The sequence below is a fragment of the Methanothermobacter wolfeii genome (genome assembly GCF_025397995.1).
Classification (GTDB): Archaea; Methanobacteriota; Methanobacteria; order Methanobacteriales; family Methanothermobacteraceae; genus Methanothermobacter; species Methanothermobacter wolfei.
This window is the reverse complement of sequence record NZ_CP104550.1, coordinates 344,358-392,500: the sequence shown is the minus strand read 5'-3', so window position 1 is coordinate 392,500 and position 48,143 is coordinate 344,358. Positions and strand designations below refer to the sequence as shown.

Annotated in this window: 54 protein-coding genes, 1 tRNA gene and 1 other RNA gene (1 of these 56 only partly in view); 19 read left to right on the top strand and 37 right to left on the bottom strand. The window is 48.2% G+C overall.

All coding sequences use genetic code 11. The features are described 5' to 3' along the window. Nucleotides 1–143: 143 nt before the first annotated feature. Both N5910_RS02160 and ffs read right to left on the bottom strand, forming a co-directional pair. Nucleotides 144–228 (bottom strand) — tRNA-Ser (locus N5910_RS02160). Nucleotides 229–293: 65 nt separating this feature from the next. After that, nucleotides 294–609, bottom strand: an RNA gene (gene ffs / locus N5910_RS02155) — signal recognition particle sRNA. A gap of 213 nt (nucleotides 610–822) precedes the next feature. On the opposite strand from ffs, the gene N5910_RS02150 reads away from it, so the two are divergent. Continuing rightward, nucleotides 823–1,785: an inorganic phosphate transporter gene (locus tag N5910_RS02150; RefSeq protein ID WP_315901941.1), complete on the top strand. Its 963-nt coding sequence runs from the start codon at nucleotides 823–825 to the stop codon at nucleotides 1,783–1,785. Nucleotides 1,786–1,897: 112 nt separating this feature from the next. Here N5910_RS02150 and N5910_RS02145 read toward each other — a convergent pair whose 3' ends face one another. From N5910_RS02145 to hdrC, 7 genes are all read right to left on the bottom strand, one after another. After that, complete coding sequence (locus tag N5910_RS02145; RefSeq protein WP_074359707.1) at nucleotides 1,898–2,263, bottom strand: CBS domain-containing protein; 366 nt, start codon at nucleotides 2,261–2,263, stop codon at nucleotides 1,898–1,900. Between the two features lie 19 nt (nucleotides 2,264–2,282). Further along, nucleotides 2,283–3,203 (bottom strand): 2-phosphoglycerate kinase, encoded by a 921-nt coding sequence (locus N5910_RS02140; RefSeq protein ID WP_261599717.1) that lies wholly within the window; start codon nucleotides 3,201–3,203, stop codon nucleotides 2,283–2,285. A gap of 117 nt (nucleotides 3,204–3,320) precedes the next feature. Next, nucleotides 3,321–3,989, bottom strand: coding sequence for a metallophosphoesterase (locus N5910_RS02135; RefSeq protein WP_074358535.1), 669 nt, complete (start codon nucleotides 3,987–3,989; stop codon nucleotides 3,321–3,323). A gap of 15 nt (nucleotides 3,990–4,004) precedes the next feature. Beyond that, nucleotides 4,005–4,529 (bottom strand): DUF2096 domain-containing protein, encoded by a 525-nt coding sequence (locus N5910_RS02130; RefSeq protein WP_191216377.1) that lies wholly within the window; start codon nucleotides 4,527–4,529, stop codon nucleotides 4,005–4,007. Continuing rightward, nucleotides 4,526–4,792 (bottom strand): DUF749 domain-containing protein, encoded by a 267-nt coding sequence (locus N5910_RS02125; RefSeq protein WP_074358533.1) that lies wholly within the window; start codon nucleotides 4,790–4,792, stop codon nucleotides 4,526–4,528. Before N5910_RS02125 ends, N5910_RS02130 begins: the two co-directional genes overlap by 4 nt. A 63-nt stretch (nucleotides 4,793–4,855) precedes the next feature. Continuing rightward, nucleotides 4,856–5,764, bottom strand: coding sequence for a CoB--CoM heterodisulfide reductase subunit B (gene hdrB / locus N5910_RS02120; protein WP_261599716.1), 909 nt, complete (start codon nucleotides 5,762–5,764; stop codon nucleotides 4,856–4,858). 12 nt (nucleotides 5,765–5,776) lie between these two features. Further along, nucleotides 5,777–6,760: a CoB--CoM heterodisulfide reductase subunit C gene (gene hdrC / locus N5910_RS02115; RefSeq protein WP_261599715.1), complete on the bottom strand. Its 984-nt coding sequence runs from the start codon at nucleotides 6,758–6,760 to the stop codon at nucleotides 5,777–5,779. 170 nt (nucleotides 6,761–6,930) lie between these two features. Between hdrC and N5910_RS02110 the strand changes: the two genes are divergently transcribed. After that, complete coding sequence (locus N5910_RS02110) at nucleotides 6,931–7,668, top strand: archaeosine tRNA-ribosyltransferase (protein WP_261599714.1); 738 nt, start codon at nucleotides 6,931–6,933, stop codon at nucleotides 7,666–7,668. 72 nt (nucleotides 7,669–7,740) lie between these two features. Here N5910_RS02110 and N5910_RS02105 read toward each other — a convergent pair whose 3' ends face one another. Beyond that, on the bottom strand, nucleotides 7,741–8,301 hold the full coding sequence (locus tag N5910_RS02105) for a class I SAM-dependent methyltransferase (RefSeq protein WP_074358529.1): 561 nt from the start codon (nucleotides 8,299–8,301) through the stop codon (nucleotides 7,741–7,743). Nucleotides 8,302–8,404: 103 nt separating this feature from the next. Between N5910_RS02105 and N5910_RS02100 the strand changes: the two genes are divergently transcribed. Further along, complete coding sequence (locus tag N5910_RS02100; RefSeq protein WP_191216376.1) at nucleotides 8,405–8,602, top strand: hypothetical protein; 198 nt, start codon at nucleotides 8,405–8,407, stop codon at nucleotides 8,600–8,602. A 24-nt stretch (nucleotides 8,603–8,626) separates the two neighbouring features. Here N5910_RS02100 and dph5 read toward each other — a convergent pair whose 3' ends face one another. Then, complete coding sequence (gene dph5, locus N5910_RS02095) at nucleotides 8,627–9,421, bottom strand: diphthine synthase (protein ID WP_074358528.1); 795 nt, start codon at nucleotides 9,419–9,421, stop codon at nucleotides 8,627–8,629. Nucleotides 9,422–9,819: 398 nt separating this feature from the next. On the opposite strand from dph5, the gene N5910_RS02090 reads away from it, so the two are divergent. Continuing rightward, nucleotides 9,820–10,842, top strand: a complete 1,023-nt coding sequence (locus N5910_RS02090; protein ID WP_074359706.1) for a class I SAM-dependent methyltransferase — start codon at nucleotides 9,820–9,822, stop codon at nucleotides 10,840–10,842. An 84-nt stretch (nucleotides 10,843–10,926) separates the two neighbouring features. On the opposite strand, the gene mtnA is transcribed toward N5910_RS02090, so the two are convergent. Genes mtnA through N5910_RS02035 form a run of 11 tightly spaced genes read right to left on the bottom strand, consistent with a single transcriptional unit; the run spans nucleotide 10,927 to nucleotide 20,035 of the window. Then, the gene (gene mtnA / locus N5910_RS02085) at nucleotides 10,927–11,856 is read right to left on the bottom strand and encodes an S-methyl-5-thioribose-1-phosphate isomerase (protein ID WP_074358527.1); all 930 of its coding nucleotides are present in this window, start codon (nucleotides 11,854–11,856) and stop codon (nucleotides 10,927–10,929) included. Nucleotides 11,857–11,883: 27 nt separating this feature from the next. Next, nucleotides 11,884–12,753 (bottom strand): FeMo cofactor biosynthesis protein NifB, encoded by an 870-nt coding sequence (gene nifB, locus N5910_RS02080; RefSeq protein WP_074358526.1) that lies wholly within the window; start codon nucleotides 12,751–12,753, stop codon nucleotides 11,884–11,886. A 57-nt stretch (nucleotides 12,754–12,810) separates the two neighbouring features. Further along, entirely contained in the window at nucleotides 12,811–13,371 is a 561-nt protein-coding gene (locus N5910_RS02075) for a methanogenesis marker 17 protein (RefSeq protein WP_084531139.1), read from the bottom strand. Nucleotides 13,372–13,374: 3 nt separating this feature from the next. Then, nucleotides 13,375–14,613 (bottom strand): methanogenesis marker 15 protein, encoded by a 1,239-nt coding sequence (locus N5910_RS02070; RefSeq protein ID WP_074358525.1) that lies wholly within the window; start codon nucleotides 14,611–14,613, stop codon nucleotides 13,375–13,377. Further along, nucleotides 14,606–15,052 carry a methanogenesis marker 5 protein gene (locus N5910_RS02065; protein ID WP_074358524.1) on the bottom strand — a complete coding sequence of 149 codons (447 nt, stop codon included), beginning with the start codon at nucleotides 15,050–15,052 and terminating at the stop codon, nucleotides 14,606–14,608. The genes N5910_RS02070 and N5910_RS02065 overlap by 8 nt, the downstream gene beginning before the upstream one ends. After that, on the bottom strand, nucleotides 15,049–15,420 hold the full coding sequence (locus tag N5910_RS02060) for a DUF2111 domain-containing protein (protein WP_074359705.1): 372 nt from the start codon (nucleotides 15,418–15,420) through the stop codon (nucleotides 15,049–15,051). The genes N5910_RS02065 and N5910_RS02060 overlap by 4 nt, the downstream gene beginning before the upstream one ends. 4 nt (nucleotides 15,421–15,424) lie before the next feature. Next, a complete protein-coding gene (locus tag N5910_RS02055; RefSeq protein ID WP_074358523.1) occupies nucleotides 15,425–15,877 on the bottom strand; it encodes a methanogenesis marker 6 protein in 453 nt (150 codons plus the stop codon). Further along, a complete protein-coding gene (gene mmp3, locus N5910_RS02050; RefSeq protein WP_074358522.1) occupies nucleotides 15,855–17,393 on the bottom strand; it encodes a methyl-coenzyme M reductase-associated protein Mmp3 in 1,539 nt (512 codons plus the stop codon). Before mmp3 ends, N5910_RS02055 begins: the two co-directional genes overlap by 23 nt. Continuing rightward, nucleotides 17,383–18,390 (bottom strand): methanogenesis marker 2 protein, encoded by a 1,008-nt coding sequence (locus tag N5910_RS02045; RefSeq protein ID WP_074358521.1) that lies wholly within the window; start codon nucleotides 18,388–18,390, stop codon nucleotides 17,383–17,385. Before N5910_RS02045 ends, mmp3 begins: the two co-directional genes overlap by 11 nt. A gap of 22 nt (nucleotides 18,391–18,412) precedes the next feature. Then, entirely contained in the window at nucleotides 18,413–19,534 is a 1,122-nt protein-coding gene (locus N5910_RS02040; protein WP_074358520.1) for a DUF2117 domain-containing protein, read from the bottom strand. A gap of 12 nt (nucleotides 19,535–19,546) precedes the next feature. Then, nucleotides 19,547–20,035: a type II toxin-antitoxin system VapC family toxin gene (locus N5910_RS02035; protein ID WP_074358519.1), complete on the bottom strand. Its 489-nt coding sequence runs from the start codon at nucleotides 20,033–20,035 to the stop codon at nucleotides 19,547–19,549. 666 nt (nucleotides 20,036–20,701) lie between these two features. On the opposite strand from N5910_RS02035, the gene N5910_RS02030 reads away from it, so the two are divergent. Beyond that, a complete protein-coding gene (locus N5910_RS02030) occupies nucleotides 20,702–21,232 on the top strand; it encodes a MogA/MoaB family molybdenum cofactor biosynthesis protein (protein WP_074358518.1) in 531 nt (176 codons plus the stop codon). Here the strand turns inward: N5910_RS02030 and pyrE are convergent, their stop codons facing one another. Further along, complete coding sequence (gene pyrE, locus N5910_RS02025) at nucleotides 21,233–21,769, bottom strand: orotate phosphoribosyltransferase (RefSeq protein ID WP_074358517.1); 537 nt, start codon at nucleotides 21,767–21,769, stop codon at nucleotides 21,233–21,235. Between the two features lie 148 nt (nucleotides 21,770–21,917). Then, nucleotides 21,918–22,151 (bottom strand): PRC-barrel domain-containing protein, encoded by a 234-nt coding sequence (locus tag N5910_RS02020; protein ID WP_074358515.1) that lies wholly within the window; start codon nucleotides 22,149–22,151, stop codon nucleotides 21,918–21,920. A gap of 192 nt (nucleotides 22,152–22,343) precedes the next feature. Between N5910_RS02020 and N5910_RS02015 the strand changes: the two genes are divergently transcribed. After that, the gene (locus tag N5910_RS02015; RefSeq protein WP_261599713.1) at nucleotides 22,344–24,236 is read left to right on the top strand and encodes a YhgE/Pip domain-containing protein; all 1,893 of its coding nucleotides are present in this window, start codon (nucleotides 22,344–22,346) and stop codon (nucleotides 24,234–24,236) included. A 125-nt stretch (nucleotides 24,237–24,361) separates the two neighbouring features. Here the strand turns inward: N5910_RS02015 and N5910_RS02010 are convergent, their stop codons facing one another. Together N5910_RS02010 and N5910_RS02005 are read right to left on the bottom strand one after the other, a co-directional pair. Continuing rightward, nucleotides 24,362–24,553 (bottom strand): symporter small accessory protein, encoded by a 192-nt coding sequence (locus N5910_RS02010; RefSeq protein ID WP_074358514.1) that lies wholly within the window; start codon nucleotides 24,551–24,553, stop codon nucleotides 24,362–24,364. Between the two features lie 24 nt (nucleotides 24,554–24,577). Then, nucleotides 24,578–26,167 carry a sodium:solute symporter family protein gene (locus N5910_RS02005; RefSeq protein WP_261599712.1) on the bottom strand — a complete coding sequence of 530 codons (1,590 nt, stop codon included), beginning with the start codon at nucleotides 26,165–26,167 and terminating at the stop codon, nucleotides 24,578–24,580. A gap of 105 nt (nucleotides 26,168–26,272) precedes the next feature. Between N5910_RS02005 and N5910_RS02000 the strand changes: the two genes are divergently transcribed. Both N5910_RS02000 and N5910_RS01995 read left to right on the top strand, forming a co-directional pair. Further along, on the top strand, nucleotides 26,273–27,574 hold the full coding sequence (locus tag N5910_RS02000) for a phenylacetate--CoA ligase family protein (RefSeq protein WP_074358512.1): 1,302 nt from the start codon (nucleotides 26,273–26,275) through the stop codon (nucleotides 27,572–27,574). A 22-nt stretch (nucleotides 27,575–27,596) separates the two neighbouring features. Beyond that, a complete protein-coding gene (locus N5910_RS01995; RefSeq protein ID WP_074358511.1) occupies nucleotides 27,597–28,028 on the top strand; it encodes an ACT domain-containing protein in 432 nt (143 codons plus the stop codon). A gap of 135 nt (nucleotides 28,029–28,163) precedes the next feature. Here the strand turns inward: N5910_RS01995 and iorB are convergent, their stop codons facing one another. Beyond that, nucleotides 28,164–28,748: an indolepyruvate ferredoxin oxidoreductase subunit beta gene (iorB, locus tag N5910_RS01990; RefSeq protein WP_074358510.1), complete on the bottom strand. Its 585-nt coding sequence runs from the start codon at nucleotides 28,746–28,748 to the stop codon at nucleotides 28,164–28,166. A 1-nt stretch (nucleotide 28,749) separates the two neighbouring features. Next, nucleotides 28,750–30,606: an indolepyruvate ferredoxin oxidoreductase subunit alpha gene (gene iorA, locus N5910_RS01985; protein WP_261599711.1), complete on the bottom strand. Its 1,857-nt coding sequence runs from the start codon at nucleotides 30,604–30,606 to the stop codon at nucleotides 28,750–28,752. Nucleotides 30,607–30,898: 292 nt separating this feature from the next. Here iorA and tfrB point away from each other — a divergent pair, with 292 nt between their 5' ends. The 5 genes from tfrB to glyS are packed head-to-tail and all read left to right on the top strand — an operon-like array spanning nucleotide 30,899 to nucleotide 36,555. Next, nucleotides 30,899–32,368, top strand: coding sequence for a fumarate reductase (CoM/CoB) subunit TfrB (gene tfrB, locus N5910_RS01980; protein WP_074358508.1), 1,470 nt, complete (start codon nucleotides 30,899–30,901; stop codon nucleotides 32,366–32,368). A 13-nt stretch (nucleotides 32,369–32,381) separates the two neighbouring features. Beyond that, nucleotides 32,382–33,107: a TrmJ/YjtD family RNA methyltransferase gene (locus N5910_RS01975; protein ID WP_074358507.1), complete on the top strand. Its 726-nt coding sequence runs from the start codon at nucleotides 32,382–32,384 to the stop codon at nucleotides 33,105–33,107. A 31-nt stretch (nucleotides 33,108–33,138) separates the two neighbouring features. After that, the gene (locus N5910_RS01970) at nucleotides 33,139–34,227 is read left to right on the top strand and encodes a DUF1512 family protein (protein ID WP_191216372.1); all 1,089 of its coding nucleotides are present in this window, start codon (nucleotides 33,139–33,141) and stop codon (nucleotides 34,225–34,227) included. After that, nucleotides 34,227–34,820 (top strand): dCTP deaminase, encoded by a 594-nt coding sequence (gene dcd / locus N5910_RS01965; protein WP_074358505.1) that lies wholly within the window; start codon nucleotides 34,227–34,229, stop codon nucleotides 34,818–34,820. The genes N5910_RS01970 and dcd overlap by 1 nt, the downstream gene beginning before the upstream one ends. Nucleotides 34,821–34,854: 34 nt before the next feature. After that, nucleotides 34,855–36,555, top strand: coding sequence for a glycine--tRNA ligase (gene glyS / locus N5910_RS01960; RefSeq protein WP_074359703.1), 1,701 nt, complete (start codon nucleotides 34,855–34,857; stop codon nucleotides 36,553–36,555). On the opposite strand, the gene N5910_RS01955 is transcribed toward glyS, so the two are convergent. Beyond that, nucleotides 36,523–37,398, bottom strand: a complete 876-nt coding sequence (locus N5910_RS01955; RefSeq protein ID WP_261599710.1) for a helix-turn-helix transcriptional regulator — start codon at nucleotides 37,396–37,398, stop codon at nucleotides 36,523–36,525. The genes glyS and N5910_RS01955 overlap by 33 nt on opposite strands. A 60-nt stretch (nucleotides 37,399–37,458) precedes the next feature. Beyond that, complete coding sequence (locus tag N5910_RS01950) at nucleotides 37,459–38,307, bottom strand: helix-turn-helix transcriptional regulator (RefSeq protein ID WP_074358503.1); 849 nt, start codon at nucleotides 38,305–38,307, stop codon at nucleotides 37,459–37,461. 97 nt (nucleotides 38,308–38,404) lie between these two features. Here N5910_RS01950 and N5910_RS01945 point away from each other — a divergent pair, with 97 nt between their 5' ends. Beyond that, the gene (locus N5910_RS01945; protein WP_074358502.1) at nucleotides 38,405–39,166 is read left to right on the top strand and encodes a TatD family hydrolase; all 762 of its coding nucleotides are present in this window, start codon (nucleotides 38,405–38,407) and stop codon (nucleotides 39,164–39,166) included. Here the strand turns inward: N5910_RS01945 and N5910_RS01940 are convergent. From N5910_RS01940 to N5910_RS01920, 5 genes are read right to left on the bottom strand one after another with little or no spacing between them, the layout of a single operon-like run. Further along, complete coding sequence (locus tag N5910_RS01940; protein ID WP_074358501.1) at nucleotides 39,163–40,005, bottom strand: carbohydrate kinase family protein; 843 nt, start codon at nucleotides 40,003–40,005, stop codon at nucleotides 39,163–39,165. The genes N5910_RS01945 and N5910_RS01940 overlap by 4 nt on opposite strands. Nucleotides 40,006–40,025: 20 nt before the next feature. Then, complete coding sequence (gene minD / locus N5910_RS01935; RefSeq protein WP_074358500.1) at nucleotides 40,026–40,805, bottom strand: septum site-determining protein MinD; 780 nt, start codon at nucleotides 40,803–40,805, stop codon at nucleotides 40,026–40,028. A 54-nt stretch (nucleotides 40,806–40,859) separates the two neighbouring features. Further along, on the bottom strand, nucleotides 40,860–41,903 hold the full coding sequence (locus tag N5910_RS01930) for a DUF2226 domain-containing protein (protein ID WP_191216371.1): 1,044 nt from the start codon (nucleotides 41,901–41,903) through the stop codon (nucleotides 40,860–40,862). 7 nt (nucleotides 41,904–41,910) lie between these two features. Continuing rightward, nucleotides 41,911–42,270, bottom strand: a complete 360-nt coding sequence (locus N5910_RS01925; protein WP_074358498.1) for a cell division protein SepF — start codon at nucleotides 42,268–42,270, stop codon at nucleotides 41,911–41,913. Then, on the bottom strand, nucleotides 42,271–43,323 hold the full coding sequence (locus tag N5910_RS01920; protein ID WP_261599709.1) for a DUF1611 domain-containing protein: 1,053 nt from the start codon (nucleotides 43,321–43,323) through the stop codon (nucleotides 42,271–42,273). A 130-nt stretch (nucleotides 43,324–43,453) separates the two neighbouring features. Between N5910_RS01920 and N5910_RS01915 the strand changes: the two genes are divergently transcribed. Genes N5910_RS01915 through N5910_RS01905 form a run of 3 tightly spaced genes read left to right on the top strand, consistent with a single transcriptional unit; the run spans nucleotide 43,454 to nucleotide 45,401 of the window. Beyond that, complete coding sequence (locus N5910_RS01915) at nucleotides 43,454–43,801, top strand: roadblock/LC7 domain-containing protein (RefSeq protein WP_074358496.1); 348 nt, start codon at nucleotides 43,454–43,456, stop codon at nucleotides 43,799–43,801. Between the two features lie 25 nt (nucleotides 43,802–43,826). Beyond that, a complete protein-coding gene (locus N5910_RS01910; protein WP_074358495.1) occupies nucleotides 43,827–44,789 on the top strand; it encodes a 3H domain-containing protein in 963 nt (320 codons plus the stop codon). A 30-nt stretch (nucleotides 44,790–44,819) separates the two neighbouring features. Further along, nucleotides 44,820–45,401 (top strand): ZPR1 zinc finger domain-containing protein, encoded by a 582-nt coding sequence (locus tag N5910_RS01905; RefSeq protein ID WP_261599708.1) that lies wholly within the window; start codon nucleotides 44,820–44,822, stop codon nucleotides 45,399–45,401. Nucleotides 45,402–45,407: 6 nt separating this feature from the next. Here the strand turns inward: N5910_RS01905 and N5910_RS01900 are convergent, their stop codons facing one another. Together N5910_RS01900 and nadC are read right to left on the bottom strand one after the other, a co-directional pair. After that, nucleotides 45,408–45,797 carry a ubiquitin family protein gene (locus tag N5910_RS01900; protein WP_074358493.1) on the bottom strand — a complete coding sequence of 130 codons (390 nt, stop codon included), beginning with the start codon at nucleotides 45,795–45,797 and terminating at the stop codon, nucleotides 45,408–45,410. A 139-nt stretch (nucleotides 45,798–45,936) separates the two neighbouring features. Beyond that, complete coding sequence (nadC, locus tag N5910_RS01895; RefSeq protein WP_074358492.1) at nucleotides 45,937–46,776, bottom strand: carboxylating nicotinate-nucleotide diphosphorylase; 840 nt, start codon at nucleotides 46,774–46,776, stop codon at nucleotides 45,937–45,939. Nucleotides 46,777–46,980: 204 nt separating this feature from the next. On the opposite strand from nadC, the gene rnz reads away from it, so the two are divergent. Both rnz and N5910_RS01885 read left to right on the top strand, forming a co-directional pair. Beyond that, nucleotides 46,981–47,901, top strand: a complete 921-nt coding sequence (gene rnz / locus N5910_RS01890; protein WP_261599707.1) for a ribonuclease Z — start codon at nucleotides 46,981–46,983, stop codon at nucleotides 47,899–47,901. Continuing rightward, nucleotides 47,888–48,143 carry the 5' portion of a mechanosensitive ion channel family protein gene (locus N5910_RS01885; protein WP_145924551.1) on the top strand. It continues 479 nt past the right edge of the window, so the window shows 256 of its 735 coding nt (coding positions 1–256); it begins with the start codon at nucleotides 47,888–47,890; the stop codon falls past the right edge of the window. Before rnz ends, N5910_RS01885 begins: the two co-directional genes overlap by 14 nt.

Below are 48,143 nucleotides of genomic sequence, written 5' to 3'. Positions count from 1 at the left end.
ACAAAACCGAAAAAATTGCAAAACATGTCATGAGTCATATGATCATAAGTTTGAATCAAAAATTTCCCTGTTAGCCTTCATCAACTGAGAAGAAGTATCATCAGATAATTCAATTAATAATTCATGAAAATAATCAGATTAAACGCCGGGGACGGGATTTGAACCCGCGAGATCCAAAGGATCATTGGCTTAGCAGGCCAACGCCGTACCAGACTGGGCCACCCCGGCCTTGAGTTAATCTATCTGTGTTCCCTGTTATAAATTTTTCCTTCAATAAATAGTTTGCCCTTAATGAATGGGCACGTCCAGGGGTTGACTGGCCTTCCATTCGCCGGTGATCCTGAAGACCAGCTCCACCCCGTTAATCCACAAGCATCGGCTGTCCATGGTAGAGCTGCTCCTTTCCAGGCCTGACCCGTTCCCATGGCTAAGATGGTTTACCCTGACCCTCCAGTCAGGGCCCCATCACCACCAATCCTGTGGGACGAGGCTTCGACACCAGCCTCCAGGGCCGGCGAACGGTTAGCCAGCCGTCCCCTGAACTTCGACCGCGCCGTATAGGGGATTTGCGCTTACAGAGGACCCCTAACCCTCCAGTCTAGCCCATTCTATTCATTGGATAAACTGGTATTTTAATGTTTCCCTGGTAAAGACAATCATATGAACAATATCAGCCACCTAAAAGAGACTTGACTGATGAGATATGTAATTTTAATCCTTAAACAGAACCAATAGTTCAGTGTACTTCCAGTAACAGCACATCCCTCATCCATGAGAACAGAATTATAATACGGGATCCAATAATAATTTATGGATACCTTGATGATCATAAGTGTTGTTTTAAGTCTTTACATGGCATTCAACCTTGCTGCAAATGATATAGGTAACTCTGTGGGTACCGCTGTGGGGAGCGGCTCCCTGAAAATGAGAAGGGCTCTCCTGATTGGTGGCATATTTGTCCTTATAGGTGCCCTCTTCTTTGGAGGTAATGTAATAAAGACAATCAGTGAGGGGATAATTCCCGCTGGCCTTTTCAGTGCACGTGCAGCCCTTGTGGTTGTCTTAACCTCTTCGATCTGGATAACCTTCACGTTAATGAAAAAAATACCGGTTTCAGGTTCTGATGCCATTGTGAGCTCAGTCCTTGGAACCGGGATAGCGAGTATTGGGCTAAGCAACATCAGGGTTGATGTCCTTGGATTCATAGTTCTAAGCTGGGTTTTATCTCCCATCCTGGGTTTTTTATCAGGATTTATAATCTATTATTCTCTTAGAACCATTTTACTTAAACCCGCCAATAATATCGGCTTCAGGGATCGTCTTGAAAAGGTCTTTTCGTATCTGCAGATTTTCAGCTCAGCGTTCTCAGCCCTTAACCTCGGCGCCCTTGACATAGCCGTTGCAACGGGTGTGGTATTTGCAGCTGGAGGTTTCGGTGGAAATGAAATCCGTTTGCTGGGTGCTGCAGGCCTCCTGACCGGGATACTCATTGCAGGTAATCGGGTTACAGAAACAGTTGGGAGAAGAATAACCGATCTTACACCCAGCAGGGGCTTCTCAGCCCAGATGGCTGCAGCTACTGTTGTATATTTATTTCTGGGTTATGGTATGCCCATATCCCCCACGCAGACCCTCGTTGGATCCGTGATAGGTGTTGGGATTGCCCATGGAACATCAACCGTCAAATATGATGTTATAAAGGATATAGCCTATACCTGGATCGTAACCATACCTGTATGCCTTGTTATGGCAGCGGCCATCTATACACTGACAGGTATCCTATGATACCCTCCTAAGGGAAGGCAGTCAAGTTAAGGACCACGAAGACCGATACAGGTATCCTCTGATACCATCTCAAGGATCATGCACCGTACCATGATCCCTCAAAACCAGGGAATCATATATCTCTGAGGGCCCTTATTATGTCCCCATCAGAGATGATGCCCATCATTTTTCCATCCTTTACCACAACAAGCTGGTTGATGATACCATCATCAGCGTATTCATTCATTTTTTCAATGGCATCTGCAAGGGTTTCTGATGGCTCCACAGTCGCAACATCCTTAACCATAACCTCACCGACTGTTGTTCCAAGTTCATAGTTGTCAAGTATGAGGTTATGGCCGAGATCCGATGCCGTGACAATCCCAACAAGCTCATCATCCTCAATTACTGGAAGTGCACTTATCCTGTGCTTCATCAGTTTTTCGAATGCGAACACGACATCTTCAGATGGTTCGACAGTTATAACATCATCTGTCATCACTTCTCCAATACTAATCTCATTCAGTTTCTTCAGCAACCTCTCTGCCTCCTTTAACACTGGTTTTTGTGAGTGATTTTATGATCGAATCAATCGTCGTAACAACATCTATGTTTTCGATGACAGGCACATTGTGTTTCTTTGCCTGACTCTCAATGTATCTGTGGATTCTTCTAATGGCCCAGAAGTAACTTATATACCTCTTCAAGGGCCTCCTGGCCCACATCTGCCTGCAGCGGGAATAGAATCTGCCCTTATGTATGTTCTCATCCGAAACTGTCAGGACAAACATTGCAACGTTTTCCTTGTTAACAAGATCCTCCCTTATGAAACCGGGCACTATGTGGACTCCTTCAATAACTATGCTTATGCCCTCTGTAAGGGCCCTCTCAATTACAGCCTCAACACCTATACTTACACTGTCAACATGGTCCCTGAAGCCTATGAGCACCTCGTCCAGTTCGGGTGGTGGGGGTATGCGCAGGGACTGGTATGCCGTGTAGCTGGATTCATAGATTGATGGGAGAAGTTCCCTTGAGACTATCTTACGCATAACCTCCCTTATCATGTCGGTACTTGTCATGTTCCTTATGCCAAGACGGTTTGCCACCTCAAAGGCGATGGATGATGTTCCAACACCTGAAGCACCGCCTATAAGTATTATGAGGGGCTCCTTGCACTGTCTTATCCGTCTCCAGAGCATGTATTTCTCTGCGACCTCAGGGTCCTCCTCCTTGAGGTGCCTTGATACAACCTCAACGAGTTCATCTATTGTGATAAGATCGACCTTCTTCTTTTTAAGGTGAGCCTCTATCATTGAAGCGAAGGTGTATGCCTTGTTGGGATCCATTTCTGCTCTGGTCAGTGAACGTGCCAGCACACCCTTTGAGAAGGGTTCTGTGTATTTTTTTCCGCTTACCTCTCCCTGAACCATTATCATTTTTACTCACCTCAAAAAGAGTCCGGTAATAATCTGAAATCAGAGTTTTATATATTTAACTGGACTTAAGGTTGCATCTTTAGAGGGACCTTCAACCCCTGCCATGGTTCTATACATTTAACTGGACTTAAGGTCCAGGATTTCGGCCGTCACAGAGCCGTCTTCTGAAATTTCAATAAGGGCTGCTCTTCCATCTGAGAGCTGTCCCGGGTTTACGATGACCGTCCTCCCAATTCTGTCCACCCCTGGAGATTCATGTATATGTCCGCAGATATTGACACATGGCTCATGTTTTTCTATTATATTCCGTACAGCGGTGCTTCCCACGTTATCGCCTGATGGTATCCTGTCAACTTCCGTGGCGTGGGGTGGTGCATGGGTTACAAGTATGGAGATCTCATCATTCATGCCGGGCAGGAGGTTATCCAGCTCCCTCTGGATCTCATCCTCACTGAATTCAAAGGGTGTGTTGAATGGTGTGGGATTGGATCCCCCGAGACCGCAGATCCTCATGTTCTTTATGTTAAGAGCCCTTGCATGGAGGTTAAGGGCCTTTGAATTTTCTATCTTCTCCAGGGTGCCGTGGGGATCACAGTTCCCTGGCACTGCCAGAACCGGTATATTGTGGGATGCCAGGTCATTAAGCAGTTCCTCAACAAGTTCGGAAGGCCCGAAGTTTGTTATGTCCCCTGCAACGACTATCAGGTCCACCCTGTTGTTTCTGAGGTACCTGTGGAGTTCCGGGATTCCTGAGCCATGGAGATCACTAACAGCAAGGATTTTCATTTGAATTCCCTCCTTTTATTCCCTGAAAAAGGAGCCTATCTCTTTCAAACCCTTCTTTATATCCTCTGAATCGCCGTAAACAGCTATGAGGTCATCTTCTTCAAATTCTATTATCAGGCTGTGGGTTTCGGCGATGTCCTGAACCCTGTCTTCTGCAAGGGGTTCCTTAAGATGTACCCTTGCTGCTGCAAATCCTGGTGGAGCACCCACAATGAACCTGGATTTTGTTTCGGGTGGTTTATGGACTTCCTCTCCGCGCGCGGCTCTCTTCAATTTTTCAATCCATTCCCCTGGATAGTCAGGATCAAGGTTCTCGGCAAGGTCAAGGAGCTCTTCTTGAATTGAGTTCAGCATGTCATTTATCCTTTTAAGCTCCTTAATCATTTCAGGGTTTTCTGTGTCTGTCTTGTAAAAGTTTATTGATGTCCTGACAAGTCTTATGTCCTCTGTTACAGATACCGGGACTTCCACGTCCCTCTTTCTCAGGTCAGTTAAAAGTTCAACAAGCACAAACCATGTCTGTTCAACAGGGAGTGTCATAGGTGTCCTTCCAGAATTTTTAGGGTTGTGTGGTTTATCTTAGCACCTGCTTCTTCAAGTTCCCGGCGAATTTCATCTACGCTGCTGTATGAGTCCAAGAAGAGTACATGATTACTCTGGGTGCCCTTTATGGATATTATGGCTATCTCATCGTCATCTGATAACTTCTTTTTTTCAAGGCCTGCCTTATAGTCCACAAACGGGCGGAATTCTTCAGGAAGATCCTTCAGGGTGAATATTCCCTTTAAGGTAGCTATAAACAAAAAAACACCTCAAAAAATTTATTTACGGGAGATGGTGCTCCCTCTAAAAATGAATAAACTGGTTTATCCGCTTCCAGGTGCAAGGCGGTCGAGTTCCTCTAGTTTTTCAAGGCACTCGTCTACACATACCTGGTGTGCGTCAACCACAAGGTCCTCCTTCGGAAGACCCATTGCAAGTCCAAGGAGCTGTGCCAGGTGAAGCACGGGGATGTCGAATTCTTCGCCGAATTTGTCCTTGATTTCCATCTGTCCAACGTCAAACTGTAGGTGGCAGAATGGGCAGACGTTCACTATGGCGTCGACACCTGCTTCCTTCATGTTGGTGAGTTTTTCCCTTGTGAAGTCAAGGGCAACGTCAAGGTCCCTTGATCTTACTCCACCACCGGCACCGCAGCACATCATCTTGTCTTTGTAGTCAACGGATTTTGCGCCGGTAACCTCGACGATTTCATCGAGGATTGTTGGTCTTTCAGGGTTGTCTATGTTTATTTCGTCGCTTGGTTTGAGGAAGTGGCATCCGTAGTGCACTGCCACGTTAAGGTTGAGTGGTTTTTCAACTATCTCTGCGAGTTTGTCAAGGCCCACATCGTTGTAGAGGACTTCTGCAAGGTGTCTTACGTTGACTTCGCCCTTGTATTCCCTTCCTGCTTCTTTGAGGATCTCGTTGATCTTTGCCTTCATTTCCTCGTCTTCTTTGAGGAGGTGGTTTGTTTCGAAGAGTGAACCGAAGCATCCGTTACATTCTGTCATGATGTCCATGCCCATGTCTTCGGCGATTGTTATGTTCCTTGCTGCTATTGCAGCCCATGTGGTCTTGTCGAATGACCCGAATACACCGGGTGCCGGGCAGCAGGATGCTCCTTCCATGTCCTTGAGTTCTATTCCGAGTTTTTCAAACAGCACCCTTGTTGCCTTTTCAATTCCAGGGTACCTGTTGTTCATGATACATCCTAAAAAGTATGCGATTTCCATTTCAATGCCTCCTTATTCAAGTTCACCTGTTTCCCAGTTGTATCCTATTAACTGGTCAAAGCCTGTTGCCTTGATGATCTTCTGGACCTCTTCGAGGGCTTCAGGGAACTGATGTGTTGTTGGTGGTAGTTCTCCAAGACCAACAGCCTTCCTTAATTCCATTGTGGCATCGTTTATTGGCACGCCGTGACCTGTTTTTATAACGAAGGATCCGACTGCCTTGTGGGCCGGTGCCATGAATCCTGCCTTAGCTGCCTCGTTCCTTGCAAGTTTCACGACGTCCACGATTTTAACCTTACGGGGACATCTTTCCTGGCAGGAGTAGCAGGTTGTGCACATCCAGAGTGTTGGGTCTGCTATTATTTCATCCTTTAATCCCACGTTTGCCTTTCTTATTATCTGACGCACCCTGTAGGGTGTTCTCCTTCCGGATGGGCAGGATCCTGTGCAGGTACCGCACTGGAAACAGTATTCAAGGCTGTCTCCACCGGCTTCCTTTATTTTTTCAGAGAATTCCTTGTCAATATTACCCTTTCTGATTATGTTTTCTTCTCGCTCTAGTAGGGTCATTATACCACTCCTTTCACCTTTATCCTCTTCCTCTGATTCATCCTCAGAAGTTTCTGATTCATCTTCAGAAGAGGGTTCGTCCTCAACAATCTCCTCGGTTTCATCGAAGGTTCCTTCAGTTTCTTCAGACTTAACATCCTCACCTGCAGACTCCTCTGATTCATGAACATCAGCAGCCCCTGAAGGCTCAGCAGCCACCTCTGGTTCCTGAACATCAGCAGCCCCTGAAGGTTCCTGAACACCAGGAACATCGACTGCGTCATCTACGGGTTCTGCAGGTTCCGGAGGTTTTTCTGAAGTTTTTTCAGGTTGAGGTTTTTCACTTTTCTCAGCTGGTTCGGTTGTAGTCTCAGTCTTCTCTGCTTCACTGTCCTCTTCCTTCTTTTCACCCATCAGGATTTCTTTTAGGCGCTTTAGAACTGACATTGTTTCTCACCCTGAAAGATCGCTGGTTTGTTAAACCTCAGATTTTTCTTATTAGACTGTGACCCTTATGGATATATAAAGATTCCTAAAAATTGCCAAAGTGTAACCTTTTAGGTGACACAAATGGTTAGTAATTCCGCAGACTAACCTAATCAGCAGACGGTGTTAAGATGAAGGTTGATGACTACCAGATAAAAATCCATGATGGACCTGCAAGGTACGGGATGGTCGGAGGTGCGGAGACACCCCTCCTCCTTAAACATGAAGAGATGGAAATTGCAGAATATGAGACACTCCCCTACAGCATCCCCCGGGAGCTTGCAGAATGGGGTGTTGCCGAAACCCTGAGGATGGCTTCAGGCTCAGATGCAGAATATGCATTCATCCATGGCTCAATGTACAGGGACCTCAGGGTAAAATGTGCCCTTGAACTTGAAGATCTTGATTTCAGGAGACTCATAGTGGCAAACATGGATGAACTTCTGCAGAGGCCCAGGGACCTCGTTGAAACTGTCACATCACTCCGTGAGGCCCTTAAACCCGACACACTCCTCTGTTCAACATTTTCACACCCTGCATTCATTCCCCTCCTTGCCTACATGGGGATGGATATATTCTCCGATGCCCTGGCAGAGTTCTACGGAAGGTTAAACGTGTTCCTTACAGAGACACATACCTACCCCCTCAATGAGTACCGTTTATATGAAATGGGCGCTGAAGAACTTGTGGAGGAGAACAGGAGGACCCTTAACCTTGTCATTAGAGAGGTCCGTGAACGTATAAAGAAGGGGACCCTGAGGAACCTTGTTGAGGAGCGCGCCGCATCATCCCCTGTGAACATGTCAGCCCTCAGGATACTTGACCATGAAAAACAGGATTTTCTCCAGAAATACACCCAGCTCTACTGAATTATCCTGAAAAAATCCCTGAGGCCCCACCCACCGTCCGAAAAAATACACCCGGCTCTACTGAGATCATCCTCAGGGAACAGGCGATGCAATGATCATGTAATGGTAGGGGCCCGCATCAAGGACATCACGTACATTGAATCCATGCTCCTCAAGTATCTCCCTGACCCGGTCCTCAGATAGCCTTATATCCATAGGGGGTCCTGGAGTATCGGGTATCCTCTTGAAGTCAACGATTGCAAGTTTACCATCCCCCCTGAGGAGCCTCCTTATCTCAGCCATGAGGGGTTCGACCTCATCATTGGCCACCGTACCATGGAAGACATTTGCCATGAAGTAGAGGTCAACCGTTGAATCATCAATGGGCATTTTCCGGGTTATATCAGCAACTAGAGGTGTTATATTCGTCCTGTCCCCTATCCTGGCCTTAAGTTTCTCAACTGATTCAGGGTAGATGTCAACTGCAATGACCATCCCTCCGTCACCAACCACCCCTGATGCCTCAATTGAAATGAATCCATCTCCACAGCCAGCATCAAGGAAGGTGTCTCCACTTCCAAGTGGCAGGAGCTTCATAAGATCCTCTGCATCAATAAGGTCCCTTGTTGATTTTCCTGCATGGACATGGCCCATTACTTCACCTCCCCTAAGTTTATACCCTGTATCATGGGACTCCCTGTGAATCCCCTGAAGGATATATAGGGAGGGAGAGAGATATAATACTGTGGTGTTTTTTATGATTGATAAGATGGAGCTCACCATGACAAATGGAACGGTTCATCACTTCAGGAGGGGTGAATTCGGGGTGGAGGCCATAATGGTTGATAAGGATAAATGCTTCATAAAGGTTAGTTTTAAAGAGAGAGAATTCGGAAAAAGGGAGATGATCATACCCCTCCAGAATGTTGAAAAATGCGACTACATCATCAAATAATTGAAATAAGGGGTTCGCTGGTGTTTAAAGTATCATCCCCTTAACAAGATCCTCGGGGGCTCCCGCAACCTCCACCAGGTACTCTGCCTCCACGAAGTGAAGTCCCGCCGGGATAACAAGGCAGTGGAGAGGATCCCCTAAGTCCTCATCAATGAGGTCCATTATACGGTCAGCCCTCACAAGAGGTTCCTCTGAACCAGCCCTTGCAATTACAACTGCAAGGGTGTCCCCCCCGATGGTGTCATCATCCAGTTCCCCTGATGCCTTCATCAGATAACTGAGGCCCTCATTTGCAGTCATGTACCTCTCCCTGTGGGCCTGTATATCCAGGAGGACAAGGGAATGGGAGCTGTTTTCAAGGTTAGCCCTGATGTTAAGGTAGGGGGAGAGGGGGAAGTAGTTATCCTCTGTGAAGGGTATGGTTATTATCCTCCCGAACTTGTAGGCCTGGAGCCCTGCAAGGCCTGGTGCTGCTGAGATTATCGATGATGAATGGATCACCCTTGTCTCAATACCCCTCCTCCTGGCATCCACCAGAATCTCCGTGTGTGTTGTGGCAATCAGGGGGTCCCCGGGGACAAGGAGGGCTACATCAACCTCCTCAGCCCTCTGAAGGGGTACCCTGTCCTCCTCAACCTCTTCCCTCCTCAGGACCCTTACATCCTTCCCTGTTAATCTTTCAATCGCCGAGAGGCTGGAGCCCTGAAGCATTGCAGTGTAAAATTCTGCGTAGACCTCATGGCAGCCTTTAACTGCTTCAAGTCCCTTCAGCGATATGTCCCTTTCATCGTAAAGTCCAAGTCCAATTATGTAGAGCATATATAAGACCTCTCATGATGGTGTAAGTAAATTTAACCCAAACAGCGGCAGATCTCCTTCCAAGGGGGAGCCGAAAATTTTTACATCAGTTATAATAGTAAATGTACTGATATATTATCCTTGCAGTAACCGGGCGGGTATGGAGAACACTGAACCTCAGGTAATTTTACAGCCTTTCCATACTTACAGCACCGGGAGTATGGGAAAACACTGAACCCAAAAAGGTCCCCTGCAGTTCCTGCAGATGGTGAATATCAGCAGACAGACAGCATCAGCCCCCCCTTAAGTTAAACAGGGGGTTAAAGGGGCTGCGGGAAGATTCATGGGGGCCAGAAAGCCATGGTTTTCCCGTGATCATACCGAAATTAGAGGCAATAAGCGAGAGGGAAGTTCTCATTATGAAGGGATTGAAGGTTCCGAAGAAGATGGCCAATGAAATAATAAAGCTTCTTGTTGAATCATCGGTGATTAACCGGGACTACAGGATCAGGAGGGATGATGAACACGTCTACATACCCATCCTGGAAGATGCCGATGTCCCTGAAATTGATGGTGTGACAGTCATAGATGATTCCTTTGATGAAAGTAAAAGGTCGCCGAGGAGTTTTATTGACATACTCAGGGATGAAATTCCAGCTGAACTCCTTGAATCCATAAGGAGGTCCTTTGATATCATAGGGGATGTTGTGATCGTTGAGATACCCTATGAACTTGAGGATTACAGGTTCAGAATCGGGGAGGCCGTGCTTGAGTTCACAGGGAGAAGGGCCGTTTACATGAAGAGGGGGAGTGTAAGCGGCGTTGTGAGGACAAGGGAACTTGAGCTCATCGCAGGGGAGCCTGTATCCGAGACTGTCCACAGGGAGTACGGTAGCAGGATCCTTGTTGATGTCAAGAAGGTTTATTTCAGTCCCAGGCTGGCCAATGAAAGGGAGATTGTGGCGGGTCAGGTCAGGGATGGTGAAGTTGTCCTTGACATGTTTGCAGGGGCGGGGCCCTTTGCCGTTGCCATTACAAGGCACGGAAGGGCCTCAAAGGTGTATGCTGTAGACATAAACCCTGACGCGGTCCATTACATCAGAAAGAACGCGGAGATCAACCCCGGAGGGGACCGTATAGTTGCCATTGAGGGTGACGTCAGGGAGTTCCTGAGGGGAAGGGAGTCCTTCGCAGACCACGTTATCATGAACCTCCCCGGGACGGCCTGCGAGTTCCTTGATGATGCCGTGAGGGCTGTGAAGGATGGCGGGATAATACATTACTATGAATTCGCACGGGACTTTGAAACTCCCATGAAGCGTCTCAGTAAGGCCGCTGAACCCTTCAGTGTGGAATTTATTGATAAAAGAAGGGTGAAGTCAAGAAGCCCGGGGGTATGGCATATGGGAATTGATGCCAGAATAAAGAAAACTGAGAAATGAAAACACCATACAGGGATTAATTAAAAGATGGAGAAATAAAACCCCAACACAGGGAATTGATGCAAATAAAGAAGAGAAAGACCACTATAATGGATCAATAATACCATTCTCTGTTATTATCCCGGTTATGAGGTCTGATGGGACTATGTCAAAGGCCGGGTTGATGGCCCTGGTGCCCTGTGGCGCGATCCTGCAGCCGCCATAATACAGGACCTCTGAGGGATCCCTCTCCTCTATCTCAACATCGTAGATGGAATTTTCCCTGTCAAAGGTGCTGAGGGGTGCTGCAACATAGAAAGGAACCTCGAAGCGTTTTGCTGCAAGGGCGACCATCAGGGATCCTATTTTATTCGCCACCCCGCCGGTGGCAACACGATCAGCACCTATTATGACCTTGTCTATCCTTCCTGTCTGCATGAGGTACCCTGCAGCGACATCAGCAATGAGCCTGACGGGTATGCCCTCCTGCTGCATCTCCCAGACACTTAAACGTGCTCCCTGTCCAACGGGGCGTGTTTCATCACATATTACGGTTATATTCTTTCCCTGATCCCTTGCAGCCCTGACAACGCCCAGTGCTGTCCCGTAATCAACACAGGCAAGTGCACCTGCATTGCAGTGTGTCAGGATGGTGTCACCGTCATCAATGACCCCTGCTCCGTGTCTTCCTATTGCCATGTTCGTCTCCACATCCTCCCTGTACATCCTTAGGGCCTCCTCAAGGGGGGATTCAGAGTTCATGGCACGGTCAACAGCCCAGAACAGGTTGACTGCTGTTGGACGGGACGCCTTTATCTCATCTGCGGCCCTGGCGGTATCTTCTCCTGCCAGGTGGGCAAGTGCAACCCCAAAGGCTGCTGAAACACCGATGGCTGGAGCGCCCCTCACCACCATCTCCTTTATTGCGTATATCACGTCCCTGTACGTCCTGCATTCGAAGTATTCAAGGGAATCCGGGAGTTTTCTCTGATCTATAAGTACAAGCTTTCCGTCCTTCCATTCAAGGGTCTTCACCGTTACTCACCCAGGGGCTTCAATTTATCAGTAGTGGCTTGCTGGTGTCATGTCAAGGTGTTTGTCCGCGCCCTTTTTGCCGGGTATTCCATAGGCATCTGCACGGCACTGTGTGCAGGCCCGGAAGACGGGTATTATCTTCTCAACCTCTCCCCTGACCCTTTCAATCTGTTCACAGGTGGGTCTCGGGTAGTCCTTCATCTCCCCCATGGGTATGAGGGGTATTATGTTCATGAGGGATGCTCCCCTCCTTTTAACCTCCCTTGCAATGTCAACTATGTGTTCATCGTTGAGGCCTGGTATGAGGACGCTGTTGACCTTAACTATTACTCCCCTTTCGGCGAGTTTTTCAATACCCTCAAGCTGGTTCCTTGAGAGTACCTCAAAGGCTTCCCTTCCACGGTAGACCTTACCCCCGTAGATGACGAAGGAGTAGATCTTCTCGCCTATTTCAGGGTCAACCGCATTCACGGTTACCGTGACCGTGTTAACCCCCATCTCGGCAATTTCATCTGCCTTGTCAGGTAAAAGCAGCCCGTTCGTGCTCATACATTTAAGGAGGTCGGGGAACTCCTTGCTGGCCTTCTTGAAGAACTCGAAGGTTTCTTCATTTGCAAGGGCATCACCTGGCCCGGCAACCCCAATCACACTGATTGGCATCTCTGATCTGACCTTCTTTACATGTTCCACCGCGTCATCAGCCGTCATTACCCTTGCAGCGACGCCGGGGCGCATTTCACACTCATTTATGTCCCTTGTGCAGAATTTGCAGTGTATGTTACAGCGTGGAGCGATTGGCAGGTGGATTCTACCCACCTTATCATGTATTTTTTCATTGAAGCAGGGGTGAGCCTTTGTTATATGGGCAAACCTTGTCTGTCTCGGATTTGCGGGCATTAGGGGTGCCTCCTGATAGGTTTTACTGATATCATAATCTTCACCTTTTCGAGAAGTTCAGCTTCTCATATCCTTAATTATCTCCCTGGCCTTCATTATCCATTCATCCCTTATTGTCTCATCGGTGCATACCATGGCGATTATGCCATCCTCTGAGAGGTCCCTTATAACACGGAATCCCTCAGGTATTATCCGGAATATGGCGTCGTAGACCTTCTTGCGGAGGTTCATGGAGGGGTCATGGATTATCATGCCGCTTATATCTGATACAGGATCCTCAACCACAACCTCAAACCTTGATGGCTGGCGGACCCTTCCACGACCCTGTGTCTCCCATAACTTCTCCAGGAGCTCCGGCAGATATGTTTCATCCTTTATTCTCAGGTGAATTGCCCCTGTGGCTTTATCGGTTTCTGGTTCAGCCATGTCCTCAAGGTATACGGGTTCGGATGCCCTCTGGGTTTTAACCGCTATTATGAAGACGGGTCCCCTTGGATCCGCCCACACCCTGAGATCCTCCACTGACCTTACAAGCTGAAGGTCCTGGAGCACCTGTCTGGCGATTATTTCATAGACCGCAGCACCCTCGGGGTCATAACACTCAACCTTTATTCCCATCTGCTACCCCTCACCGGCTCCTCTCATTCCTGAAACAAGGAGGGCTGCGCCAACTGCTCCGATGTGCTGTGAGTACGGCGGTACTATCACATCGATCCCGCCGAGGATTTCGCTGACTGCACTTACAAGGCCCTCTATGAGGGATGTTCCTCCAACCTGTATGAGGGGTTCCCTCACGTCTATCTCCTGGAGCTGCTGCTCATAGACCTGTTCCGCCACAGAGTGGCATGCTGCAGCTGCGGCGTCCTCCCTTGATGTTCCTGCTGCCAGGGCCGTTACAAGGTCCTGTATACCGAATACTATACAGTAACTGTTAAGGAGGGCCTTCTTGTAGTCCCCCTTCATGGCCAGGCTTCCAAGTTCATCGATTTCAACCCCGAGCCTCCTGGCGGTTATCTCAAGGAAACGGCCCGATGCACCTGCACAGATACCTCCCATGGTGAAGTTGTCGGGTATGCCATCGTTGACCGTTATGACCTTATTGTCCATCCCACCTATGTCAAGGACCGTTGCCTCACCCTTCTGGTGGTCTGCAAGGAACACTGCCCCCTTTGAGTTAACACTGAGTTCCTCCTGTATGAGGTCTGCATTGTAGTGCTTTCCTATTGTGAGCCTCCCGTAGCCTGTGACGCCTATCCCTTCAAGGTCCTTCATCTGATAACCTGTTCCTGTCAGGGCCTCCTCTATTCCCTTCTCTGCTGACCCCAGCACATCCGTTGTTGGAACCCATCCGGTGCCTATAACCTCATTGTCCTCCATGAGGACCACCTTGGTTGTGGTTGAACCCGAGTCAATGCCCAGGGTCAGGCCCTCCTGTTTTTCCCTTGCAAGTATGCTCTTCCTTGCAACTATTGTTGCCAGTGCCTCCATTCGTATGAACAGCTCATCGGCCTTTGTCCGTTCTGTGAATGAATAGGTTACGACGGGCAGTCTCGTGTTCTGCTGTATGAATCTCCTTATCTCGTTCCTGACAAGGGCCCCCTCAGCGCATCTGAAACAGGTTGCTATGAAGACCGCGTCTGCATCTGTTTTACCCTCCACAAGGGACATCGCCCTTGCTATCATGAGTCTTATGCTTGAACTGGCGCAGTTGAATCCGAACTTTTCATAGGCCTCGTCTATGTAATCAAGGTCAGCCTCGGGGATCACTATCTCGGCGCCGAAGGTGCTTGCCGCCTTCTCTATTTCCTTCTGAACACCACTGTAGTCGGTTCCGCATGATATCTGGGCTATTTTAACCATTTTTAGCCTCCAGTTCATCAAGGAATTTGTTTATCCTGTTAACGACCTCTATCGTCTCCTCACGTGTTGTGGGATACTTGAGTTCGAGGGTTGGTATCCCCTTCTTACGCAGGTGGAAGACGCATAATTCATTGGTCCGTGCGCATCCGATGCATCCGAACCCGAAGGGTGCTTCCTCCATTATTATGGCTGCGTCTGCCTCCTCAATGAGCGGTCCGAAGATTGACATCCTCCCCCTGACTCCTGAGGGGACCTCTATGGCGGCGTACTTCAGGCCCTTTATGGGGTCCTCCTCTGTTATGTTGAAGGGTGGTGAATCTATCTCCGGATCGGTGACCTTCTTTTTTATCTCCTTCTGGATCACCAGGGGCTCATGTCCCCTTCTCTCAACAAGATCAGCCAGTATGAGTGAATTTGGTGGGAATATGGCTATCTTCAATAGAACTCCCCCCTGTCAACATCCTCGGGTCTTCTGGCTATTTCAACCATGTCTGTGAAGAGGCCCTTGGTGACGTCCACTATGCCTACGGCGCAGATCACCTCACCCTTCTCCTTGAGGGGGACCACGATCACTGGTGTGCCTTTGTAGGGGCCGCTTTCAGGTGTCTCACGTGCTATTTCCCCTGATTCAAGGACCTTTTCAAGGACTGGTCCGGTGTAGCTGTCATCCACCACCTTACCGTCCTCTATTCTGAGTCCAGGGGAATTTTTACTCCTTATTGTGAGGGGGAGGCGATTTACGAGTTCATGTATGCACATTCCAAGGTCCCTCAGTTCATCTCCACCTGATGATGCTGTTATTTTCATTTTATCAGTCCTCAACATTCTCCTTTGATTTTTTTCTTTCTTCTGCTATCATCCGGAATTCTTCTACCGGGACTTTGCCCTTCCTCTTTACGGTGACCTCAGCCGGTCTTTCTAGGGCTTCGCTTACATGGCCCAGGAGTTTGAATTCCTTCTCAAGCTGGTGGTATCCTTCACGGGCAGCGCCCCTGTGTCCCCTACATCTCCTCGGGTCCCCTGGTGGGAATCCCCTCTCCTTGGTGAATATGTTGGCCGGGTCGATGCTCCTTATTTTTTCAATGGCTTCCCTAACGTCTTCTGTGTTTCCATGGATGAGGGCGCCGTAGCATGTTGATTTTATTGTAAGGGGAAGGCCGAGGAGGTGCAGTTTCTGGACAAGTTCAGATGAGCTGATACTTGCAGATGGGCTCAGGATTATCATCCTGGTTGAAGTTTCATCATTTTTTTCTTTCTCTGACATAAACCGTGTCCCCCTCCTTGAATTTTTCCACATTCTTAATGCCCCTTGTGATCCTGCCTATTATGTTGGTGCCGTTGAAGGGCTCCCCTGTGGGGCCGTATTCATCGTTGTCCTCAAGCCTCACACCAACCATTCCGATGTGTCTTCTTGACATGTTTGTTATGCCTATCTCCCCCTTCTTCACGCAGCCTTCAGGTGTGTTTTCAGGTACCAGACCCTTTGCCATTGACTTTTCACCCTCAAACATCACGACCTTCATCCCGGGGAAGGCGAAGTGCACCTTCATGGATCCTATTGGTGTGTCCAGGAGGCCCGTCATCCTCCTGAAGTACCATGAGGATCTCGGAGCCTGTGGATCCATCTCTATCTCAATGATCCTTTCAGGGTCTATGCCCACTGTTTTAACCTTTCCTTCCCTGAGTATTTCCATGGTGTATGCTGGGTCCTGGGCAACGACTATGGCTTCATCGTCCATGAGGCCTTCCCTTACCTGCTCTATACCGTAACTGCTGAGGTATTCCTCTGCTTCCTTCTGGGTCATTGAGACCGTCATTATCCTTCCGGGTTCGCTCTGGATGGTGATGCTGTCCCCTTCACCGGCTATGTCCACGAGTTCCATGCCCTCTGTAACATTCCCTATTATGTTATGGGATGGTGTTGAAACCCTGTCCTCCCTGTAGATGTAGACCCTTCCGGCTCCCCTACCTGTGTTTCGGAGCGTTACCGTGCCCCTCTTCCTTTTATCTATCCTTTCAGGGTCCTTCTTTATTCCCTGTAGTGAGTAGAACCCTATAAAGGAGTTTGCCTCATAGTCAACCCTTAATTTACCATCCTCCAACATTGTGAAGAAGTGTTCAACCGACTGGGGTGAATCCATTGATGCCTTAACCTTCACATAGGTGAATAACTGGTTACCGTCCTCAAGGGGTGTCTGGAGGTCGGTTACCGCGGCACTCTTCACTATGCTCCTTCTCTTAACAACAGGTTCCACGGATTTTATAACGTCTTCATCGGTTAATCTTTCAAGGGTTCTTCTTCCACCGGTTATCCTTGCAAAAACACCCCTGTTTTCATCTGGTGCACCGTAGACTGCCCTGTGATCCTCCTTTGAGAGTATTATATGGGTTGAATCCGGACTGAAACCTGAAAGGCTTATTACAACCTCGTTTTCATCGTAGCTGAACTCCTTCCTTGTTGGTTCAAGGTCTGTCTTCAGGGGGCCCATTGAAACCTCAGATGGGGTGGTCCATCTTATACGCAGATTTTCAAGTTTTCTGTAGATCCGTCTCCAGGTATCCACAAGTAGGGGTGCTTCATCTGGCAGGACCTCTATAAGGACACTTCCTGCTGTTGTCCTGATCCTGTAGGTGTCTATGGTCTCTTCAAGCTCCTGGGTACCCTTTATTACCCCTACAAGGGTCCTCTCCATGTGGGGTGCATCTGTGGCCCTTATTGCATCCTCAACGGTTGATCCATCCGGAAGCTCAACCTCAACTCCATTAACCTTAACTAACATCAGGTCTCCCCCATGATTTTTCTTCAGTCACACCCATTATCCTCTCCCTTTCAAGGTCAAAGAGCACTCCCTCCTCATCACCTGATCTTAGATAGAGTTTTCTTTCACCTATTATTTCACCCGCATCTGATGCCTCTATTCCCACGGATTCCAGGAGCTCCATGCATTCAGCCACCCTTTCCTCCTGTGCTGTGAGTACAAAACCTGAACCAGGGTACATCCTGAGCCAGTCCACCCAGTCCACTGAACTGTTCCTGGGGATGGATTCCATCTCAACCCTTGCCCCCACCTCCGATGCTTCAAGGAGCATTCCAAGGGTCCCCAGGGTCCCCGGGTTGCTTATATCCTTTCCTGCTGTTACAAGACCCCTTTCAGCAATCAAGGCCATTATCTCTATCTGGGCCTGCACATCCTCCGGTGTCTTGTGTGTTGTTGTATCCCAGTTTAGGGGGAAGGATGGGTGTGGCCTTCCATCAAGGTCTATCCCTATTATAACCCTGTCGCCGGGGCGGGCATCACAGCTTGTTATTATGGCATCCTCAGGGGCTATTCCTGCAATTGAAACATCCAAGGCATCGTAGGGTGTGTCGGGGTGGACGTGTCCCCCCACCATCGGAACCCCGAACTTCTCTGCACCGTCCCTTATGCCCTCCATTACACTGTAACAGGTCTCCCTGCTGTTTATTGAGAGGACGTTAACCATCCCTATGGGTTTACCCCCCATTGCTGCAATGTCATTCACGTTAACCAGCACCGAGCAGTAGCCGGCCCAGTATGGGTCCGATTCAAGCAGCCGCCCCCATATCCCGTCGGCTGCAAGTAGAAGAAGTTTTCCATCACCAATCCTTATGGCGGATGCGTCGTCGCCAAATCCAAGGTAGGTGTTGCCTGAAACATTGTATGCGTCGTTTAAAATAGAAACTATGTTCCTTATGGGTCGCTTCCTTGTTACACCCTCAAAATTCTTAAGGGAATGGATGATATAATCTAAATCCAATTCCACACCTCTTTTTATCGATTCAGGTGGATCTTATAGTGTAGCTGGCACCTATATTATCTATAATCTGTAGGAGATCCCTTTTAAAACTTTCCACATCTTCAGTTTCAAGGCTGTCTCTGCCCCTGAAGAGTTCCTCATGTATTTTCTTACCGACTATATCGTCCCATCCGCCTTCAAATTCTATTATCAATGAGCCCAGGCACCTGAAGCCCTCCCTTACCACCCTGTCTATGTCGCCATCGGTGATGCCTATTATGGGTACATCGAATCTGTAGAGGATATCCGCGGCTACAAGGGTGGTGTCATCGCCAACGGTCACGACGAGGTCGGAGCTGTGAAGCCGGTATATGTCCTCGGCTGCATGGTTCAGGAATGATACCCTGAATTTTTTCTTTTCTTTTTCCCTCCTTTTAACCTTCCTTGGTTTTACACTCGCCCTCCTGAGGAGTCCTGTCTTTACTACGGCTTCGCTGAGGTTTATCCTTCCAAGTTTTTCAACACCGTGCTCCTTTATCCTGCCCCCGATTATCTCTGTGATTACACCGTCCTCTGCCACCAGGGTGACCTCATCTGATGTTGAAACCCCTACAACGATGCCGTTGACAAAGATGTTCTCATTCTCAGAGACCCCCACAAGTCTGCGGTATTCTGTGCCGTTGGACTCCGTGTCCCTGCAGGGTTCGTCATGGAAGAGTTCACGGCATATCTCATCAGGATCTACGAGTTCCAGGTGGAGTTCCCTGGCAATTTCCCCTGCAAGTTCATGCACGGATTCTGTCCAGGGTACAACGCTTCCATCATCCTCACCTGGTCTCTCTATCTGGATGAGATCTGGTTTCCTCTTTGATCTTCTGAACACCTTGTATCCGAATCCATGCCCTGTCACACGGGATTTTCCATAGTTCATGAGGACGACAAGGTCAGCGCCCTCCTCTGCGAAGAGGTCCGCTGATTCGCTTGGTAGTCTCTTTTCTGATATGTCTATGGTGTCCTCAAGGTGGGCGTCGTAGACAGCGGTTCTGCCCATGGTTCCGCCGAGCCTTGCCCTTACTTCACCGTATTTTTTGAGGAACTCTATGAGTTCCGCTGCATAGCCAGAGTCCACTATCTGTGGTCCGTGCACAACCACGCCTATCTTCATATGATCCCCTCGTCATCTTCTTCTTTTCCGGACTATCCCGGACCCGCATACCTCACATTCTTCATGGGGGTAATCATCGGAGTATTCCCTTTTACATCCCCTGCATGTCCTGATCCAGGTGTAGGTCTCCTTTATCCCCTCTGTAAGGACGCTTCTGAACCTTATTCCAAGGAGCTTCAGGGTGTTCTGTATCGTGTAGTCATCTGTTATTACAGTAACATCATCCCTCCCTTTGAGTGAAACTGCAAGTCCTATGACCCTTTTATCCGTCTCTGAAAGCTTCAGTACGTCTCCTGATTCCCGCACCGCCTCCTGGACCATTTCCATACTTTCAGGGTCTGGTTCTTCTATCCTTAATTTACCCTCTTCAATGGCTTTTTCAAATACCATCCTGGATTTAAAGTCCTTAATCTCTTCAATAACCTGGTTGACCGTGTAATTATCCCTATCAGAGGGTATGTAACCGTTTATGAATGCCGATGCATCAAGAACCTTCTTCATGGAAATCACTCTACACTTGTTATGAAGGCAATTATCATATCTAATTTTCTGAGCCAGTTAGGAGGGTATGGGTCCAGGTTTTTTAAGGTGGCCTTCATGGTGAGCTGGCTGATGAAACCTCATTGATGACACCTGAGATCCAGATTAGAGTAGCCGTCGGGGATCAGGGGTACTGCACGGATGTCACAGGATAATCAGGGGGACCTTCAGGGTGGTAGCCTTCATGGATAATATCCGTGGCATGTTATGGATAATCTGTCGCCGGTTAAAAAGTATTACTAAAAAATTCAGTGAAATGGATCGGAACCTTCTTTTTTAGAAATTAAGGTTTTTCAGCCCATTTAAAGGTAATAGGATGCCATTTGATCCGTTTAAATTAACTGGCGAAAACTTTATAAATGGTGTTAATCATATATACTACTCGGGTAGGGTCCAGGACTTTTAAACTCATTCTGGTCTTTTAAATTGGAATTGAAACCGCCTCCAATCCAATATCAAACCCTACCCCAACCAAACTGTCACAAATTTTTATTACTTTTCTCCGGGTGTCAGAAAACCAGATATAAACCTTTTCAGTGACAGAAAAATCAAAAGACTTATAAACAGTGGCTGCAATAAATACTGTGTTACATAGAACATGTATTATTAATAAAGTGGCTGGTTAATATGAAAAGTCCGAGTATGGAGGAACACCGGAGGGATGCCCCCAGGAGCATCAGGTGCGGGGTCATAACCCTCAGCGACTCAAAGTATTCAGAATTTATGAAGAAAGGTGGAATCCCTGAAAGTGACATCTCAGGAAGAACACTGGTTGATGTCCTCTCTGAAGATTATTCTGTCATGGACCATATAATAATACCCGACGATGCAGACAGACTGGTGGCTACCATCAACCAGCTGATAGATGGTGGTGCCTCGGTTATCTTCACCACAGGGGGCACAGGTATAGGGAGCAGGGATATAACCGTTGAAACCCTTAAGGAACTCTTTGAAAAGGAACTTGATGGTTTCGGTGAGATATTCAGGCACCTCACCTTCAGGGAGCTCGGGGCCGGTGCAATACTTAGCAGGGCAACTGCAGGGGTCTACAGGAGGACCCTCATATTTGCACTCCCCGGCTCCCCAAACGCCGTTAAACTGGGAATTGAACTTGTGGTCTCTGAACTGCCGCACCTTGTAAAGCACCTGAGGGAATGATCATCTGAAATCAGAGACAGAAAGCAGGGGTACAAGTTCCAGTCCCCTCTCCCTGAATTTCTCCAGTGCTCCCTCCTCACGGTCCACCACAACAAATGCCCTTTCAACGATACCTCCGTTTCCGGTGATTGCATCAATGGCCTTAAGGAGGGATGCTCCTGTCGTTGTCACATCCTCCACAACAGCAACCCTGTCACCCTCCACAAGTTCGCCCTCAATGAGTTTTGATGTGCCGTAACCCTTCTTCTCCTTCCTTATCATAAGGAGGGGTTTATCTGACTCAAGGGATACTGCCGTTGCAATGGGCACCGCGCCAAGGGCGGGTCCTGCAACCCTGTCTATACCAATGAGTTCCAGGGCTATCATGCGGGCTATTACCCTGAGAACCTCAGGGTCCGTGACCGCCCTCTTGATATCAACATAGTAATCGCTCTCCCTTCCTGACGAAAGAATGAACTTCCCGTGTTTTATAACCTCCCTTTCATTGAGGAGTTTTATGAGTGTCTCTCTGAGCTTCTCTGAATTTTTGACCGGCATATTCTACAGACTCCCATATCTGCAATGTAACATTCTGAACACACGTTTGCACCGCAGAGGCGGCATGTGTGAAGAAAATCTGCCCTCCCGCAGAGGCTGCAGATACCCTTAAGATGCAAATTTCTTCACCCTTAAAAAAGATAAGGTTCTATTCCTCTCCTCCCTTGAGGAGTATCTTGTCACCTATCTTCTTAACCATCTCATAGGGCACTATTGTTTCACCCTTGGAGATGCCAAGACCCTCTGATATTCCACCCTTACCAAGAACCAGCGCCTCTATTGTCTGGGATTCGATGTCAACCTCAACATCCTTTACCTTGCCTATAACAGTTGCAGCACTGTCAAGAACCTCTTTACCTACTATATCTTCAACTATTCTCATGGTACCACCATCCAGATAACTAACTCATAATATTACTCTTGGTTTTCTGAGTATAAAAATCTAAGTCAAACCCAAGAGCCGTCGGGGTTCCTGAAAGCATGAGCTCCTCCTGAGGGAAACCTTTATATAGGTTGATGACCCTTAAACTTTTTCTTACAAAAATAAACTTTATTTTTTGGAGGCAGAGAATCCATGAGAAATGCCCTGAAAATATTCAGAAATGACCTGAAAACGGTAAAGAACAGTCCGGTTGTTCTCTTCGTCATTGCAGTTATAATATGTATACCGGCACTCTATGCTGTCTTCAACATACAGGCAACACTTGACCCCTACTCAAGGACATCAGATCTCAGTGTAGCTGTTGTAAATGAGGATCGCGGCGCGGTTCTAAACGGTGAACATATAAACATAGGCACAGAGCTTGTAGACGAACTCAGAAAAAACAGGAACTTCGACTGGCAGTTCGTTGACAGAGGAAAAGCAATGGATGGACTTAAAAGCGGAGAATACTACGCTGTACTGATAATCCCTGGAAACTTCAGTTCAGATATCCTTTCAATTAAGAACGGCACCCCCAGACAGGCCAAGATCGAGTACATAGTAAACGACAAGCTGAACCCGGTTGCTCCGAGGATAACAAATGCCGGTGCAGATGCGCTCCAGGCAAAGATAAACAGTGAGATCGTTAAAACCATAGACGGCATCATATTCGGAAAGATAAGCAGTGCAGGTGAACTTGCAAGGGCAAACAAGGCCCAGTTCCTGAAGACAAAGAGTTTCATCAACGAACTCAATGGAAACATTCAGAATATAGATGAAACACTTAAAAGGGCCAATTCTGACCTTCAGACCGGGCAGAGCTTCTGGTCAGGTTTGAAGGGATATCTACCTGAAATAAGGGACAATTCAAACTTCGTAAGGGAAAAGTACAGTCTGCTTGAAAGTTACATTGGAAAGGACCCTGAAAAGGCACTTACCACAGTAGAGAACATGGAAACACACCTATCAGAGGCCATAACATCATTGAAGTACCTTAAAGCAGTTTTAAGTAGCCTATATTCTGCCACAGGCGATCCTCAGCTAAAAACAGCCATAAATCAGATAGACACCAATATACAGAAGGCCAGTGAAGTTCTGGGCATACTCCAGGCCATTGAATCCGACCTCAAAACAAAGAAGACAAGCAACCGTCTTGTGCAGCTTAAGGCATCGCTTGACAGGATGGACAGCGCCATCAACATGCTGATGGCAAATGAAGACCGGATCGACTCTTCAATGCGTGAAGCATCAGCGAAACTTGGCATTGCAAATTCAAAGTGGCCTGTTATCAGATCAGCGATCCAGGAGGCAAATCAGAAGCTGAACTCAATCAGCGAGGATGACATCGACAGCCTCATAAGGCTTGCAGATACAGATCCCTCCGCAGTCAGGGAGTACTTCAAGAGCCCGGTTAAAATGGAGAAACAGCACATATATCCGGTTGAGAACTATGGATCAGCACTTGCACCATTCTATGTACCCCTATCACTATGGATAGGTGGTATAATCGCGGTTGCCATGATAACCATGCGTGCAAGAGGTAATTACAGTAGCATAGAGGTTTACCTTGGAAGGATGGGTCTCTTCCTGATAATCTCCATCTTCCATGCCCTTGTGGTTGCAGCCGGCGCCATGCTCCTGAGGGTGCAGCTTACCAGCAGGTTACTCTTTGTACTCACAACCGTCTACATCAGTATCTGCTCCATGCTGATAGTCTACTCCCTGACATCAGCCTTGGGTAACGCGGGTAAGGCCATATCAATAATACTGCTGGTACTCCAGATCACAGGTACAGGCGGGATATTCCCTGTGGAACTTTTACCGCCATTCTTCCAGGCAATACACCCCTACCTTCCACTCACATATGCCGTTGGCGCCCTGAGGGAGGTTGTTGGGGGTGTGATCTGGAGCAGCTACTGGATGAACCTTGCCCTTCTCAGTGTCTTCCCGGTGATGGCCTTCTGCATAACGGTACTTGTCAAGGAGAAGATGGATAAAAGAGCCCACTGGATGGAAAGCAAACTCGAAGAAAGCGGTCTCTTCTAATTTTATTTTTTTTATAGGATACTGAAAAATGTAAAAAACCGAATTTTACTTATCTCAAAAAAACTCAACCACATCATATGAAAAGAAAAGAACAGCACTGTCCAGAATATATGGATAGGCCATGCCTAGAGGCCCAGCTCATCCTCTTCCATTTTCCTCTCCTCTTCCTCCCATCTGATTTCTTCCATTATCTGTTCTTCCTCATCCTCCCCTCCACTGTTCCAGTTAAGGACTCCATAGATAACACAGAAGAGGGTTATGAGGATGCAGAGCAGATATGCGCTCCACACCCAGGGGTCAGGTATTCCAAGAACCATCCTTAACCACCACGCTCCCTTGAATTAAACTCCCTTTATTCCGTTGAAACATTTATCAAGGTGTTCCCTGGATGGTGGCTCAGTCATCAGACTCACAACCACAAGCATAAGAGCAGATACAGGAACACCCACCAGTATAGGATCCACAACAGGCCAAGGCATTGAAGATATGACAGGGCCTCCAAATATGACCCTGGTAACCCCCAGGGCCATTGCAGTCTTCTTGTATTCGAAGAGCAGCCAGAAGAGGCTTACAAGGGCGCCTGAGACCATCCCTGCAATAGCACCCTCCCTTGTAGCCCTCTTCCAGAACAGCGCCGCAGCATACACTGAAAGGAAGGACGCTGCACATATACCGAAGAAGAGGGCTGTTCCCTGCGCTATTATACTTCCAGGGAGGATGTACCCGAGGACAACCGCTATCAGGATGGCGATGATGATACCAACCCTTGTTATAAGAACTGACCTGTCACCCTTCCTCCTCATAATGGTCTCGTAGACGTCCCTTCCAATGGATGTGCCCTGAACATGGAACTGTGAACTGAGGGTTGACATGGCAGCAGAAAGAAGGGTGAGCATGAAGATGTATGAGAACCACTCTGGCATGGCGGAATTTATAAAGACAGGTATTATCTTATCAGCATTTCCACCGGCAGCCTCAACAGCAATCATCCCCGCCTTTCTGAAGAAATACACATTCGACAGGGCTCCGACAACATAGGCGCTCCAGGTCATTACGAATATGAAGAGGGCCCCTATCAGTACACCCCTGTTGAGTTCCCTGTTGGACTTCACCGTCATGAACCTCACAATGAGCTGTGGCTGTGCAAGAACACCCACACCCACACCCAGGATTATCGTTGACAGAAGGGTCCACCAGTATGGACTGCCATAAACCGGCATACTGGTCCATCCAGTTGCACCAACAGCCTTTGCCTCCGCAGGTATGAGATTTGAAATCCCTGTGAGTGCCTGGTGGGCTTCAACAACCCCTCCCAGTATATAGTATGTTGAAACAACAAGGAATATCATTCCAAGGAACATTATGGTCCCCTGGAGGGCATCAGTATACATAACACCCTTTATACCACCCATAACCACATAAACGGCAACTATAAGCGCTATCAGTATAAGGGCTATCCCGAAGTCTATTTTCACCGTCGTCTCAAGGAACCTTGCAGCTCCTATGAGGACCACAGAGGCGTAGAGTGGCATGCCCAGAAATATTATCGCCCCTCCAAAGTACTGGAGAAAACGGCTCCTGAATCTTCTCCCGATAAACTCGGGGAATGTTAGGGCGGACATGTTATGCCCCATCTTCCTCGTGCGCTTACCAAAGAACACAAATGCTATGAATATACCGACGAGTATATTGAGGAACACAAGCCACAGGATACCCATCCCGAAGGCACCGGCCATCCCGCCAAAACCAACTATCGCCGCGGTACTGATAAAGGTGGCGCCATAGCTCATGGCCATAATATAGGGGTGGGCCTTCCTATCGGCAACCATGTAGTCCTCAGAGGTCTCCGTCCTCCGCCAGGCAACATAACCCACATACCCGGTAAGAAGGAAGTATATGAGAACCACGATACCAAGTATTAAAAGATCCATCCTAAATCCTCCTTCAGTCCATTAAATTATAATTAATGATGATGACAATTAGCATATAAGTCTTTATAAACAGATTCCAGAGAAAGTTGATTTAAGGCGATTGAAATGATATGGAACCCTGAAGCAGAATGCATGGACCCTGAAGAAAGACAGGAACTACAGCTTAAAAGGCTCCAGAAAACCGTTAAAAGGGCCTATGAGAATGTTCCTTATTACCATAAGCGCTTAACAGAAGCGGGCGTGTTTCCTGAGGACATAGAGACCCTTGAGGATATCTCTAAACTGCCATTCACAACAAAGAATGACCTGAGGGAAGCCTACCCCTTCGGTATGTTCGCGGTGCCTGATGAGGAGATAGTGGAGGTGCACACATCATCAGGGACCACCGGAAAACCCGTTGTCTCAGGGTACACGAAGAAGGACCTTGAGATATGGTCTGAGGTGATGGCCAGGGCCCTTACAATGGGTATGGCGACGAAAAAGGATCGTATACAGAACTGTTATGGTTACGGATTATTCACCGGTGGTCTTGGAGTTCACTACGGTGCCCAGAGGATCGGGGCGACTGTCATACCCATATCTGCAGGGAACACGAAGAGGCAGATTGAGATAATGCAGGACTTTGGCACAACGGTGATAACATGCACACCATCCTACGCCCTCTACCTTGCAGAGGTCCTTGAAAATGAAGGTGTCGACATAGGGGCCCTTAACCTGAAGTCAGGGATATTCGGGGCTGAAATGTGGACAGAGGAGATGAGAAATGCTATAGAGGAGAGGCTGGGCCTTACCGCCCTCAACATATACGGTCTTACAGAGATAATAGGGCCCGGGGTTGCTCAGGAATGCCCTGAAAAGAACGGTCTGCACATATTTGAGGACCACTTCTACCCCGAGATCATAGACCCAAAGACCCTTGAGAAACTCCCCTACGGGAGGAAGGGTGAACTGGTACTCACAACACTCACAAGGGAGGGTATGCCCATCTTGAGGTTCAGGACAAAGGATATAACCGCCCTGAGGAATGAAGCATGCGGCTGCGGACGTACACTCGTCAGGATGGACAGGATTACCGGTCGAAGCGATGACATGCTGAAGATAAGGGGTGTTATTGTATTCCCATCCCAGATCGAAAGGGCGCTGCTTGGAGTGAAGGGCCTTGAACCCCACTACCAGATAGTTGTCACTAGGCCAGAATTCCTTGATGAACTGGAGGTCAGGGTTGAAGCGTCACCGGAGCTCTTCTCTGATGAGGTCAAGCATGTGGAGGAAGCCAAACGCATGATAGAAAAACATATCCACAACGAAATCGGTTTAAGGGTCAACGTGACCCTGGTTGAACCGGGAAGCCTCCCGAGGAGTGAGGGCAAGGCTGTCAGGGTTATAGATAAAAGGAAATTTGATTAAATAAATATATGAGGTGCTCTCTATGAAACTCAAACAGATATCTGTTTTCCTTGAGAATAAAAAGGGGAGACTGAAAAACGCTATACACACCCTTTCAGAGGCCGGGATAAACATCCGGGCACTTTCAATCGCGGATACCTCCGAGTTCGGGATACTCCGCATGATAGTCTCAGACCCGGTGAAGGCAAAGGAGGTTCTGGAAGAAAACAACTTCGTTGTAAGGGTCAATGATGTGATAGCCGTTGAGGTCCCTGATGAACCAGGGGGACTTGACGGGATACTGGCTGTCCTGACAGACCATGACATAAACGTTGAGTACATCTATGCCTTTGTTGAGAAGAAGGGTGAAAAGGCGGTTGTTGTCATCAGGACAGAGAACGTGGATGATGGCATAAACGCCCTTGAGGATGCAGGAATACCGGTACTCTCATCAGAGGATATATACATCCTCTGATGCTCTTTTTTACTGTTTCCGTATCAGAGAACCACAGCCCCTGAAACCAGACAGAATGGAAATAAAAAATCATAGACCCTGGAATATGGATCTGGAGGAATGTCTTTATCCTCCAGACATCAAACCATTTATTCTTCATTTCATCATTTCACCGAAGCCCTCATTGAAGGCCCTCACGTTCACATCAAGCAGCCCTGAGGGAAGGTTCTCCTTCATTGAATCCATGATCACATCCCTATCAATGGGGAGTTTCCCTGTGGCTGCCGCCGCACCCAGCATGACCATGTTGAGTGACATTATATGGCCTGCCTCCACAGCTATCCTTTCAGCATCGAAGGCCCTGACGGTCCCTGCCCTTTCATTCAGGGCCCCGACTATCTCCTCAACCGGGGGGTAAGGGTGTAGGCTGTTGACCAGGTTGAAGGGAGGTATCATCGATGTGTTCATGATGACATCTGAGCCACCTGAGATCTTTGGAATCGCCCTCAGGGCCTCCAGTGGCTCGAATGCTATCACAAGGTCCGCCTCTCCATCGGGTATGATTGACCCCTTAACATCACCTATCCTGATTTCGGTGGAAACTGCGCCACCCCTCTGGGCCATTCCATGTATCTCACTCATAACCACGTTCATGCCTTCCTTCATGGCTGCCTCGCCGATTATCACAGATGTCTTTATGATTCCCTGACCGCCAACTCCACATACGTATATGTTGTACATTCTAATCCCTCCCTGATGGTCTTATGGCTCCCCTCTTGCATATCTGGAGGCAGACACTGCAGCCACGGCAGTAGAGGGGATCTATAAACACCCTTCCATCCCGGCTGACAATGGCGGGGCATGCCAGTTCCCTGAGGCAGTCCATGCAGAGGTCACACCTCTCCTCATGGACCTTCATTGGCCTTCCGCGCACAGCTCCCCTGGAGAGCATGCATGGATACTTTGATATCACCACGGCAACTGATTCATGTTCAAGCGCCCCTTTAATTGTCTCCACCGATCTCTTGAGGTTCATGGGGTTTACCGTTTCCACGAATTCAACCCCCGAAGCCCTTACAATGTCATCTATGGATATCTCCGGCGCCTCATCACCCATCCCATCAACGGGCAGTCCAGGGTGTGGCTGGCCCCCTGTCATTGCAGTTGTCCTGTTATCAAGGATGACCACCACGAATCTCCCCTTATTGTGGACCGCGTTTATGAGAGGAGGGATACCCGCATGGAAGAATGTTGAGTCCCCGATAAATAAGATTATCCTCTGGGATGTTGCGGCTGAAAATCCGCAGGCGGTCCCTATGCTTGACCCCATGCTTAGTAGGTAGTCCGCTGCAGAGTATGGGGGCTCTATCCCCAGGGTGTAGCACCCTATATCTGTGGGAAAGATGAGTTCATCGGGACCCATGCCAAGCTCACCGGCGGCCCTTCTGACAGCATAATATACCGCCCTGTGGGGACACCCCGGGCAGAGTGCAGGGGGCCTTTCAGGTATCTGAGGTGCCTCAAAGGTCTTCTCATGGACCTTAATGCCTGTGAAGCCTCCTATGGCCCGGCGGAGTATGTCCTCGTTGTACTCGTATATCTCAGGAAGTGTGCCGTCAAGTTTTCCATGGACATCCACATCCAGGCCCTCAGAACCGGCAACCGCAAGCACCTCCTTCTCCATGACAGGGTCAACCTCCTCCACAACGAGGACATGGTCCCGTCCTGAGATGAACTCGGAGACCTTCCCTGAAGGGAATGGGTAGGTGAATCCAAGTTTGAGTATGGGTACCTTCATGCCCAGGCTCTCAGCCGCATCATATGCATAGTTAAAGGCTCCCCCTGATGCTATTATACCGAACCCTGAACTGCTTTCCCCATTGAACACCATGTTAAGATCTGAGTCGTTAACAGTATCTTCCAGGGCCTTCATCTTCTCAATGAGTTTCCTGTGCATAACCCTTGCTGTTGCAGGTACGGGCACGAAACGTGAAGGGTCCTTTCTGAAGAATCCCTTCTGAGGTTTCATCCGCCTTTCACCAACCTCCACAACGCCCCTCATATGGGACACCCTTGTGGTGGTTCTTAAAAGGACCGGTACCCCGTACTCCTCCGAGAGTTCAAAGGCGAAGTTCATGTAATCAAGCACCTCCTGGGGGCTGGAGGGTTCAAGAAGGGGGACCCCTGCAAGTCTTGCGTAGTGTCTGTTATCCTGCTCATTCTGGGATGAAAACATTGAGGGGTCATCCGCAGAGAGGACAACCATACCTGCCCTGACACCCGTATAGGCTGCGCTCATAAATGAGTCTGATGCCACATTGAGTCCCACATGCTTCATGAAGGTGAATGATCTAACACCGGAAGCTGCAGCAGCAGCCGCCACCTCCAGTGCAACCTTTTCATTGATGGAGAATTCAAAGTATATCCCTGCATCCCTTGCAATTTCTGATAAAACGTTACCTATTTCAGATGACGGTGTGCCAGGGTAGGTGCTTGCAACACCCACACCTGACTCTACCGCAGCCCTCACGGCAGCCTCATTGCCAAGGAGGAACATTCTATCGCCCTTCCGGGCATCTACAATATCCTCTAATTCCATGATAAATCACCTTTAATTCATCGTATTGTCCTGCTGATTATGTGAAAATTCAGAGAATTTCCCTTCATTGGAGGATACTCCCACACTTTTATCTGCTGTGTAATGTGAATCTACTGGGCGGACCTTAACCCACTAATTCGCCTCCAATCTACAGACCTAAGGCCTTAAGATACTTTGCATGGATTCTATAAAATATATTTTGCAAGAACCATCACAAACCTTAATATATACTGTGGACAATAAGAATTTAGTTCCTTCTAAGTTTTTCATATGAATCAGCATGGAGATGGAAATGATAAAGGTCAGGGTTTTAAGATTTGAACCAGGTGTAGATGAGAAACCACACCTTGAAGAGTACACCATACCCCACAGGAAGGGTATGAAGGTCCTTGACGCTCTGAACATGATAAATGAGAAGTACAGGGCCAACATCGCATTCAGGAGTTCATGCAGGGCAGGGCAGTGCGGTTCATGCGCCGTTAAGATGAACGGGAGGGTTGTCCTTGCCTGTAAGGCTGAGGTGGAGGACGGTGCAGTCATTGAACCGGTTGACCTCCCGGTTATACGGGACCTCATGGTTGACAGGAGCGAAATAGAAAACAAGGCGCGTTCGATGCGCCTTTACCTCGAATCATCATCCGAGGGCATCCAGAAGATTAAACCAGATGATTACCTTGATTCAAAAAAACTGAGGGGCTGTATAGAGTGTTTCTCCTGTATAAGTTCATGTCCGGTTATAAAGGAGAGCACGGAGTACGCGGGTCCCTACTTCATGAGGTACCTCTCCAAATTCGCCTTTGACCCCCGTGATGAGTCAGACAGGGCCCTTGAGGGCTTCAGGGAGGGCCTCTACTGCTGCACAACATGCGGGACTTGTGCAGAGGTCTGTCCAAAGGAGCTCAATGTTCCAGGGGATGCCATTGAGAAATTGAGGGCACTCGCCTGCAGGGAGGGTGTGGGTCCCCTTGAAGCCCACAGGAAGGTTAAAGAGTTAATCTCAGGGACCGGAAGGTCAGTTGAGAAATTAAGGGAGGGTTTCATTGAATCAGTGAAGGCAAAGCCAGGGGCCAGTATAGGGTTCTTCACAGGATGCCTTGTGGATTACAGGATGCCAGAGGTTGGATACGCACTTCTCAGGGTCCTGGAGGAGGAGGGGTTCGATGTGGATGTCCCTGAGGGCCAGGTATGCTGCGGATCCCCCATGATAAGGACCGGGCAGCTCGACATTGTTAAGGACCTTGTGGAAAGGAACAGGGCAGTCCTTGAAAAATATGACACCATAATAACCGTCTGCGCCGGCTGCGGGGCCACCCTGAAAAAGGATTACCCCCGGTACGGGGTTGAACTCAATGTACTTGATATAAGTGAATTTCTGGCAGATAAGCTCGACAGCACCATGATGAAGCCAGTTAAGATGAGGGTAACCTACCATGACCCCTGTCACCTTGCCCGTGGCCAGGGTGTGAGGATTGAACCCCGGGAGATACTGGGGAAGATACCGGGCCTGGAATTTGTTGAGATGGAGAAACCCGACCAGTGCTGTGGATCCGGTGGTGGTGTCAAATCCGGGAAACCAGAGCTGGCCGGAGCCCTTGGTAAGAAGAAGGCCCGTATGATAGGGGAACTGGATGTGGATGCTGTGATAACAATATGCCCCTTCTGCCAGCTTCATATAAGGGAATCCCTTGAAAGGGAGGGTTTCGGGGATGTTAAGGTTATGAACATCCTGGAACTCCTGGATATGGCCTTCTCCGAGGACTGAACCGGTGATATCCATGGATAAATATGGGATGCTCTGTGAAAACATCATGGTTGTCTTCGTTGAACCGGAAACCCCCGGGAACATCGGTTTCCTTGCAAGGACCATGAAGAACTTCGGGATGGAGAGGCTCATACTAATAAACCCTTGCAGACTGGAGGATGAGGCCTACTATCATGCCATGCACGCCAGGAGCATCGTTGATAACGCTGAGGTATACCCCTCCCTCAAGGAGATGCTGAAAGCCCTGAATCCTGACTTCCTTGTGGGGACAACCGGTGTTCCTGGTGGAAGCTACAACGTTGAAAGGATCCCGCTAAGACCATCCCAGCTTTCAGAGTCCCTGAATCCCTCTGCATCCACCGCAATACTCTTCGGACGGGAGGGTGACGGGCTTTCAAACAATGAGATTGACCTCTGTGACGTGGTTGTGAGCATCCCAACATCCAGGGAGTACCCTATAATGAATATAACCCATGCCGCAGCCATAATATTCTATGAAATCTTTCGTGGGAGGGAATTCCCCTGCGAGGGTCTTGAAGAAGCGTCGGGACTGGAAAAGAACCTCCTTATAGATGAAATGGATAATGTTCTATCACTTGTTGATATGCCGGAGCACAAGAGGCGTGTTGCAGCAAGGGTCTTCAGGAACATCCTTGGAAGGGCATTCATAACTGCCAGGGAGGCCCACACACTTAAGGGTGTTCTCAGGAGGATCAAAAACCATCTGAAGGATGTTTAAAGTTTAGGGAGGGTTCTATCTGGTTTACGGGTTGAGGATTATTGATATTGCCGGTGTGCTCATCTTCATCATCCTCATAATATTCCTGCCCATCATCATGAGGATGCGGATCTATGCATCCATTGAGGGCGCCATAGCCGAACTTACCGGTATGGTGGGGGACGCTGAGGAGCTGATCCTTGAGCTCAGCCAGGTTAAGGAGAGGGAACTCCTTGAAGGCTGCCTTGAATTCTTCATCGTGCCCCCGGCAGACGTTGACCCCCATGGTGTTGCTGAGAAATTCCGCAGACTACTGGAGATGGGTGATGAACGCCTTGAGAAGATGGCCGGGAAACTGGCCCCTGGAGCTGACCCTGAACTGAGGGCAAGGATAGTCATGTGCCTGAAGATAGGCACCGGCCTTAGGGGTATCCTTAAGTTCCTTAATCACAGCCTTGAAACCGCAAGAAAAACCGGTAACCTCCAGATGCTCCTTGCACTCCAGATGAACCTTGCACTGATAATGAGAACTGCAAGGGCCTACATGGATGGTTTAAGGGCCATCTCATCCTGTTTACCCATCGGTGACGGTGCCGGCCCCCTTACCGCGGGTATGCTAATAGATGAGGGGGATGAACGTGAATACATCCATGACATGGTACATGTGCGGAAAAGCTACCATGGGAAGGATCTGAGCATCCTGAGGCCCCGCGGACCCGGACCACGCCTTGGGAAAATTGTCAGGGCCCTTGAGGAGATACTTGATGAGAGGGAATTTGACAGGATAATAATGGTTGATGCGGCAGCAAAACTTGAAGGAGAGGAGACAGGGACCGTTGCAGAGGGTGTTGGTGTTGCCATTGGAGGAAGCGGTGTTGAAAAATGGTTCATCGAAAACATGACCCTTTCATCGGATGTCACTGCTGTCATAATAAAGATGGGTCCTGAGGAGGCCCTTGGACAGATGACCGGCAGGATACTTGAAGCATGTTCAGCGGCCCTTGAAACCATAAAAAGGATCATGGATGAATCAGATGCTGGTTCCGTACTCTTAATAGGTGTGGGTAACAGCAGCGGGATACCCAATGCTGTGGAAGACCCCCTGAAATTGAAGATAAAGAAGGATAAGGAGAGGAATTAATGGCCATACTCAGTGACAGGGATATAAAAAGATACCTTGAGGAGGGACTTATCACAATAGACCCCCTCGATGATCCTGAAAGACAGATACAGCCTTCATCAGTTGACCTTAGAATAGGGAACGAGTTCAGGGGTTTCAGGGTGATAAGGAAGCCCTGCATCGACCCCAAGGACCCCTCTGATATTGATTCATACATGGAGTCCTTCCATGTGGATGAGGGTCCCTTCATAATACATCCAGGGGAGTTCGCCCTTGCAACCACCCATGAGTATATCGGTCTTCCCGATAACCTTGTTGCACGGGTGGAGGGACGCTCATCCATCGGGAGGCTGGGCATAACCATGCATGTGACCGCAGGCTACATTGACCCTGGTTTCCATGGACGGATAACCCTTGAAATATCAAATATAGGGAAGATGCCTGTGGCCCTCTATCCGATGCAGAGGGTGTGTCAGATCGTCTTTGAAACCATGACATCACCCTCAGAGAAACCCTACGGTCATCCTGCCCGTGACAGTAAATACGTGGGGCAGACAAGGCCTGAGACAAGCCGGATAAAGGATGACTATGAAATCAGGAATTCAAGACTCTGATACGGATTTAATGGAAAATACAGGAGGGATCACACTGAATCATGAAAAAACGATGACGATTGCAAGGAAAAGAGGATTTTTATGGTCTTCATTTGAGATCTATTCAGGAGTTGCAGGTTTTGTTGATTACGGCCCCCTTGGAGCCACCCTCAAAAACAAGATAATGAGCAGGTGGCGTGAATACTACGTTGTAAGGGAGGGCTTCTATGAGATAGAGTCACCCACCATAATGCCTGAGGAGGCCCTGAAGGCATCAGGACACGTCGATCACTTCAATGACCCCATGACGCAGTGCAAGGAATGTATGGATGTCTACAGGGCGGATCACATAATTGAGGATGCCACCGGACGTGATGTTGAGGGCCTTGAAAACCAGGAACTGACAGAGATCATCTCCTCTGAGGGTATCAGATGCCCCCGATGCGGCGGCCATCTTACACATGTCTGGAGCTACAACCTCATGTTTCAGACACTTATAGGTGCCAAGGGAAAGAAGACAGGTTACCTCAGACCCGAAACAGCCCAGGGGATATTCATACCCTTCAAGAGGCTTCTCAGGTTCTTCAGGAACAGGCTCCCCTTCGGTGTTGTGCAGCTTGGAAAATCCTACCGTAATGAGATATCTCCAAGACAGGGCGTTATAAGGCTCAGGGAATTTACACAGGCAGAAGCAGAGATATTTGTGCATCCAGAGGACAAAACCCACCCAGACTTCGAATCTGTAAGGGACGATGTCCTGAGGCTCTACCCTGCAAGCAGCCAGGAGGAGGGCTTGGAACCATTTGAGATAACGGCTGGTGAAGCCCTTGAGAGGGGAATAATCTCAAGTGAAGTTCTCACATATCACCTCTGCCTTGCAAGGAGGTTCCTGATGGACATTGGGGTGCCTGAAGAAGCCCTGAGATTCAGGCAGCACCTTCCCACCGAGATGGCCCATTACGCCATTGACTGCTGGGATGTTGAGGCCCTCACAGACGCCTACGGATGGATAGAGATCATCGGGATAGCTGACAGGACAGACTACGACCTTAAATCTCATGCCGAGCACAGCGGGGAGGACCTGAGGGTCTTCATAGAATATGATGAACCACGGAAAATCAGGAAACGTGTCGTTAAAGCTGAGATGGGCAGGCTGGGTCCAAGATTCAGGAAGGACGCTGCAAGGATAGTTGAGGCCCTGGCTGAAAAGGACCCTGAAGAGATTGAAGAGGCCCTGATGAAGGAGGGTAAATACCTCCTTGAACTTGACAGGGAATTTGAAATATTACCCGATGACGTGACCTTCCAGGAGGTTGAGGAAACCATAACAGGGGAGAAGGTGTACCCCCATGTGATAGAACCATCCTTCGGTATTGACCGTATAATCTATACCCTGCTTTTACACTCCTGTGTCGAGGAGGAGGATCGAACCTACTTCAGGCTGCCTCCACACGTGGCCCCTGTTGAGGTGACTGTGCTCCCCCTTGTAAACAGGGATGAGATGGTGGATGTTGCAGTGAAGATAAAAAGGGATCTCAGAAAGAACGGGTTTATAGCTGAATTTGATTCATCAGGTACCATCGGGAGAAGGTACGCCCGCTCAGATGAGATAGGCGTCCCCTTTGCAGTTACAGTTGACCATCAGACCCTTGAGGATGGAACGGTGACCCTCAGAAGGCGTGATGACTGCAGCCAGATAAGGGTGGGGATTGATGATTTAAAATCAACCCTCATGGACCTCATCAGGGGCTGTTAACCCCTCCTTCTCATCCATTGTAAGATCACCAGCCATAATATCATCAACGTTGATCCTGGAGGACATCCCCCTGTGGTGGTTAAAGAGGCGTTTGCCCCAGTCAAGGATCTCCCTTTCGTGGCCTATCATGATCCTTGATGGATCATAGGCCACGGTCTCATTGAAGAGTCCCATTGAAAAGAAGTTATCAGAAAGCATGTATGATAGTTCCTGTTTCCCATTTATAATCCTAAGGCTTAAAGATCCCCTTTCAATGTTATTTTTAACTTCACTGAGTCCAAAGTCCCTGATAAATTCCCTGTATGCTTCAGGTGTCAGTATAACCTCAACTGATGCTTCTCTGGCCAAAAGTTCTTTTATGGCCCTGATGTGTCTCGGGAAACAGACTGCAAGGAGCGCCTTAAGGTGCCCTGTGGAGTCCAGCATTTCATGATAGGATGCGTGGGGTCTGTGAAGATCTTCAAGGGTGGCCTCAATAACCTTCGCCCTTCTGAAAACATTTATATTCATGAAAAGATCATCTGGGATTGATTTAATGGAGTGGTCATTCCAGAAGTCCCTGTGGACTCGGATAGAGTCAAAGGAACCTATGAACCTTAAAAGCACGGTCCCCATGAGTCTTCCCTTCGAGGTCAGAACGCATGACTCTGATGCCCTCTCAACAAGATTTTTTGATTCGAGCTCCCATAGTGAGTGTGCTATGGTTGATGCCGGTGCCCTTATGCTTTCCTTGAGTTCTGATGAACTCTTCCGGCCCTCTAGAAGTTCAAGCAGTATCTTTGCCCTGACCCTGGAACCTGCCAGGAATCCTACTTCACCCAGTAATTCCTGAACATCCCTCAACATACACACCTGCCGCTGTGACGATTATATGTCTTAAAGCCACCATACCCTCAGGTATAGTTAAATATTGAGCATTATCCTTGTAAAGTTGCCTACACCAAGTTTCTCAGACCTTTCACGGTAATATTCATACAGCCTGAAGCCCCATTCAATAGCCCTTCTATCCGTGCTCATTATATCCCTGTTCTGGTCATAAAGGCCATCACTTCCAAATAGGCCCATCGAAAAGAACCTGTCAGTTACCGTGAATGCAACCTTCAGGTCCCCCCTAAATCTTCTTATTTTCAGACTGCGGCGTTTGATGGCTGTTTTAAGAAGCTGGATATTTGCATTTAAAACCGTGTTCTTTATTATCTCATCCGTTAGAACCAGTTCCACCGGGACGCCCCCCTCAAGGAACCCCTCGTATATATCAATGAGGTCCATCTGTGAGATGGGTGATACTCCATAAACTTCATTAGAACCCATTATAAGTTTCCTGTATGTCCTCTGGGGCCTGTATATATCTGTGGGGGTTGACCTGACAAGTTCAGCATCCTTTAACCAGTCAATGTCCTCAATAAGATCATCAGGTATCCCGCTTATGTCATGATCAAGCCATATCTCCTCAAATCTGCTTATAACATTCACAGAATCCAGTAACTTCAGGGCGGAAAGTATTTGAAGGGTTGCTTCATGTGATAGGCTGTAAAGACTGCCAGACCTTTTTACAAGGCCCTCCTCCAGGAGTAACCTGATGTTGCTGTAGACTGCAGGCATGCTGACTCCCGAACTGTTCCTTATCTCCTCAAGGGATCTTGGAGATTCCAGGAGAGAAAGGAGTATTTTAAACCTTGCAGCGGATTTCAGAAAAAACTGTACGTCTTCATGAAGGTATTCATAGATATCTGAGGATTTCTCCAGGTACATGGAAGGGGCCTCCTGAGATCAGAATAAATTATAATACTTCAGGGTTAAATATTTTGATGCAGACAAACTCTTCAGTTATTCTGCAGGAGGATCTAACTTGATAGACAGCCATATCCATGCAGATACAAGACCCTTTGAAGACTTTGAAGCCATGGCGGTTAGCGGTATACGGGAGGCGGTCACCTGCGCACATGACCCCCTTGAAATGTTATCCTCAGATGTCGTCATGGCCCACTTCAGGAGGATCCTTAAAGTGGACCCTCATAGGGCTGCCCTTAATGGCCTGAAACTGCACACAGCACTTGGAGTACATCCCAGGGCCATCCCCCATGATTACATGAAGGTCCTTGAAGAACTCCCCGAACTCCTCAGTGACCCGTCTGTCGTTGCAGTAGGGGAGATAGGTCTTGATTCAGGTTCTGAAACTGAAATGAATGTGTTTATTGAACAGTTAAGGATCGCTGATGAAACAGATAGGAGGGTGATTGTCCATACACCCCGCAGCGGGAAGGAAGAGATCACTCCGCTTATAGCGGATTTACTGAGCCAGCACATCGATGAGAGGCGCGCGGTAATTGAACATGTTAACATGGATGTAATCCCCCTCCTTATTGAATCCGACTTCATGCTGGGGCTTACGGTCCAGCCAGAAAAGCTCACACCCCAAGAGGCTGTTCAGATCCTTAAGGAGTACGGGACAGACAGATTCGTCCTTAACAGTGACATGAGCTCGTCCCCCTCTGATCCCCTTTCTGTTCCAAGAACCGTGCATAGAATGAGGATCTCAGGGTTCGGTGAGGGGGACATAATGAGGGTGTCTGAGAAAAACATCAGGAAATTCCTTAAAATCAAAAACTAGAATGCCCCCATCCTTGAAATTGCCCTGGTGGCTGTTTCATGACCTGCCTCAAGGCACCTGAGGGGTTCGGAGCCGCCGAGCCACTCCACCATGAACCCCGCTGCAAAGGCGTCCCCTGCACCTGTTGTGTCAGTAGCCCGGACCCCCCTAACCTTCAGGTTCTCCCTGACTCCCCTTGAAAAGAAGGATGCGCCTGATGGTCCATGGGTTACAACAACATTACCGGCACCGTTCTCAATGAGTCCAAGGGCTCCTGAAGGAACAGAAAGGCCTGTAAGGCTCCTGAGTTCATCATCATTAAGAAACATCATCTCGGTCTTCTCAACGACGGGTTTAAGGGCCTTCAAACCGTACCCTGCAAGTAGTGTGCCCGGGCTGAAGGAAATGTCCTCTGCTATCCCTGCAACCGATAATGCCACTTCAATGTAGCATCCTGTAAGGTGAACCTTTCCTGCTGATTCAATATACCTGCATTCCTCCTCGCCTATTTCAAGTTCTGCGTTGGCACCCGTGTAGGAATAAATGGACCTTCTTCCTGCTGCATCCACCGATATGAATGCCATGCCTGTGGGTTTATCACCCCTTGAAAGACCACCAGTGTCAACACCCACCGATGCAAGTCTGTCCCTTATGATTTTCCCGTAGTAATCTGAGCCCACCACTGAGACTATGCCTGAATGGAGCCCGAGGCTTTCGGTCCATGCAGCAAAATTGAAGGCTGACCCCCCTGGTGTTACACATACTTCCTCAATGTTCATCTCACTGTCGGGTCTTACAAAGGATGGGACGCGAAAAATAAAATCCATGTTACAGGTCCCTACGCTGACGGTTTCAATCAAAATAAATCACCATGGGGTGATTATCTTCGCCCCATTAAACCACTTATAAGTTTTGCAATTACACCCTGCTTGTCGGGTTCGATGGGCTGGTACTCCTCTCCGATAAGGTCAGCTGCCAGCTTCATGAGGGCGTTGCTTGCAGGTGACTTCGGATTTTTAATAACTATCGGTTCACCGAAGGCCGCTGCCCTGCTGACCTCAGGGTCGTCGGGTATCACCGCTATGACCGGGACTTCAAGGATGGTTTCAACCTCATCAACGCTCAGGAAGGTCTTGTCGTACTGTTCCCTGTTGATGACCACACCGATTATGTTTATGTCAAGCTTGCTTGCCACGATTTTTGTTTTGAGGGCGTCGCTTATTGAGGGAACCTCCGGTGTGGTTACAAGGAGAAGTTCATCTGCAGCGGCAAGTGCTGCCACGGCATCCTTTTCAAGACCTGCCGGTGCATCTATGAGCAGTATGTCCGTATCCTCTATCAGGTAGGTGAGGGCATCCTCCAGCCTGTCCAGTTTAACGTTCCTTAAGCCCTCCAGGGATATTCCTGCAGGCACAACCCTCACACCGTTCGGACCATCATACACCGCGTCCTCAATGGAAGCATTACCTGCAAGGACGTCATGCAGGGTGACTGATTTTCCCTCCATGCCAAGAATAAGTTCAAGGTTTGCCATTGCTATATCAGCGTCAAGGACGACAACCCGCTCACCATAGGTTGAAAGGGCGACACCAAGGTTTGCTGTTATGGTGGTCTTTCCCACACCTCCCTTACCTGATGCGACTGTGATCACTCTCGTCATTCATAATACCTCCACATAGATAATACAGCTATCCAGATATAAATACTGATATCATCAGCGTATCTCAATGCTGACCTCAAAGTTATCGACTATTTCAGGGAAATCCCTGAATGTCTTTCTGAGCTCCATTTCCACTATATCCATTATATGGAACTTCAGATTCTCTTCCTCCTTTGAATCACCCATGATCCTTGAGAAGAGACCTTTACCCTCATGTTCAACCATTATCTTGATCCTGCCGCTTAGGTCAAGGGAATTATCCAGGAATACTATGACCTCGGCACCCTTTATTTTGGGTATGCCAAGTATTGACATTTTAATTTTATTCATAAGTGTGAATTCAACCCTCTCAGGGTCAATGTCAGTTATCGCACCACCCTTATATGTCTCAAGGACCTTTTCAACCTCCTCTTCCTCAATGTCCCTGAGACCGTATTTCTTCATGAGTTCATCCCTGCTCAGGGGTTTTTCAGGTTCCTCCATGGTTTCATCAGCTGCTGAACCGGATTCTGATTCATGGACCTCTCCTTCAGCAGACTCCGCAGCACCGATCTGAGCATCACCCCCAACCTCCCCTTCAACAGATTCAGGTTCAGGGACAGTAGATTCTATTTCACCGGCTTTCTCGGGTTTTTCAGGTTCCTCCATGGCCTTATCCCTGTCACTGCCGGGCTCCTCCATGGTCTCATATCCTGATGTTTCACCGGATACTGGCTGTCTGTAGCTTACTTCCTGTGGATTGAAATATGGTTCATCAGCAGGTTCATTCACCGGTTTTTCAACGGATTCTATTCTGTAAATCCTGTTTATATCCATGAGATAATCTATCTGGGACCTTTTAAGATCAAAGAGTTCTATGAGGGTGTCTGTCTTATCCGCCACCTTCATTATCTCTTCAAGGGCTTCCTCCTTCATTGCCCGACCATAGGATGCTGCCACGTGATAGCCATCCATGAATAGTATGTAGCCTTCATCAGATGCATGCGTGACCCTTATGAAGCCATTATATCCCTCTGCTCTCAGCTTATCAAGAAGCTCCATGAAATCAATCTCATCACCATATGAAATCTTTGATGGTTTGGTTATTGGAAGCTCCATGAAAGCACTACCCCTTCCTGATGAGTTTAATCTCCCTTGGAGTGATTATAATAACATTCTTCTCCCTGTTGCAGAGAAGTATGGCTTCAACCCCCCTGTTTTCCCTGAGGTCCTTTATACGCTCACCCACCTCCGTGAACTCAGAAGGATTTTCCCTCCGGATCTCTGTGAGGTCAAGTATCACCGGGTTCTGCTCCTCAGTAACCTGGGACAGTGCATCCTCCACATCCTCAAGGTTTTTTGCCTTTAAAAGGATTATCTCATAGAATGAATGCTCTGGCACTATTATGGTCTCTGTTTCCTGAGATTCCTCAGGTTCATCATCCAGCCCCACACTCTTCTTCAGCATCTCAATAACGTCTCTCACCTAGATCTCCCCTATGCAGTCCATTATAACATCCATCAATCGCGAAGAACCCCCATTTTTAACATCCACTGCTGGAAGCCCGAACCTCTCCTCATATCTTTTAATTATTGTTCTGTCCTTCATGTTTCTTAAGTTTAAGGAAATGCCTATAACCCTTGTTGGTTCGATTGCTTCAATTGCCCTTATCTCCTCTGAGACCCCCCTGGGCTCCCTGTAGGGGTGGTTAGGTCTGTGGCATAGAACAGTGAACTCTGGCATGGCTCCTATGAGTATTGAAGCTGAAAGCCCCCTAGGGTGGAGGTTTCCCCTCTCTGTAAGGCTTGACTGTCCCTCCACGAATATTATGTCGGGGTCCTTCTCCTCCTCAAGGTAGCGCATTGCACCCATTATCGCTGCCGCGACGTCCATGACAGAGAGGCTCCCTGCCCTGAAGTTGATATCTACGGGCTGCTCAAGGCCCATCTCATCCGTTGATATGACTCCGACCTCAAGACCCCTTTTCATTGCCTCCTTACCAAGCAGCCTTGTTGTTGTGCGTTTACCGCATTCCTGTGAAGTCCCCCCTACAAATACAACCGGGGCCCTGTGCCTGTAATTTATCTTGGGAAGAACTTCAGTGCAACGGGAAGGTGCGACTCCGAATATCTTCTTTATATTATCAAGTCGTGGACTTATCTCCTTTATCTTAACGTTCATCTGTTCTGAAAGTTTAATGAGGGACGTGTTTTCAGAGAGCGGGAGTGATCTGAAGGATGTCACAACGTTCTTGCCCTCACTTATTGCCTGGACAGCATACTTGAGGGCCGCGCCCTCCGCACCTATGGGGAGCATTATTGCAACGCTTCTGGCGTCTGTCCTGTCGATAAGGTCCAGGAGGCTGGATGAGACCGTGCATCCGCAGAACTCAGTCCCATGTTTTCTGGGGTCGTCGTCTACAAAACCAACAGCTTCAACACCCTCAAAATTTGCGAATTTTTCACCACCACCGCCACAGCCAATAATTATGAATGGGTTGAGTTCCTGAAGTTCCTCTACAGAAGATAATATGTGCAAAGAATCACTCCCTTTATACTCTTGCTGGAATCAAATAGAAACTGTTAATTAGTTAGTCATACTCATTTAACTAATAAATACTTAAAGCATATATAGTTTGGGTAGGAATACTCTGTTATGGAGGCATAGTATGATAGCAAGAATACTTAAAGATTTAGGTAGGATCAATGGGGTTAACGGTTCCCTTGTTGTTGGAAAGGATGGTCTTGTCATTGAAAGCGAGGTTCCATCTGATATCGACGGGGAACTGGTGGCTGCAATGGCCTCAGCGGTTTTCGGTACCGCTGAAAGGTCTGCAGAGGAGATAAAACATGAGCCTCTTGAACAGGTCATGATTGAGGGTAGTCGTGGTAAGACACTCATGATAGACGCAGGGGAGGGAATTCTTGTACTCATAACAGATGTTGACATCAATCTTGGTCTTATACGTATCGAGATGAGGAGAAGCGCTGAACGCGTTAAGGACCTCCTGACATAACATTTTTCCCATGGAGAGTATATTTTTGAGAAAACCCTACGTGATACTCATAGGGAGCGCATCCGGAATCGGGAAGTCAACTGTTGCATCTGAACTTGCAAGGGAACTCAGTATAAAGCATCTCATTGAAACCGACTTCATAAGGGAAATAGTGAGGGGTATCATAGGGCCAGATTATGCTCCCGCTCTCCATAAATCTTCATTTGATGCCTACACAACCCTCAGGGATAAAGACCGGTTCCGTAACAACAATATTGACTCCCTTATATGTGCGGGCTTCGAGGAACACGCTTCCTTCGTGATTCCCGCCATAGAGAAGGTTATTGAAAGGGCCGTTGCAGACTCTGATGATGTTGTAATTGAAGGCGTGCATCTCCTCCCGGGGCTCATTGACACCGAGAAGTTCAGGGAGAATTCTTCAATCCACTTTTTTGTTCTTTCTGCAGATGAAAACGTTCACAGGGAAAGGTTCGTGAAGAGGGCCATGGAGGTCAAGAGGGGTGGTAAGCACCTTGAGTACTTCAGGGAGAACCGTGTCATCCATGATTATCTTGTCAAAACTGCAAGGGAGCATGATGTGCCCGTTATAAACAATGAGGACATGAAATGCACTATTAAGAGGATGCTATCATTCATAAGGGAGAACTGTGCTGAGGTCACCCTCCAGCATCCCGTTGATCGTCTGGGGGATGTCATCGATATAATCATAAAGAGGCATGGTGGAAGGATAGTTGATGTGTCCTACCCAATACCCGGCTTCTCCCAGCCACTCAAGCGGGAAGTGAATGTCTACGACCCGAGAGAAGCCGATAGATTTATAAAGAGACTCAATGAGAGTCCTAAACGGAAAAGGAACCTTGAAAGACTTTACACCCTCTCCAATAACGTCCACAGTCACAGGATATGTGCGCCTGATCCCGAGAGTCTCCAGGAAATACTCAGGGAACTTGAGGAAGCAGGGTTAATATACAGGGAAACCGATGAATAATCAGAAATCATGAACAGAGAGGTGACGGTGATGAACCAGCAGGGAATGAAAATAGACTGTCCTGTATGTCAGAGGAAAAAATCCATGACCGCCATCAGCAGGGTGGAGAAGATACCCTACTTCGGGGAGATAATGGAGTCAATACTGATATGTGATAGCTGCGGGTACCGGAGTACAGACATAATATGCCTAGAACAGAAGGAGCCGGCAAGGTACATCATCGAGGTTAAGGATAAAACCCTCAATGCAAGGGTTGTCAAGTCACAGTCTGCCACCATAAGAATACCCGAACTCGGCCTCAAGGTGGAACCCGGACCCCGCTCAACAGGTTACATCTCAAATATAGAGGGTGTTGTTGAAAGGTTTGAGACTGCTGTCAGGACTGCCATCAACCTCTTCGAGGAAGAAGAATCAAGGGAAAAGGCATCTGAGATTCTGGAAATGCTTCAGGAAGTCCGTAAAGGTGAAAGGAGTATCACCGTAATCCTGGAGGATCCCTTCGGGCAGAGTTTCCTGGGGCATCCTGAGGCCGTGAAGGAAGAACTCTCAGAAGAAGAGATAAAGAACCTTAAGACAGGATTTCTGATGTTTGAAGGAGATGATGTTGATTGATGAGGATTATTCCTCATCAACGTCCCTGAGTTTAAGTGTGCGTTTAATATCCATGCCCATGGCATCACAGTCGGCCTTGATTGCTTCAAGGTGTGCCAGTAATCGTTCCTTTTCCTGGTTTATTCTATCAATGTTTTTGTAGGGGTATATACACTCCTTAAGCATCTCGTATTCGACTGTGGAGTAGGGGTACTGGTTTAACTGCTTGCATACCCTTTCAAGGATTTCACCAAGGAATTTGTTCATTTCAACCTTGACCCTTTCACGTATCATCTTGTCACTGTCAAGGTGCTGCTTCATAAGCCTTACAACTTCTGCCTTTGCAAAGGGTAACTCCTCGGTTTCCTCTTCGTTCTCATTGATCTCATTATTATTCTGGAATTCTTCGTTTTCCATGAATTTCTACCTCCAGATGACTATATCATGCTCGGAGTATATAAATCTATCCATATAATGAAAGAAACCATCAACCAGAATGGGGGTGAAGCCATGATCAGCAAATAAAATTTGCGTCAAAAGTACAGAGAATCAAAGTTCATGTAGATGCCCTTATTTCAAGGCTGAGGTCAACAGGTTGCGCCGAATTTGTTATAAACCCCATGGATATAACATCAACTCCTGTGGATGCGTACCGATCAATATTTTCAGGTTTTATTCCTCCGGAAGCCTCAAGAATCACACGATCCCTGAGGCCGCGCCTTTTCAGTTCACCCACAATATGCTCTATAACCTCCGGGCTCATATTGTCAAGGAGAACTATGTCTGCACCTGCCTCTGCTGCTGTCACCGCATCCTCAGGTGACTCAACCTCAACTTCAACCTTCTTTGTGAAGCTCACATGTTCCCTGACACGTTTCACAGCCTCCTCCACGTCCCCAACGATTGCAATGTGGTTGTCCTTAATCATCGCACAGTCATCGAGTCTAAAGCGGTGGGTGTCTCCACCTCCAATCTTAACGGCCTGTTTTTCAAACCACTGAAGCCCGGGTGTTGTCTTCCTTGTGGCTGCAATCCTGACCTTCCCGCTGTATCTCCTGGCCCTCGAAAGGACCCTGGCAGTGAGGGTGGCTATGCCGCTCATCCTCATCATAAGGTTAAGCATGGTCCTCTCGATTTTAAGTATGTCATAGGCACGCCCCTCAAGGGTTAAGATCCTGTCACCCTCTTTTATAGTGTCACCATCGTGCTTCCATTTAATGATTTCAATTCCAAAGTCAAGGACCATGACCTCAGCCACATCAACACCTGCCAGAACACCCTCTTCTCTGGAGATGACATCTGCTTTAACTGTCATGTCCCTGTCAATGAGTGCGTCGGTTGTTATGTCCTCGAATCCAACGTCTTCCCTGATCATCTCCCGGATCACGTCGATCATAAAAATCCCCTAAACTTAATATAATAAGGAGAATTATAAATTTTATGTTCAGATGTCATATAAGATCGGTAAGGAGAATTATAAATTCTATCCCACGGTCCATATAGAATAAAGTCTCCTCAAGATCATGTCCAGATGTGATCATCACAACCTTATGGTGCTGTAATTGAAAGATCATGGTACGTGAACAGAAAGAGGGATACAATGGAAGTTACATTTCTCGGTACATCATCGGCGGTTCCTTCAAAGATGAGAAACCATACCTCAATAGCCCTCCGTATCCCAGGGGAAGTGTTCCTCTTTGACTGCGGCGAGGGAACCCAGAGGCAGATGGCCCTTGCAGGTATCAGTCCAATGAAGGTTACAAGGATATTCATCACACACCTCCATGGGGACCACATCCTCGGGATACCCGGCATGATACAATCAATGAGCTTCAGGGGCAGGGAGGAACCCCTTGAACTCTATGGACCCCCAGGAACCCTTGAAGTCTATGAATCAATGATGAAGGTGGGTTACTTCTCACTGGACTTTGAAATCCAGGTCAATGAGATAACTGAAGGTGTTGTTGTTGAGGAAGATGAATACCTTGTCAGCTGCGCCAGGGGATCCCATTCAGTAACCAACCTTGCATACTGCTTCCAGGAGAAGAAAAGACCCCGCTTCCTAAGGGAAAAGGCCATCGCCCTTGGACTTAAACCAGGCCCCGACTTCGGGAGGCTGCACCGGGGGATACCTGTCAGGGTCGGTGACAGGGTTATAATGCCTGAGGAGGTTCTCGGCGAACCCAGGAGGGGTGTTAAGATCTGTTACTCTGGAGATACCCGCCCCTGCGAATCCATCGTGAAACTTGCAAGGGGCGCGGACCTCCTTATACATGAATCAACCTTTGAAGCGGGTAAGAAGGACAAGGCCGCTGAAAGCGGTCATTCCACCGCAGCAGAAGCAGCGAGAGTTGCCAGGGATGCTGAAGTCCGACGGCTCATCCTCACCCATCTAAGCACCCGTTACAGGAGGAGTGAGGTCCTTGAAGAGGCTGCCAGGGAGATATTCCCCGAGACGGTTGTTGCTGAGGACCTGATGACGCTGGAGGTGAACGCAGTTGAACCCCATGATGATGGCTGAAACCCTTCTCATAATAACGGTCACCGTAATGGCAGCCCTGCTCTTTGTGAAATGGGCTTCCTACTTCTTCAGGAAATCTGCGAGGAAGTGGGACCTTGACCTTACACTTATCCAGGTCCTTAACGACATAATAAAATACAGCGTATACCTCCTTGCAGCCAGTATAATCCTCAGGGAGCTTGGAATAGATATAACCGCCATAGCAGTGAGCCTAGGTATAGCTGGTGTTGCGGTGGGTTTCG

Excerpts from the sequence above, each read along its gene's own strand:
- N5910_RS02150 (WP_315901941.1), top strand. The coding sequence starts at position 823 with ATGATCATAAGTGTTGTTTTAAGTCTTTACATGGCATTCAACCTTGCT.
- N5910_RS02145 (WP_074359707.1), bottom strand. The coding sequence starts at position 2,263 with ATGACAGATGATGTTATAACTGTCGAACCATCTGAAGATGTCGTGTTC.
- N5910_RS02140 (WP_261599717.1), bottom strand. The coding sequence starts at position 3,203 with ATGATAATGGTTCAGGGAGAGGTAAGCGGAAAAAAATACACAGAACCC.
- N5910_RS02135 (WP_074358535.1), bottom strand. The coding sequence starts at position 3,989 with ATGAAAATCCTTGCTGTTAGTGATCTCCATGGCTCAGGAATCCCGGAA.
- N5910_RS02130 (WP_191216377.1), bottom strand. The coding sequence starts at position 4,529 with ATGACACTCCCTGTTGAACAGACATGGTTTGTGCTTGTTGAACTTTTA.
- hdrB (WP_261599716.1), bottom strand. The coding sequence starts at position 5,764 with ATGGAAATCGCATACTTTTTAGGATGTATCATGAACAACAGGTACCCT.
- hdrC (WP_261599715.1), bottom strand. The coding sequence starts at position 6,760 with ATGTCAGTTCTAAAGCGCCTAAAAGAAATCCTGATGGGTGAAAAGAAG.
- N5910_RS02110 (WP_261599714.1), top strand. The coding sequence starts at position 6,931 with ATGAAGGTTGATGACTACCAGATAAAAATCCATGATGGACCTGCAAGG.
- N5910_RS02105 (WP_074358529.1), bottom strand. The coding sequence starts at position 8,301 with ATGGGCCATGTCCATGCAGGAAAATCAACAAGGGACCTTATTGATGCA.
- N5910_RS02100 (WP_191216376.1), top strand. The coding sequence starts at position 8,405 with ATGATTGATAAGATGGAGCTCACCATGACAAATGGAACGGTTCATCAC.
- dph5 (WP_074358528.1), bottom strand. The coding sequence starts at position 9,421 with ATGCTCTACATAATTGGACTTGGACTTTACGATGAAAGGGACATATCG.
- N5910_RS02090 (WP_074359706.1), top strand. The coding sequence starts at position 9,820 with ATGAAGGGATTGAAGGTTCCGAAGAAGATGGCCAATGAAATAATAAAG.
- nifB (WP_074358526.1), bottom strand. The coding sequence starts at position 12,753 with ATGCCCGCAAATCCGAGACAGACAAGGTTTGCCCATATAACAAAGGCT.
- N5910_RS02075 (WP_084531139.1), bottom strand. The coding sequence starts at position 13,371 with ATGGGAATAAAGGTTGAGTGTTATGACCCCGAGGGTGCTGCGGTCTAT.
- N5910_RS02070 (WP_074358525.1), bottom strand. The coding sequence starts at position 14,613 with ATGGTTAAAATAGCCCAGATATCATGCGGAACCGACTACAGTGGTGTT.
- N5910_RS02060 (WP_074359705.1), bottom strand. The coding sequence starts at position 15,420 with ATGAAAATAACAGCATCATCAGGTGGAGATGAACTGAGGGACCTTGGA.
- N5910_RS02055 (WP_074358523.1), bottom strand. The coding sequence starts at position 15,877 with ATGTCAGAGAAAGAAAAAAATGATGAAACTTCAACCAGGATGATAATC.
- mmp3 (WP_074358522.1), bottom strand. The coding sequence starts at position 17,393 with ATGTTAGTTAAGGTTAATGGAGTTGAGGTTGAGCTTCCGGATGGATCA.
- N5910_RS02040 (WP_074358520.1), bottom strand. The coding sequence starts at position 19,534 with ATGAAGATAGGCGTGGTTGTGCACGGACCACAGATAGTGGACTCTGGC.
- N5910_RS02035 (WP_074358519.1), bottom strand. The coding sequence starts at position 20,035 with ATGAAGAAGGTTCTTGATGCATCGGCATTCATAAACGGTTACATACCC.
- N5910_RS02030 (WP_074358518.1), top strand. The coding sequence starts at position 20,702 with ATGAAAAGTCCGAGTATGGAGGAACACCGGAGGGATGCCCCCAGGAGC.
- pyrE (WP_074358517.1), bottom strand. The coding sequence starts at position 21,769 with ATGCCGGTCAAAAATTCAGAGAAGCTCAGAGAGACACTCATAAAACTC.
- N5910_RS02020 (WP_074358515.1), bottom strand. The coding sequence starts at position 22,151 with ATGAGAATAGTTGAAGATATAGTAGGTAAAGAGGTTCTTGACAGTGCT.
- N5910_RS02015 (WP_261599713.1), top strand. The coding sequence starts at position 22,344 with ATGAGAAATGCCCTGAAAATATTCAGAAATGACCTGAAAACGGTAAAG.
- N5910_RS02010 (WP_074358514.1), bottom strand. The coding sequence starts at position 24,553 with ATGGTTCTTGGAATACCTGACCCCTGGGTGTGGAGCGCATATCTGCTC.
- N5910_RS02005 (WP_261599712.1), bottom strand. The coding sequence starts at position 26,167 with ATGGATCTTTTAATACTTGGTATCGTGGTTCTCATATACTTCCTTCTT.
- N5910_RS02000 (WP_074358512.1), top strand. The coding sequence starts at position 26,273 with ATGATATGGAACCCTGAAGCAGAATGCATGGACCCTGAAGAAAGACAG.
- N5910_RS01995 (WP_074358511.1), top strand. The coding sequence starts at position 27,597 with ATGAAACTCAAACAGATATCTGTTTTCCTTGAGAATAAAAAGGGGAGA.
- iorB (WP_074358510.1), bottom strand. The coding sequence starts at position 28,748 with ATGTACAACATATACGTATGTGGAGTTGGCGGTCAGGGAATCATAAAG.
- iorA (WP_261599711.1), bottom strand. The coding sequence starts at position 30,606 with ATGGAATTAGAGGATATTGTAGATGCCCGGAAGGGCGATAGAATGTTC.
- tfrB (WP_074358508.1), top strand. The coding sequence starts at position 30,899 with ATGATAAAGGTCAGGGTTTTAAGATTTGAACCAGGTGTAGATGAGAAA.
- N5910_RS01975 (WP_074358507.1), top strand. The coding sequence starts at position 32,382 with ATGGATAAATATGGGATGCTCTGTGAAAACATCATGGTTGTCTTCGTT.
- dcd (WP_074358505.1), top strand. The coding sequence starts at position 34,227 with ATGGCCATACTCAGTGACAGGGATATAAAAAGATACCTTGAGGAGGGA.
- N5910_RS01950 (WP_074358503.1), bottom strand. The coding sequence starts at position 38,307 with ATGTACCTGGAGAAATCCTCAGATATCTATGAATACCTTCATGAAGAC.
- minD (WP_074358500.1), bottom strand. The coding sequence starts at position 40,805 with ATGACGAGAGTGATCACAGTCGCATCAGGTAAGGGAGGTGTGGGAAAG.
- N5910_RS01930 (WP_191216371.1), bottom strand. The coding sequence starts at position 41,903 with ATGGAGCTTCCAATAACCAAACCATCAAAGATTTCATATGGTGATGAG.
- N5910_RS01915 (WP_074358496.1), top strand. The coding sequence starts at position 43,454 with ATGATAGCAAGAATACTTAAAGATTTAGGTAGGATCAATGGGGTTAAC.
- N5910_RS01905 (WP_261599708.1), top strand. The coding sequence starts at position 44,820 with ATGAACCAGCAGGGAATGAAAATAGACTGTCCTGTATGTCAGAGGAAA.
- N5910_RS01900 (WP_074358493.1), bottom strand. The coding sequence starts at position 45,797 with ATGGAAAACGAAGAATTCCAGAATAATAATGAGATCAATGAGAACGAA.
- nadC (WP_074358492.1), bottom strand. The coding sequence starts at position 46,776 with ATGATCGACGTGATCCGGGAGATGATCAGGGAAGACGTTGGATTCGAG.
- rnz (WP_261599707.1), top strand. The coding sequence starts at position 46,981 with ATGGAAGTTACATTTCTCGGTACATCATCGGCGGTTCCTTCAAAGATG.